Annotated in this window: 54 protein-coding genes and 3 pseudogenes (1 of these 57 only partly in view); 31 read left to right on the top strand and 26 right to left on the bottom strand. The window is 71.2% G+C overall.

What is annotated here, in order from left to right; all coding sequences use genetic code 11:
• Nucleotides 1-76: the end of a CGNR zinc finger domain-containing protein gene (locus ADL34_RS14905; RefSeq protein ID WP_062668408.1), read on the top strand. The gene continues 539 nt to the left of window position 1, outside the view; the window shows 76 of its 615 coding nt (coding positions 540-615); its start codon lies off the left edge, out of view; the stop codon is at nt 74-76.
• A gap of 49 nt (nt 77-125) precedes the next feature.
• The gene (locus ADL34_RS14900) at nt 126-695 is read left to right on the top strand and encodes an SMI1/KNR4 family protein (protein WP_062668409.1); all 570 of its coding nucleotides are present in this window, start codon (nt 126-128) and stop codon (nt 693-695) included.
• Between the two features lie 247 nt (nt 696-942).
• Here the strand turns inward: ADL34_RS14900 and ADL34_RS14895 are convergent, their stop codons facing one another.
• A complete protein-coding gene (locus tag ADL34_RS14895) occupies nt 943-1689 on the bottom strand; it encodes a phosphotransferase family protein (RefSeq protein WP_062668410.1) in 747 nt (248 codons plus the stop codon).
• Between the two features lie 83 nt (nt 1690-1772).
• A complete protein-coding gene (locus tag ADL34_RS14890) occupies nt 1773-2690 on the bottom strand; it encodes a DUF6891 domain-containing protein (protein WP_062668411.1) in 918 nt (305 codons plus the stop codon).
• Between the two features lie 329 nt (nt 2691-3019).
• Here ADL34_RS14890 and ADL34_RS14885 point away from each other — a divergent pair, with 329 nt between their 5' ends.
• On the top strand, nt 3020-3733 hold the full coding sequence (locus ADL34_RS14885) for an SDR family NAD(P)-dependent oxidoreductase (protein ID WP_062668412.1): 714 nt from the start codon (nt 3020-3022) through the stop codon (nt 3731-3733).
• 8 nt (nt 3734-3741) lie between these two features.
• On the opposite strand, the gene mug is transcribed toward ADL34_RS14885, so the two are convergent.
• The 3 genes from mug to ADL34_RS14870 all read right to left on the bottom strand — a co-directional run bounded on the left by mug (nt 3742) and on the right by ADL34_RS14870 (nt 5296).
• Nucleotides 3742-4320, bottom strand: a complete 579-nt coding sequence (mug, locus tag ADL34_RS14880) for a G/U mismatch-specific DNA glycosylase (protein WP_062668413.1) — start codon at nt 4318-4320, stop codon at nt 3742-3744.
• Between the two features lie 54 nt (nt 4321-4374).
• On the bottom strand, nt 4375-5040 hold the full coding sequence (locus ADL34_RS14875; protein WP_062668457.1) for an HAD family hydrolase: 666 nt from the start codon (nt 5038-5040) through the stop codon (nt 4375-4377).
• A gap of 73 nt (nt 5041-5113) precedes the next feature.
• A complete protein-coding gene (locus ADL34_RS14870) occupies nt 5114-5296 on the bottom strand; it encodes a hypothetical protein (RefSeq protein ID WP_062668414.1) in 183 nt (60 codons plus the stop codon).
• A gap of 193 nt (nt 5297-5489) precedes the next feature.
• Between ADL34_RS14870 and ADL34_RS14865 the strand changes: the two are divergent.
• A pseudogene (locus ADL34_RS14865) lies at nt 5490-6007 on the top strand (alpha/beta fold hydrolase); the annotation flags it as partial.
• A 25-nt stretch (nt 6008-6032) separates the two neighbouring features.
• Here ADL34_RS14865 and ADL34_RS14860 read toward each other — a convergent pair.
• The gene (locus ADL34_RS14860; RefSeq protein WP_234375018.1) at nt 6033-6932 is read right to left on the bottom strand and encodes a winged helix-turn-helix domain-containing protein; all 900 of its coding nucleotides are present in this window, start codon (nt 6930-6932) and stop codon (nt 6033-6035) included.
• Nucleotides 6933-7268: 336 nt separating this feature from the next.
• Between ADL34_RS14860 and ADL34_RS14855 the strand changes: the two genes are divergently transcribed.
• The 3 genes from ADL34_RS14855 (at nt 7269) to ADL34_RS14845 (ending at nt 8666) form a co-directional block, all read left to right on the top strand.
• Nucleotides 7269-7643, top strand: a complete 375-nt coding sequence (locus tag ADL34_RS14855; RefSeq protein WP_062668416.1) for a peptidase inhibitor family I36 protein — start codon at nt 7269-7271, stop codon at nt 7641-7643.
• 17 nt (nt 7644-7660) lie between these two features.
• Nucleotides 7661-8047, top strand: coding sequence for a peptidase inhibitor family I36 protein (locus tag ADL34_RS14850; RefSeq protein WP_079034170.1), 387 nt, complete (start codon nt 7661-7663; stop codon nt 8045-8047).
• Between the two features lie 121 nt (nt 8048-8168).
• Nucleotides 8169-8666, top strand: a complete 498-nt coding sequence (locus tag ADL34_RS14845) for a hypothetical protein (protein ID WP_062668417.1) — start codon at nt 8169-8171, stop codon at nt 8664-8666.
• Nucleotides 8667-8669: 3 nt separating this feature from the next.
• On the opposite strand, the gene ADL34_RS14840 is transcribed toward ADL34_RS14845, so the two are convergent.
• Together ADL34_RS14840 and ADL34_RS14835 are read right to left on the bottom strand one after the other, a co-directional pair.
• The gene (locus ADL34_RS14840) at nt 8670-8885 is read right to left on the bottom strand and encodes a hypothetical protein (RefSeq protein WP_062668418.1); all 216 of its coding nucleotides are present in this window, start codon (nt 8883-8885) and stop codon (nt 8670-8672) included.
• 137 nt (nt 8886-9022) lie between these two features.
• Nucleotides 9023-9376, bottom strand: a complete 354-nt coding sequence (locus ADL34_RS14835; RefSeq protein ID WP_062668459.1) for a hypothetical protein — start codon at nt 9374-9376, stop codon at nt 9023-9025.
• A 94-nt stretch (nt 9377-9470) separates the two neighbouring features.
• Between ADL34_RS14835 and ADL34_RS14830 the strand changes: the two genes are divergently transcribed.
• On the top strand, nt 9471-10064 hold the full coding sequence (locus ADL34_RS14830) for a YdeI/OmpD-associated family protein (RefSeq protein ID WP_062668460.1): 594 nt from the start codon (nt 9471-9473) through the stop codon (nt 10062-10064).
• A gap of 14 nt (nt 10065-10078) precedes the next feature.
• On the opposite strand, the gene ADL34_RS14825 is transcribed toward ADL34_RS14830, so the two are convergent.
• Together ADL34_RS14825 and ADL34_RS14820 are read right to left on the bottom strand one after the other, a co-directional pair.
• Nucleotides 10079-10474 carry a VOC family protein gene (locus ADL34_RS14825; protein WP_062668419.1) on the bottom strand — a complete coding sequence of 132 codons (396 nt, stop codon included), beginning with the start codon at nt 10472-10474 and terminating at the stop codon, nt 10079-10081.
• Between the two features lie 64 nt (nt 10475-10538).
• Nucleotides 10539-11309 (bottom strand): maleylpyruvate isomerase family mycothiol-dependent enzyme, encoded by a 771-nt coding sequence (locus ADL34_RS14820; protein WP_062668420.1) that lies wholly within the window; start codon nt 11307-11309, stop codon nt 10539-10541.
• A gap of 155 nt (nt 11310-11464) precedes the next feature.
• Here ADL34_RS14820 and ADL34_RS14815 point away from each other — a divergent pair, with 155 nt between their 5' ends.
• From ADL34_RS14815 to ADL34_RS14805, 3 genes are all read left to right on the top strand, one after another.
• Nucleotides 11465-11674, top strand: a complete 210-nt coding sequence (locus ADL34_RS14815; RefSeq protein WP_062668421.1) for a DUF2945 domain-containing protein — start codon at nt 11465-11467, stop codon at nt 11672-11674.
• 43 nt (nt 11675-11717) lie between these two features.
• Nucleotides 11718-12245, top strand: a complete 528-nt coding sequence (locus ADL34_RS14810; RefSeq protein WP_062668422.1) for a DUF488 family protein — start codon at nt 11718-11720, stop codon at nt 12243-12245.
• A gap of 107 nt (nt 12246-12352) precedes the next feature.
• Nucleotides 12353-13870 (top strand): MFS transporter, encoded by a 1518-nt coding sequence (locus ADL34_RS14805; RefSeq protein WP_062668423.1) that lies wholly within the window; start codon nt 12353-12355, stop codon nt 13868-13870.
• A gap of 81 nt (nt 13871-13951) precedes the next feature.
• On the opposite strand, the gene ADL34_RS14800 is transcribed toward ADL34_RS14805, so the two are convergent.
• Entirely contained in the window at nt 13952-14530 is a 579-nt protein-coding gene (locus ADL34_RS14800; protein ID WP_062668424.1) for a TetR/AcrR family transcriptional regulator, read from the bottom strand.
• Between the two features lie 92 nt (nt 14531-14622).
• Here ADL34_RS14800 and ADL34_RS14795 point away from each other — a divergent pair, with 92 nt between their 5' ends.
• The 7 genes and pseudogenes from ADL34_RS14795 (at nt 14623) to ADL34_RS34820 (ending at nt 23326) form a co-directional block, all read left to right on the top strand.
• Nucleotides 14623-15069, top strand: coding sequence for a DUF1772 domain-containing protein (locus tag ADL34_RS14795; RefSeq protein WP_062668425.1), 447 nt, complete (start codon nt 14623-14625; stop codon nt 15067-15069).
• 181 nt (nt 15070-15250) lie between these two features.
• On the top strand, nt 15251-16312 hold the full coding sequence (locus ADL34_RS14790) for a fatty acid desaturase family protein (protein ID WP_062668426.1): 1062 nt from the start codon (nt 15251-15253) through the stop codon (nt 16310-16312).
• Nucleotides 16313-16552: 240 nt separating this feature from the next.
• Complete coding sequence (locus ADL34_RS14785; RefSeq protein WP_062668427.1) at nt 16553-17683, top strand: FAD-dependent oxidoreductase; 1131 nt, start codon at nt 16553-16555, stop codon at nt 17681-17683.
• A 112-nt stretch (nt 17684-17795) separates the two neighbouring features.
• Nucleotides 17796-18659 (top strand): PhzF family phenazine biosynthesis protein, encoded by an 864-nt coding sequence (locus tag ADL34_RS14780; RefSeq protein WP_062668428.1) that lies wholly within the window; start codon nt 17796-17798, stop codon nt 18657-18659.
• A gap of 252 nt (nt 18660-18911) precedes the next feature.
• On the top strand, nt 18912-20345 hold the full coding sequence (locus ADL34_RS14775; protein ID WP_062668429.1) for a S28 family serine protease: 1434 nt from the start codon (nt 18912-18914) through the stop codon (nt 20343-20345).
• Nucleotides 20346-20530: 185 nt separating this feature from the next.
• Nucleotides 20531-20959, top strand: a pseudogene (locus ADL34_RS14770) (BON domain-containing protein); the annotation flags it as partial.
• A gap of 429 nt (nt 20960-21388) precedes the next feature.
• Nucleotides 21389-23326, top strand: a complete 1938-nt coding sequence (locus tag ADL34_RS34820; RefSeq protein WP_079034172.1) for a glycerophosphodiester phosphodiesterase — start codon at nt 21389-21391, stop codon at nt 23324-23326.
• Between the two features lie 71 nt (nt 23327-23397).
• Here the strand turns inward: ADL34_RS34820 and ADL34_RS14760 are convergent, their stop codons facing one another.
• Nucleotides 23398-24084 carry an alpha/beta fold hydrolase gene (locus ADL34_RS14760; protein ID WP_062668430.1) on the bottom strand — a complete coding sequence of 229 codons (687 nt, stop codon included), beginning with the start codon at nt 24082-24084 and terminating at the stop codon, nt 23398-23400.
• A 166-nt stretch (nt 24085-24250) separates the two neighbouring features.
• On the opposite strand from ADL34_RS14760, the gene ADL34_RS14755 reads away from it, so the two are divergent.
• Together ADL34_RS14755 and ADL34_RS14750 are read left to right on the top strand one after the other, a co-directional pair.
• A complete protein-coding gene (locus ADL34_RS14755; RefSeq protein WP_062668431.1) occupies nt 24251-25225 on the top strand; it encodes a helix-turn-helix transcriptional regulator in 975 nt (324 codons plus the stop codon).
• Between the two features lie 34 nt (nt 25226-25259).
• Nucleotides 25260-25637 carry a nuclear transport factor 2 family protein gene (locus tag ADL34_RS14750; protein ID WP_062668432.1) on the top strand — a complete coding sequence of 126 codons (378 nt, stop codon included), beginning with the start codon at nt 25260-25262 and terminating at the stop codon, nt 25635-25637.
• A 33-nt stretch (nt 25638-25670) separates the two neighbouring features.
• Here ADL34_RS14750 and ADL34_RS14745 read toward each other — a convergent pair whose 3' ends face one another.
• From ADL34_RS14745 to ADL34_RS14735, 3 genes are all read right to left on the bottom strand, one after another.
• On the bottom strand, nt 25671-26921 hold the full coding sequence (locus ADL34_RS14745; RefSeq protein WP_062668433.1) for an acyl-CoA thioesterase/bile acid-CoA:amino acid N-acyltransferase family protein: 1251 nt from the start codon (nt 26919-26921) through the stop codon (nt 25671-25673).
• 108 nt (nt 26922-27029) lie between these two features.
• Nucleotides 27030-28754 carry an acyl-CoA dehydrogenase family protein gene (locus ADL34_RS14740; RefSeq protein WP_062668434.1) on the bottom strand — a complete coding sequence of 575 codons (1725 nt, stop codon included), beginning with the start codon at nt 28752-28754 and terminating at the stop codon, nt 27030-27032.
• A gap of 96 nt (nt 28755-28850) precedes the next feature.
• Nucleotides 28851-29408 carry a PadR family transcriptional regulator gene (locus ADL34_RS14735; protein ID WP_062668435.1) on the bottom strand — a complete coding sequence of 186 codons (558 nt, stop codon included), beginning with the start codon at nt 29406-29408 and terminating at the stop codon, nt 28851-28853.
• Between the two features lie 169 nt (nt 29409-29577).
• Here ADL34_RS14735 and ADL34_RS14730 point away from each other — a divergent pair, with 169 nt between their 5' ends.
• Entirely contained in the window at nt 29578-30954 is a 1377-nt protein-coding gene (locus tag ADL34_RS14730) for a pyridoxal phosphate-dependent decarboxylase family protein (protein ID WP_062668436.1), read from the top strand.
• A 7-nt stretch (nt 30955-30961) separates the two neighbouring features.
• On the opposite strand, the gene poxB is transcribed toward ADL34_RS14730, so the two are convergent.
• The 3 genes from poxB to ADL34_RS14715 form a co-directional block, all read right to left on the bottom strand.
• Nucleotides 30962-32704 carry a ubiquinone-dependent pyruvate dehydrogenase gene (gene poxB, locus ADL34_RS14725; RefSeq protein WP_062668461.1) on the bottom strand — a complete coding sequence of 581 codons (1743 nt, stop codon included), beginning with the start codon at nt 32702-32704 and terminating at the stop codon, nt 30962-30964.
• A gap of 57 nt (nt 32705-32761) precedes the next feature.
• The gene (locus ADL34_RS14720) at nt 32762-33550 is read right to left on the bottom strand and encodes an acetoacetate decarboxylase family protein (RefSeq protein ID WP_062668437.1); all 789 of its coding nucleotides are present in this window, start codon (nt 33548-33550) and stop codon (nt 32762-32764) included.
• Between the two features lie 236 nt (nt 33551-33786).
• Nucleotides 33787-34875, bottom strand: coding sequence for an alcohol dehydrogenase catalytic domain-containing protein (locus ADL34_RS14715; protein WP_079034173.1), 1089 nt, complete (start codon nt 34873-34875; stop codon nt 33787-33789).
• 109 nt (nt 34876-34984) lie between these two features.
• On the opposite strand from ADL34_RS14715, the gene ADL34_RS14710 reads away from it, so the two are divergent.
• On the top strand, nt 34985-35878 hold the full coding sequence (locus ADL34_RS14710; RefSeq protein ID WP_062668438.1) for a LysR family transcriptional regulator: 894 nt from the start codon (nt 34985-34987) through the stop codon (nt 35876-35878).
• A gap of 37 nt (nt 35879-35915) precedes the next feature.
• On the opposite strand, the pseudogene ADL34_RS14705 reads toward ADL34_RS14710, so the two are convergent.
• Nucleotides 35916-36266, bottom strand: a pseudogene (locus ADL34_RS14705) (N-acetyltransferase); the annotation flags it as partial.
• 80 nt (nt 36267-36346) lie between these two features.
• On the opposite strand from ADL34_RS14705, the gene ADL34_RS14700 reads away from it, so the two are divergent.
• Both ADL34_RS14700 and ADL34_RS14695 read left to right on the top strand, forming a co-directional pair.
• Nucleotides 36347-36748: a VOC family protein gene (locus ADL34_RS14700; RefSeq protein WP_199835574.1), complete on the top strand. Its 402-nt coding sequence runs from the start codon at nt 36347-36349 to the stop codon at nt 36746-36748.
• Nucleotides 36745-37251: a DUF664 domain-containing protein gene (locus tag ADL34_RS14695; protein WP_062668439.1), complete on the top strand. Its 507-nt coding sequence runs from the start codon at nt 36745-36747 to the stop codon at nt 37249-37251. The genes ADL34_RS14700 and ADL34_RS14695 overlap by 4 nt, the downstream gene beginning before the upstream one ends.
• Before the next feature lie 25 nt (nt 37252-37276).
• Here ADL34_RS14695 and ADL34_RS14690 read toward each other — a convergent pair whose 3' ends face one another.
• From ADL34_RS14690 to ADL34_RS14680, 3 genes are all read right to left on the bottom strand, one after another.
• The gene (locus ADL34_RS14690) at nt 37277-37684 is read right to left on the bottom strand and encodes a DUF3224 domain-containing protein (protein ID WP_062668440.1); all 408 of its coding nucleotides are present in this window, start codon (nt 37682-37684) and stop codon (nt 37277-37279) included.
• Between the two features lie 80 nt (nt 37685-37764).
• Entirely contained in the window at nt 37765-38142 is a 378-nt protein-coding gene (locus tag ADL34_RS14685) for a hypothetical protein (protein ID WP_062668441.1), read from the bottom strand.
• A complete protein-coding gene (locus ADL34_RS14680) occupies nt 38142-38399 on the bottom strand; it encodes a hypothetical protein (protein WP_062668442.1) in 258 nt (85 codons plus the stop codon). The genes ADL34_RS14685 and ADL34_RS14680 overlap by 1 nt, the downstream gene beginning before the upstream one ends.
• Nucleotides 38400-38770: 371 nt before the next feature.
• On the opposite strand from ADL34_RS14680, the gene ADL34_RS14675 reads away from it, so the two are divergent.
• The 4 genes from ADL34_RS14675 (at nt 38771) to infA (ending at nt 44464) form a co-directional block, all read left to right on the top strand.
• Nucleotides 38771-41557, top strand: a complete 2787-nt coding sequence (locus ADL34_RS14675) for a glycosyl hydrolase (protein ID WP_062668443.1) — start codon at nt 38771-38773, stop codon at nt 41555-41557.
• 246 nt (nt 41558-41803) lie between these two features.
• The gene (locus ADL34_RS14670; protein WP_062668444.1) at nt 41804-43231 is read left to right on the top strand and encodes a M1 family metallopeptidase; all 1428 of its coding nucleotides are present in this window, start codon (nt 41804-41806) and stop codon (nt 43229-43231) included.
• A gap of 220 nt (nt 43232-43451) precedes the next feature.
• On the top strand, nt 43452-44243 hold the full coding sequence (locus ADL34_RS14665) for a GNAT family N-acetyltransferase (protein ID WP_062668445.1): 792 nt from the start codon (nt 43452-43454) through the stop codon (nt 44241-44243).
• On the top strand, nt 44240-44464 hold the full coding sequence (infA, locus tag ADL34_RS14660) for a translation initiation factor IF-1 (protein WP_062668446.1): 225 nt from the start codon (nt 44240-44242) through the stop codon (nt 44462-44464). The genes ADL34_RS14665 and infA overlap by 4 nt, the downstream gene beginning before the upstream one ends.
• A gap of 49 nt (nt 44465-44513) precedes the next feature.
• On the opposite strand, the gene ADL34_RS14655 is transcribed toward infA, so the two are convergent.
• The 3 genes from ADL34_RS14655 to ADL34_RS14645 all read right to left on the bottom strand — a co-directional run bounded on the left by ADL34_RS14655 (nt 44514) and on the right by ADL34_RS14645 (nt 49269).
• Complete coding sequence (locus tag ADL34_RS14655; RefSeq protein ID WP_062668447.1) at nt 44514-45815, bottom strand: phosphatase PAP2 family protein; 1302 nt, start codon at nt 45813-45815, stop codon at nt 44514-44516.
• Nucleotides 45816-46133: 318 nt separating this feature from the next.
• Complete coding sequence (locus ADL34_RS14650) at nt 46134-48401, bottom strand: M4 family metallopeptidase (protein ID WP_062668448.1); 2268 nt, start codon at nt 48399-48401, stop codon at nt 46134-46136.
• A gap of 334 nt (nt 48402-48735) precedes the next feature.
• The gene (locus tag ADL34_RS14645; RefSeq protein ID WP_107115639.1) at nt 48736-49269 is read right to left on the bottom strand and encodes a DinB family protein; all 534 of its coding nucleotides are present in this window, start codon (nt 49267-49269) and stop codon (nt 48736-48738) included.
• A 145-nt stretch (nt 49270-49414) separates the two neighbouring features.
• Here ADL34_RS14645 and ADL34_RS14640 point away from each other — a divergent pair, with 145 nt between their 5' ends.
• Nucleotides 49415-50746: an SGNH/GDSL hydrolase family protein gene (locus ADL34_RS14640; protein ID WP_062668450.1), complete on the top strand. Its 1332-nt coding sequence runs from the start codon at nt 49415-49417 to the stop codon at nt 50744-50746.
• An 18-nt stretch (nt 50747-50764) separates the two neighbouring features.
• Here the strand turns inward: ADL34_RS14640 and ADL34_RS14635 are convergent, their stop codons facing one another.
• On the bottom strand, nt 50765-51325 hold the full coding sequence (locus ADL34_RS14635) for a GNAT family N-acetyltransferase (RefSeq protein WP_062668451.1): 561 nt from the start codon (nt 51323-51325) through the stop codon (nt 50765-50767).
• Nucleotides 51326-51517: 192 nt separating this feature from the next.
• Here ADL34_RS14635 and ADL34_RS14630 point away from each other — a divergent pair, with 192 nt between their 5' ends.
• Both ADL34_RS14630 and ADL34_RS14625 read left to right on the top strand, forming a co-directional pair.
• Nucleotides 51518-52306 (top strand): SAM-dependent methyltransferase, encoded by a 789-nt coding sequence (locus ADL34_RS14630; protein WP_062668452.1) that lies wholly within the window; start codon nt 51518-51520, stop codon nt 52304-52306.
• A gap of 283 nt (nt 52307-52589) precedes the next feature.
• Nucleotides 52590-55257: PQQ-dependent sugar dehydrogenase (locus tag ADL34_RS14625; RefSeq protein WP_062668453.1), on the top strand; the 2668-nt coding region annotated here is incomplete at its 3' end.

Raw genomic sequence — 55257 nt, 5'->3', positions numbered from 1 at the left:
CTGCGGGAACCGCGCCCGCGCGGCGCGCCACTACCAACGCCGACGCCTCACCGCCGAGGACGCTCAGGCCTCATGATCAGCTGCGAGTACCCTTCCGGGTATCCGCGTGGGGAGGGCAGTGGGACATGGGTGTGGTGGAGAGCTGGTCCCGGTTGATGGGTCTTCTTCGGCAGCACGCCCCCGGCAATCACGCGGAGTTGCCCGGCCCCGCCACGGAGCGGATGCTCGCGGCCGCCGAGGAACGGATGGGAGTTGCGCTCCACCCGGACCTGCGGGCGTGGCTGCTGCTCAACAACCTGGACCTTCCTGAGGAAGACGTGGACCCCTACGTGGCGTGCTGCGGCTACGCCGGGTTCCCGGACGAGACGAGCTTCCTTCTCGGCATCCGGGCCATGGAAAGGCTGTACGCGAACCACTCGAGGCCGGAAGGGTTCGATCCGCCGGACGAGCCGGACGCTCCGTTCTGGCGCAACGAGTGGATCCCCTTCTTCTCGGACCAGGACGGCTGGCACGGGCTGTTCGTCGATGTGCGGGACGGACGCGTCGGCTCATGGTTCGTCGGCGACATCACGGTCACGGGTAAGTACGAGTCGCTGGCTCACTATTTCGACTCGGTGGCGGAGCTTCTGAAGAGGATCGCGTCCGGCGACCATCCGGCGTGTGAGGTCGTCGAGGGCCGGCTCGTCTGGTCGTGAGGCTTCCTCGGGGACCGCGGTGCGCGTGTCCGCCAGGACCTGGTGCATGAACCAGCACATGACCTCGTACGGGACGTCGGTGTGTGCTGCGCTCGGACTCGTTGCCATCGAGGTCGTGCATCGTGATCCAGTCCGTACGCCCGGCCTGAACTGTTGCTCCGAGTGCACACAACTCCGCATGGCCTCTTCGTCGTACGGCGCAGTCCCGTAACCGTTCAGGACGTGTGCCCAGTGTTCTTCGCTCCCCTCACATCCGGGCTCTGAGCACGTCTATCTCGCAGCCCGGGGCCGCTGCGTCGAAGCCGTGCTCGATCAGCCATCGAACCGTCAGAAGGCTCCGCAACGACCACCAGGCGCGGATCACGTCGCGATCGACGTCCGTGCCGTAGCCGGCGAGCACGTCGTCGAGGTGCGCCTCGTGGCCGAGTGTGAAGGTGGCGAGGTCGTACAGGGCGTCGCCCCGGCCCGCCTCGGACCAGTCGATGATGCCCGTGACCTCTTCCCCCTCGACGAGGACGTGCGCGATCTGCAGGTCGCCGTGTGTGAAGCACGGAGACCACGGGCGCAGTGCGGCCTGACCGATCTGGCGGTTGCGGGTGACCAGGTCTGCGGGCAAGACGCCGTTCGCCACGAGGAGTTCGCACTCGGCGTCCAGCTCCGCCGACAGGGTGGCGATGCTGCGCCCGGCCCCGCCCGGCCGGGGTGGCAGGGGTGCGTCGTGCAGCTGCCGGATGGCAGCGCCCGCGGCGGCCCAGGCCGCCGGTGACCCGGTCGACGGGCCGCCGAGGCGCCCGAGCGTCGTCCCACGGACCGCGGCCGTCGCGAGCACGGACGGCTTGCGCCACAGGACCTCCGGCGTCGGCACCGGCGCGAGGGACATCGCCTCGACTTCGGCGTCCAGACGGGCCGGATCGGCGTCCACCTTCAGGAACACGTCGCCGACGCGCAGAGTCACCCGCTCTGAATGAGCCACGACGACTTCGACCTCGTCCATGGACGCCCAGTATCCCGGGGCGGATCGCCGACGTCGCCGGGTTTGTCACCTGGGCTGATACAGCGGTTGAACGGTCGTAGGAGCTAGCCGACGAGGCGGCGGCGCCAGTCCAGTGGGGTGACGGTGATGGCGCGGCCGGGGGCGCCGTCCCACTCCGTGGGGAGGCCGACCGCTTCGAGGGCAGTCACGACTTCAGCGCCTATGGCCGCGGTGGTGTCGGACGAGCCGTCGAAGCCGCCGTAGTACAGGGCCAGTCCGTGACCGGCCGCCGCGGAGTCCGTGGACTGGGAGTGGAAGAAGACGTAACCGCGGGCGTCGGGGGCGCCCTCGGCACCGATCTCGGACTCGCCGCAGTTGCGGCAGCAGGAGAAGTTCTCTCGGGCGGTGATGCCGGTCTCTTGCAAGGCCGTGAAGGCGCGGGTGAGTCGCTCGGGGTCGGTATCGCCCTGCCATGTGGCCTGTTCCGCGACGCGCTCCAGCCACAGCCGGTCGGCCAGCGCGATCGCCTGCTCGTGTGAGACGGGTCGGCGGTCGGCGGTGACCAGGTAGTCCTCGGCGAGCTCGGCCAGTTCGGCCCGGGATGCATAGCCGCCCGCCAGTACCTGGCGCACACGCCGCTCCAACTCCGCGCGCTCGTCGTCCTCCAGGTCGAGCGGCGGGACTTCCTGCACCGGTCCCATGTCCAGCCGAGACCACATCAGGCCCTCGTCCCATCCCGACTGCCGGCGCGCCCAGCCGGTGAGCACCGCGATGACCGCCTCTGCCGTGTCGGCCGTCGCCTGGAAATGCCGGTCGGCGGCACCGTCGCGATGCTCCACCGTGTAGGCACCGCCCGCTCGGTGCCAGACCTGGGCGAACACGTCGGGCAGGTCGGGTATCCGTTGGATGACCAGGAACCGGTCCCCGTCCCCACCGATGCGCCGGACCAGCCCGCCCAACTCGTCGGCCGACACGCGCACGTGCCGCTCCCAGTTCTCCGTCTCCACCGTGATCTCGAGCATGCCCAGACTCTGACACACGCCTCTGACAACGGCCCTCACCGCCTGTCTGCCCTGTGGATCTTCCTCGCGCTGTGCGTCGTCTTCATCGCCTGGGTGGCATGGGGCTTCCTGCGGTTCGACCATGACATCGACAACCCCCGTGAGGGCGGCCTCTCGGGCTGGCAGTGCGACGCCGGGAAGGACTGCGGGTCCTGACCACGGCGGGGTACGGACGCCCGTCGGAGCGCGCGCTTCGCGGTCCGGCGTCAGTATGGAGAGGGCACGTCCCACCTCCCAGTGAGGGCTGGGCGGCCGAACCAGGGGGGTGATCGAGAGCGAGGCAGCCTGCCATGCATCCTCCTGACGCCAAGGTCGCCGTGATCACCGGTGCGTCGCAAGGCATCGGGGCGGGACTGGTCGACGCCTTTCGCGCGCTCGGGCACCGGGTCGTCGCGACCTCCCGCTCCATCGATCCCTCCGACGAAGCCGATGTGCTCACGGTCCGGGGCGACATCGCGGACCCGGCCACTGCGGACCGTGTCTGTGCCGCAGCGACCGAGCGGTTCGGCCGTATCGACACCCTGGTGAACAACGCCGGCCTGTTCATCGGCAAGCCGTTCACGGAGTACTCCCAGGAGGACTACGAAGCGATCGTCGGCGTCAATCTGACCGGCTTCTTCCGGATCACCCAGCTCGCCGTCGGGCAGATGCTCCGGCAGGGCGGTGGGCACGTCGTCCAGATCACGACCAGCCTGGCCGACCACCCCCGGTCCACCGAGCCCTCGGTCCTCGCCTCCCTGACCAAGGGCGGCCTCCAGGCTGCCAGCCGGTCACTCGCCGTCGAGTTCGCGGCGCACGGCATCCGCAGCAACGCGGTCGCGCTGGGCATCATCAGCACCCCCATGCACGAGGGCGATGACGAGGCGGACCTCGCGCTGCGGCATCCGCTCCGCCGGATGGGCGAGGTGAGCGACGTCGTCGAGGCCGTCACGTATCTCGAGACGGCGTCCTTCGTGACTGGTGTGACGCTCCCCGTCGACGGCGGCCGCAGCGCCGGTGACTGACCGTCCCGTCACCTACCGATCCCCTTGAGCTCGAAAGGGCCGTCGCCGGTCAGGCCGGAGCGGTCGGGCAGGCCGGTGGCGACGCGGAGCTTGGCGAACTCCACGGCGAGCGCGGACGGCGGGTAGTGCGCGTTGAGCCCACTGGGGTTGGGCAGCACCCACACCCGTGCGCCCCCGATGGACGCCGGCTGGGCTCCCACGCCCGCGTCACGCGCCCCGAACGCCGCGCGGTAGCCGGTGACCCCCAGGAAGGCCAGCCACGTGGGGCGCAGGGCGTCCATCCGCCGGACCAGGTCTTCGCCGCCCTGCCGGAACTCGTCCGGCGTGAGCTCCGCCGCCCGGGCCGTCGGCCTGCGCACGATGCTCGTGATGCCCAGGCCCAGCCCCAGCAGGTCGCGCTCCTCCTCGGGCCGGAACCGGTGCGGTGTGAAACCCGAGCGGTGCAGGGCCGGCCACATTCTGTTGCCGGGCGTCGAGAAGCTGTGTCCCCGCAGCGCCGACGCCAGCCCTGGATTGATCCCGACGAAGACGACGTCCAGGCCCTCGGCGACGACGTCGGGCAAGGCCGGGTACGCGTGGCTGCTCATGGTGGGTCCAGTGTGCATCCGCCGGCGGTGACGGAATCCCGGCGTCGGCCCGCCTCAGGCGAGGGGCGTGTCGTCCAGTGCCTTCACGAGGTCACGGGGGGTGTCGTACAGGGCGATGGCGCCCGCGTCCCGCAGTTCGTCGTCGCCGAATCCTCCGGAGCGGACGACGATCGCCGGCATTCCGGCCCGCTTCGCCGCCTCTACGTCCCACACCGAGTCGCCGACCATCACACTCGCCGCGTCGGGCGGCGCGCCCAGCTTCTTCAGGGCCACGTGCAGCAGGTCCGGCGCGGGCTTGGATGCCTCGACGTCGGCGCTGCTGGTCCAGTCGTCGGCGATGTCGCGGGCGTCCAGCTTGTCCAGGAAGGCGTCCACGTGGCGCTCCTTGCCGGAGCTGGCGAGCACCAGCCGGTGACCTCGTTCCTTGATGGCCAGGAGCAGGTCGCGCGCGCCGGGCAGCGGCGCCATCTCGTCGAGCAGCGCGTCGGCCTCGCGGCCCTGCTGCTCCCGGGCCCGGTCGCCCACCCGGCGCTCCAGATCCTCGCCTCCCAGGGCGGTGACCAGCTGGTCCCCGCCCATGCCGATCAAGCGGTGCAGCTGCCACACGGGCCAGATCTCACCCACCGAGCGCAGGGCCCGGTACCACGCGAGCGCGTGGTGGTAGTTGGAGTCGATCAGCGTGCCGTCGACGTCGATGACGGCGATGAGGGATTTCGTCACGCGCACCGGCTACCCATCGACGCGCTGCTCACACGGCCTCCCCCACCCGGCCGGCCCAGCCGGAGAGTCCGTTCTACGTGTGCGTCTCTTCGCCGAGGTCACGTCGGACCCCGGCACCCTGGTCCTCGACCAGTCCCGCCTTGTCGGGCAGATCCAGGACCGCGCCGCAGTGGGCGCAGAGTTCCCCGTCGCCGGCGGGCGTGCCGCACGCCTTGCAGAAGCGGTTCAGCTGGTCGTTCTCCGTCGTGCCTGTCATGACTCTCCGGTATCGGTGGACAGTGGTGCTTCCGGGAGTACCCGAGAGCTGAACGAGGAATCCCGAGGCTTGACGAGGCAGCCCGTGCGATTGGTGAGGCATCCCGCCGAGGCGGGCGTGGCCCGACGGCGCGCTGGACGCACCCTCGACCCGGGTATCCGGGCATCAGGGCGCCCGGGCGGCTCGTCGGGCGTCGCTGGGCGGGCACACGGTGATGCTCACGGCCGCCGCACATCCCGGGTTCGTTCGCGGGCTGGTGCTCGTGGAGGCCGGTGCCGGCGGTCCGCTTCCGGACGCTCCCGCCACCATCGGCTCGTGGCTCGACTCGTGGCCGACGCCGTTCCGTCGCGCGAGGCGGCGGCCGCGTTCTTCGGCGGCGGGCAGGTCGGCGCGGGCTGGGCGGCGGGGCTAGAGGAGCGCGGGGACGGATGGTGGCCCCGCTTCGACCGGGAGGTCATGGTCCGCTCTCTGGCGGAGAACGCCCAGAGGTCCTTCTGGTCCGAGTGGGAGCGGGTCACGTGTCCGACTCTGCTCGTCCTGGCGCAGTCCGGCTTCCTCCCGGAGCAGGAGGCCGACGACATGCTCCGGAGGCGTCCCGACACGTTGGCCCAGTGCGTCCCCGGCACAGGTCATGACCTGCACCTGGAACAGCCCGGCATCCTGCACACCGCACTCCTCGACTTCCTCGACTTCCTCGAAGCCCTCGAGTGACCTCCCCCGGCTTACGATGCCGCGCTCACTGCCGGCCGCATCCGTTCGCCGTCAGGAGGCTCGCGCCCAGCGGGGTGAGGACGTGCAGCACGGTGTTGCGGTCACGGACGGAGGCGGCCAGGCCGGCCTCCCGCAGGATGCCGACATGTTCGCTGGCCGTCGCGGGGGTCACGCCCACGCGCCGCGCCACCTCGCTCGTCGTACACCCGTCCTCCAACGCCCGTAGGACGACGGCCCTTCCGTGGCCGAGCAGCCTGGCGAGCGTGCGGGGCTCCGGCCCCGTCTGCTGAGGCAGCCACCAGCGGTACGAGCGGGCCACCGGATAGACGAGGACGGGCGGCAGATCCGGGTCGGTCAGCGTGATGGGCGTCTGCCAGCAGAACACGGACGGCAACAGGAGCAGCCCTCTGCCGTCGAGGCGCAGATCGCGGTCGAACGGGTAGGCGGTCTCCAGTACCGGCGGACGCCAGCGCAACGACGGTCCCAGGCCGGACAGCAGTGCGTCGACGCCGCCGCGCAGCATCTCGCGTGCGCGGACCGCCCGGTCGGCCTCGATCTGTGCCCGGACGGCCGGCCAGTGCGGGGCCAGGGCGGCGTGGAAGTAGCCGTGGAGTGCCTTCCCGAGGAACTCCAGCGCCGCGGGCTCGCCGTCGGCCAGCGGGCGCAGCCATCTCGGTGCCCGGGCGAGCACGGTCATCTCCTGGCCCAGCCGGCGGCGCGGCGTCGACAGGACGGCCTCGACTCCCTCCGCCAGCCCCTGGGATGCCTCCGGCGGGTTGAGGAAGTCGGGGAAGCTGCCCCGGGGCGGAGCGAGCGCCCGGACGAGGTGCAGCTGGTGGCGGGGCAGTCGGCGCAGCGCTCTACGGGCGTCCGCGCGCCATATGTCGAATACGGCCCGTCCCTGACGTGTTGCCAAAAGGTTCACACTGAGTACGAGTTCCCACAAAGGGTCGGGAGCGTCGGTGACTCGGGTTCGGAGCAGATCTTCTCGCGTGAAATGGACTCGGAGCACGGAATTCCATCGCAGTCAGTCGCGTGTTCAACTGAAGAAATCAGCGCGGGACAGTACCAATGGTCCCGTGACAATGGCGATCGCGATATCACCTTTCACGCCAACCGGCCCGATGCGCACGCCTGTCCGGGCATACCAGCAGGCTTTTTCGGCAGCCGCCGAATCACCTGGCAGCGACCGGCTCCGGCGGGCAGCCTGAATGGCGTGCGACAAGGCTTGTCGCACTGTCGTTCAAGGGGGAAGAACCACATGCGCACACGTGCTGCCATCGGGGCGGCGGCGGCCGCCGCCTTCGCCACCGTGCTGGTCAACGCGCCAGGCGCGGCGGCCGAGGCCGATCCGCCGGGCTGCGGGAAGGAATACTTCTGCGCCTACAGCGGGGAGAACCAGACCGGTCAACTCGTACTGAAAACCAAGGGAAACTGGAGCGGAAGCGTAGCCTTCCGCTCCGCGTTCAACAACGGGGTGCGTTTCCCGGGCGCTGACCACGTCAACGTGACGTACACCGTCGAAGGCGGAACCGAGACCGCGTGCCTGCACTACAACCCGGGTCCGGGCGCCTACAAGGCGAACGCGGTCCCGGGCACCCGTGTCGTCAAGGTCGTTTGGCGCGGCGAGTGCTGAGGCGAAGGGAACTCACCGTGCTGACCGGAAAGCGACTCACCGCACTGGGCGCCGGAGCTGTGGCGGCCGCCTTCGCCGGGGTTCTCGCCGTGGCCCCGTCGGCGTCCGCCGAGCCCAATCCCGCCGGGTGCGGGAAGGGCTACTTCTGCGCCTACAGCGGCGCCAACCAGTCGGGCCGGCTCGTCCTCAGGGTGGCGGGCAACTGGTCGGGGAACCTGGCCGTCGGCTCCATCTTCAACAACGGCGTCGCGTACCCGGGCGCGGACCACGTGGACGTGACGTCGTACCTCGGCGGTCAGCCGTCGACGGACTGCTTCCACTACAACCCGGGTCCGGGCAAGTACAAGGCGAACGCCGAGGCGGGGCTGACCATCACCCGGGTCGTGTGGAGGGGCGAGTGCTGACGCCCTGAACCACCCGCTGACACACGCCGCCGACCGGTGCGAGGTCCCACCGGCCGGCGGTGTGCTGCCTGTGCATCCACCTGCGGCAGGTGCGAGGGATATCCGCAGGTAGGGTGACGGCATGTACATGAGGGGGCGTAGGCCCAGGTCCATCGCGGTGTCGGCGGCGATCGTCGTGAGCCTGTCGGTTCTGTCGACGGGATGCGCTGCGGGGAGTGGCACCGCACGCACGACCGACAGTGCCTCGCCGGACAGCGCCACGACGACGGAGCCGAGCGCCGCCGACAGCGCCAGTACACCCGCCTCGCAGCCGCCCGCCTCCCCTTCCACCGAGGCCGCCGAGCCGTTGAAGGACGGGTCGGCGGTACTCGTGAGCTGTCCGAGTCCGTCGGACCCGCGCGCCACCGTGAAAGTCACGAATCCGAACGGGCGCGACGGCACCTTCGCCGTGAAGATGGACTTCCTGTACGCCCAGGGCTCCCAGATGGTAAAGACCAGGGACCCTGTATGGGTGCCCGCGAAGGAGACGACAACCTACCGGGTACGCGTCACGACCGCGGGTGTCGTGGACAGCATCGACCGCTGTGTGGTCGAACGACGGGCCGCCGCCGTTCAGTGACGTTCAGCAGTGCCGCACGCCCCCGCCGGAGGCCACTGGTAGGCCGCGGTCGTCCACCAGCATGAGGTTCAGGTCGGCGAACCACTCACCGACCCTGCCAATGAACTGTTTCACCAGCCGATCGGCGGTGATGAACTCCGGGAACCCTTCGCTGAAGAGCTCCTTCATCTGCTCGTCCGGCGATGTGCGCGCGTCGGTCCGCCCGACCTTCAAGATCATTCCCCGATCTTGGCACGCCGGAGTCTTCCCCTCAGATGTGGGCACGTATCTGCGTCACGGGGTGCCCGAGTGTGGCGGCGAGCGCGGCTACTGGGCGCCGCAGTCGTCGGCCTGCCTGTCCGGCGGGGGGCACTGAACTACGGCCGGAGCCGGTCCTGTTGCACGTCGAAACAGACCAGGCCCATGGACTCCGCCAGTGAAGCCGCGTAGGCCGACGCCTCCTCCGCCATGCTCCACCGCATGGCGAAATAGATCAGCGGTCCACTGGCTTCGTCGATCAACGGGCCGGCCGACCAGGGCGAGGTGTCCTCCTCTTCCTCGGTGATGTCGCACCACCGCTCGAGCAACGCGGTCACGTAAGCCTCTATGCGTTCCGACGGAGGTTCGTCCGCACCTTCGATGTAGCAGTCGTACAAGTCGCTGAAGATCCGGCCGGCGGTTTTGTCGTCCGCGGGTCTCTCGCCTTCCCAGACAGCAAGGTCATAGGTCATGCCCCGGAGGTTGTCACACGGCACTGACACCCACCCGGCCGACGATGCCAGTCGCTCCGACGGATCCTGAAACTGCTCAGTGACCATCGGCCCGGTGTGGTTCGCTGCTGGGGTGACTCAGAACTTGGAGATCGTGGCGTTCGAATCCGCTGAGGCGTTCGAGGCGTGGCTCGGGGAGAACCACGCCGTTTCGCCCGGCATCTGGCTCAAGCTGCGCAAGAAGAGCCCGGGAGTCGTGGCGCTGGACTACGCCCAGGCGCTCGACGTGGCCCTCTGCTACGGGTGGATCGACGGTCAGAAGGCTGGGCTGGACGATCAGTGGTGGCTGCAACGGTTCACGCCGCGCACGGCGCGCAGCAAGTGGTCCAAGGTGAACCGGGACAAGGTGGCCGCCCTGATCGAGCAGGGCCGGATGCAGCCGGCGGGCCAGGCCGAGATCGACCGGGCCAAGGCGGACGGCCGTTGGGACGCCGCGTACGACAGCTCCAGAACCGCCACGGTGCCGGACGACCTCGCCGCGGCCCTGGCCGCCGAACCGGCTGCCGCGGAGTTCTTCGAGGCGCTGGACCGGCAGAACCGCTACGCGATCCTCTACCGCGTCCAGGACGCCAAGAAGCCGGAGACCCGGGCCCGCCGGATCGAGAAGTTCGTGGCGATGCTCGCGAAGGGCGAGAAGCTGCATCCCTGACGTGCACTGGATCGCTAGGAGGAGCCCTCCTTGTGGACGGCTTCGACGTTGTTGCCGTCCGGGTCGCTGACGAACGCGCAGTAGGCGCGGTACTCGCTCCACCAGCGGGGCGCGTGCCGGGAGGCGCCCCCGGCCGCCACCGCGGCCGCGTGGAAGGCGTCCACCGCGTCCCGGCTGACCGCCGTGAACGCGATGTGCGCCCCCGTGGTGGCGGCATCCTCGGTCTCCGCCTGCTCCAGGGACAACGACGGTGTGTCCTGCCCTGGGCTCCAGTATTCGGCGACGCCGTCGGCCCGGTAACCGATGCCGACGCCGAGCGCGTCCAGCGCGGCGGTGTAGAACCGTTCGCCGGCCTCGAAGTCCGAGGCGAACACCCCGAGATGATGGACGAAGGACGCCGTTGTCTCCATGTCGTCCGAGCTTACGGATCAGTACCGGCCTGCGCCGCGCGGCAAGCGGTGTCCGCCTGTCTCTCTACTCCTCCGGCTCCCAGGCGCGGAGCAGGTCGAGCAGGCCGGCGTCTCCGTCGAGTCGGAGGGAGGCGGCCGGGATGCGGTCGTAGAAGCAGAGGATCAGTTCGCCGGCGGTTCCCGTGACGGAGAGGTCGGGGGTCTCGACGTCGGCGGAAAGACGCGTGGCTCGTGCCCCGTCCGCGTCGAGTGTGAGGCGCCAGGAGGGGCCCTCGGTCGCGTGGAAGTCGATCGTGGCGGGCTTGTGCGGCCAGGCGGCCGGCGTCGCGATGCAGGTGGACAGGAACTCGTCGACGCCGTCGAGCGTCACCTCGTCCGGAAGTGGCCGCGGGGTCCCCTGGGTGACCTGGACGTCGTAGGTGTGCACCGCGGTCTCCTGGACCCGGTGCCGGGCGACGCCGCCCGCGGTCTGCGGGGACTGCGAGGCACGCCACCACGTCCAGCAACCGTGATCCGGGCCCGCCTCCTCCAGCGCGCTCAGCAGCAGCCGCGTCGACTCGGCCAGCCAGGCCAGCAGCGCCTCACGCTCCCGCGGCGCGGCCACGGCGGCCCGTAGGGCGACGGCCTCCGCCGGTGGCGCGTCGGCGGGTCCCGCCTCGACGACGGCGGCCCAGAAGCGGTCTCCGCCGCCCAGGTGCTGCACCAGATCGAACAGCGTCCACTCCGGGCAGGTGGGCACCCGCACGTCGAGACTGGGCGCGGAAGCGATCGCGGCCCGGAAGGCGGTGGACCGTTCGTCGATCAGGCGCCGCAGGTCGGAGAACTCGAGTGTCATGGTCACACCGGGTGTCTATCACCGGGGGACGGACGGCGGACACCGGTTTTCCGCACGGTTGGACGCCGTGGCCCGGGGCACCCGGCGCGGCGTGACGCGGCAGGGCCAGAAGTCGGGCACGGAGCGGATGCCGCGCCGGGAGAAGGGAGATCGCGATGACTGACCAGTTCGCCTTCGGTCAACGGGTGCGGTGGAATTCCGAGGCGGGTCACGTCGAAGGCGTCATCGTCAAGGAGCACACGCGCGACGTGGAGTACAAGGGGCACACCCGGCACTGCTCGCAAGAGGATCCGCAGTACGAGATCAAGAGCGACAAGACCGGTCATGTCGCCATGCACAAGGGCGGGGCACTGACGAAGCTGTAGGCGGCAGGCTTTCCCGGAGCGGCTTGGGCGGCGAGGCAGTGCGATGACGGACCGCGTGTACACGATCGGGCACTCCACCCGCGGCTTCGACGACGTCGTCGGCATGCTGCGCGGCAACGGCGTCACGTGTCTGGTGGACGTCCGGTCGTACCCCTCGTCCCGGAAGCATCCGCAGTGGAACCAGGAAGCGGTCGTCGAGGCCCTGCCGCCCGACATCGGCTATCGGTGGATCCGGGAGCTGGGCGGCCGACGGCACACTCCGGTGGGGGTGCCGAGTCCGAACGGGGCCTGGCGGGTCAAGGCCTTCCGTGACTACGCCGACCACATGAGCACGCCCGCGTTCGCCGAAGGGCTCGGCGAGTTGCTGGAGCTGGCGGCACGTGAACGGCCCGCGATCATGTGCAGCGAGGCGGTGCCGTGGCGGTGCCATCGGCGGCTGATCACGGATGCCCTGATCGTCGCCGGTGTGGAGGTCGTGCACATCATGTCGGCGACCTCGTCCTCTCCGGGGACGCTGAGTCCTCACGCCCAGGTCGTCGACGGCTCGCTGATCTATCCACCGCCTCGCTGAATGCGGGGGCGCCCCGCGCGTGGACCGTTCGAGGGCGGCCGGGTGTGCGCGGCGTACGTCGGGGGAACCGGGGACCTGTTCGACCGGGCGGTGTGAGAGGACTCCATGTGACAGCGTCGGCGTCAGCGGCGGGCGACCGGGACCCCGGTGGCCGGACGGGCGAGTATCAGCCGGACCCGCGCCGGTGGCGGGCGCTGTGGGTCACCCTGGTGGCGGGCTTCATGAGCCTGCTGGACGTCACGATCGTGGCGGTGGCCCTGCCCACCGTGCAGCGCGACCTGCACGCCTCCCCCGCGCAGGTGCAGTGGGTGGTGTCGGGATACACCCTCACGTTCGCCCTCGCCCTGGTCACCGCCGGGCGGCTGGGCGACGCCCTGGACCGGCGCCGTATCTTCCTGACGGCGTTGTGCGGCTTCGTGCTCTTCAGCGCGGCCTGCGGTGCGGCTCCCGACATCACGCTCCTGGTGGTGGCCCGTCTCGCGCAGGGCCTGGCCGCGGGATTCATGGCGCCGCAGAACTCCGCGCTCATCCAGCAGATGTTCCGCGGCGCGGAACGCGGCCGTGCCTTCGGCTACTTCGGGGCGACCGTCGGCATCTCGTCGGCGTCCGGCCCTCTCGTCGGCGGGATGATCCTGGCGCTGGCCGACGGCGCGCAGGGGTGGCGCTGGATCTTCTACGTCAACGTCCCCATCGGCATCCTCGCCGTCCTGCTCGGACGGCGTCTCCTGCCGCGCACCCGGCGCTCCGGGCGGGGACACGTGGATGTCCCCGGTGTGCTGCTCCTGGGGCTCGGCGTCCTGGCCCTGATGTATCCGCTCGTGCAGGCGGAGGCAGGCGGGCTGGGCCGGCTGTGGTGGCTGTTCCTCGTCGGCGCCGCGGTCCTGTTCCTCTTCGTGCGCCGGCAGTACCGTCTGGTCGCCCGGGGGACGAGGCCGCTGCTCGATCCACGGCTGTTCACCACGGTGCGCGGTTATGCCGTGGGCGCCGGTGTCGGCACGCTGTACTTCATCGGGTTCAGCGGCGTCTGGCTCGTCTTCGCCCTCTTCTACCAGGACGGGCGGAACTTCTCGCCCCTGGAGTCGGGGCTCGCCGTGACCCCGTTCGCGCTCGGCTCGGCCGGGGCCGCGGTGCTCGCGGGGCGGCTGGTGGACCGGTTCGGCCGGCTGCTGACCGTGTGCGGGCTGGCGGGGGTGATCTGCGGGCTGGGCGGAGCCGCGCTGCTGCTGCGGTTCGCGCCGCTCGACGTCGCTCCGTGGATCGCCGCCCCCGTGCTGTTCCTCGGGGGCATCGCAGGGGGGTTCGTGGTGTCGCCGAACATCACGATGACCCTGCGGGACGTGCCCGTGCACATGGCCGGCGCGGCCGGAGGGGCGCTGCAGACGGGGCAGCGGCTCGGCGCCGCGGTGGGCACCGCCGCCCTGCCCGGCCTCTTCTACATGGTGCTCGGAGACGGCAAGGACTACCAGAACGCCCTCGTCATCGCCCTGGGCACCGGGATCGTCGGCATGCTGGCCTCGCTGGCGCTGGCCACGTCGGACTGGGTCCGCGACCGGCGGACGCGGGCCCCGCACCGGAAGTGTCCGCAGGAGGTCGCGAACAGTCCTGTGCACTCCCGGCAGAGCTGAATCGCGATACCGCCCGGCGGGGCTGAATCGCGATACCGCCCGGCGGGGCTGAATCGCGATACGGCCCGGCGGGGCTGACGTTCACATCACGGCGAGGCGGTCCACCAGCAGCTCGATCCTGCGCTCCGTGTCCTCCGGCGGCAGGCGTCGCGCCCGGGTCAGAGTGGCCAGTCCGTGCAGGGACGCCCAGAACGTCTCGGTGAACAGCCCCGGGTGGACACCGTCCCCGGCGACCTCGCCCAGGGTCTCCAGCAGGGCGGCGAAGGCGTCCTTGAGCTCGCCGGGGGTGTCCTCCTGCGCGAACGCCAGGCCGCCGTCGAGGTCGAACAGGGCGTCGTAGACCGCCGGATTGCGCTCGGCGAAGTCCAGGTAGGCCCGGGCGAGGGCGGCGACCCGGTCACGCGGGCCGTCGGCGCCAGCCACCGCGGCCCGCACCGCCACGGCCATCTCGGCCGCCCCTTCCCGGGCGACGGCGCCGATGATCTCGCGTTTGCCGCGGAAGTGGCTGTACAGGACGGGCTGGCTGTACTCGATGCGCTCGGCGAGCCGGCGGGTGGTGACCGCGTCCCAACCCTGTTCCTCGGCGAGCTCCCGGGCCGTGGCGACGATGAGGCGCTCGCGCTGCGCCCGTTCGCGTTCCTTGCGTTCCTTGACCGACATGACTTCCATCCTAGCACCGCTAGACAATCGAGCGTAGGCAGAGTTAGCGTTGACCCGTCAGCTAGCAACGCTAGATAGCCGGAGGGGTCGTCATGCTCAACGTCCTGGAAGTCGCCACCACCGTGATCGTCGGACTGATGGTCGGGGTGGAGTTCGCGGTCGCCTTCGTCATGAACCGGATCTTCAGCGCCCTCCCCGAGGACAGCGACCAACTCGCCCGTGCTCACGGCGGCCGGATGCTCGGCGCGCTCATGCCGTTCTGGTACATAGGCTCACTGCTGCTCACCGCACTGTGGGCCGCGGTCACCTGGAACGAGGACGGCACGGCCCTCCTCGTCGTCGCCGGTGCGCTGCTGCTGGTCAGTGTCGTCATGTCGGTCCTGCTGCTCGTCCCGATCAACAACCGCGGCAAGACGTGGACGCCCGAGAACCGGCCGGCGGACTGGAAGGAGCAGATGAACCGCTGGGACCGCTACCACTATGTCCGTGTCGCCGTCATCATCGCCGCCTTCACACTCCTGGTCACCGCCCTCGCCTGAGACGGTCACCGCCCTCGCCCGAGGCGGTCACCCCCTCGTCCGAGGCGGTCACCGCCCTCGCCCGAGGCCGCGAAGGGAGCGGCCCCGGGCAATCCACACCCTCAAGGTGGTGCTACCCCCTCCCCCACCTCGGGGGCGACCGTCATTCCGCGGTCGGTGCACGGTTCAGATACTTACCGTCATGACGCATCCCACGGTTCTTCCGGCAGGTCCGCCCACGCAACGAAGGCAAGACGAACGGCGCGATGGAAGCGACTTCTCCGAATTGTCCCGCCGGATCACCGCGGCCGGTCTTCTCCGGCGTCGCCCGCTGTATTACACCGTGCGTTTCGGCGCGGTGGCGCTTGCTCTCGCCTGGTCGACAGTCGCCTTTTTCACCCTGGGAGACAGCTGGGGGCAGCTCCTCGTCGCGGTCGCCCTGGCCGTGGTCTTCGGTCAGCTCGGGCTCGCCGCCCACGACCTCGCCCACCGGCAGGTGTTCTCCCGCCGACGGCCCAGCGAGGCGGGCGGCCTCCTGGTCGCCGACCTGCTGCTCGGCATGAGCTACGGCTGGTGGATGAACAAGCACACCCGGCACCACGCGAATCCCAACCACGAAGGCAAGGACCCCGACGTGGCGCCGGACATTCTCGTCTGGTCGCGGCGACAGGCCCGTAAAGCGCAGGGCCTCCCCCGCTTCGTCGGCAAGCATCAGGCGGCGCTCTTCTTTCCCCTGCTGACCTTGGAAGGGCTGAATCTCAGCTTCAGCAGTTTCCGGGCTCTGGGGAGCCGCTCGGTGAAACGTCCCGTGCTCGAGGGAACGCTGCTCGTGATGCATTTCGGACTGTATTTCGGCGCCCTTTTCTCCGTCCTTTCGCCGGGCAAGGCGCTGGCGTTCATCGCCGTCCACCAGGGGCTGTTCGGCATCTACCTCGGGTCGGTGTTCGCACCGAACCACAAGGGGATGCCGATGATCGAGGAGGGCACCCGGCTGGACTTCCTGCGCCGCCAGGTCCTCACGTCGCGCAACGTCCGCGGCGGCGCCCTGGTCGACGTCTTCATGGGCGGGCTGAACTACCAGATCGAGCATCACCTGTTCCCGAGCATGCCCACCCCGGCTCTCGGCCGCGCCCAGGCCATCACCGAGCAGTACTGCGCGGAACTGGGCATCCCGTACCACCAGACCGGTCTCATCGACTCCCACCGGGAGGCGCTGCGCCACCTCCGGAGCGTCGGTGAACCGCTTCGCGCCGCGCGAAGCTGACGCGGGGAGCACGTCGTACGCCGGCCCGGTGCCTGACCGGGCCGGCGTTCGGCCGTTTCGGCGGAGGGCTTGGCTGCCCCTGCGCGCGCCCGACGGCGCGGGCCCGCGCACCCTCCCACCCGTCGAGCCAACAAGCGTAGGCCAACAGCTGTTGACTTAGCGCGCCTCCAGGGCGCACTATGACAACAAGCGATGGCCAACAAATGTTGGCACACATCTTCGACGGAGCAAGAGATTCTCATGAACCGGCCCGCACTCCCCTCCCGCACCCGCGTCGCGATCATCGGCGCCGGACCCACCGGGCTGGCGCTGGCGATCACCCTCGCTCAGGCGGGCGTCGACTTCGTCCTGGTCGACCGCCAGGCGGAGGGCGCGAACACCTCCCGGGCCGCGGTGGTGCACGCCCGCACCCTCGAGGTGCTCGACGAGCTCGGCGCCTGCGCCGAGCTGCTGCGCCGCGGGATCAAGGTCACCCGCTTCTCCGTCCGTGACGGCGCCCGCGCTCTGATGGCGATTCCCTTCGACGGCCTGCCGACGCCGCACCCGTACACGCTGATGGTCGCGCAGAACGAGACCGAGGACGTCCTGCTCACCCGGCTGCGGGAGCTGGGTGCCGACACCTCCCGTCCCTACGAAGCGGCGTCCGTCGTCCAGGACGAGTCCGGCGTCACCGTCACGATGACCAGCGGGGAGACCGTACGGGCCGACTACGTCGTCGGCGCCGACGGCATGCACAGCACGGTCCGCGAGGCCGCCGGCATCGGCTTCACCGGAAGCGCCTATGCGGAGTCCTTCGTCCTCGCCGACGTGTACATGCGCTGGGCGCCGGGCCCGCGCGAGGTGTCCCTGAACTTCCACAGCGCCGGACTGATCGTGGTCGCGCCGCTGCCCGGCGACCGCTACCGCATCGTCGCCACGGTCGACGACGCTCCCCAGACCGCCGACCTGGCCTTCCTGCAGCGGATGCTGGACGAGCGCGTCCCCGGGCAGGCCACCGCGCACGAGGTGCACTGGTCCTCCCGGTTCCGGGTGCACCACCGCGTCGCCGACTCCTACCGGGCCGGGCGGCTCTTCCTGGCCGGCGACGCCGCACACGTGCACAGCCCCGCCGGAGGGCAGGGCATGAACACGGGCATCCAGGACGGCTACGCCCTCGGCCGGGCCCTTGCCTCGGGAACCCTCGACGCGTACGAGGCCACGCGCCGGCCCGTCGCCGAGCAGGTGGTCAGGCTCGCCGACCGCATGACACGCCTGGCCACCACGCGCCGCCCGGCTGCCCGTGGTGTCCGCAACATCGCCCTGCAGATGCTCGGCCACACTCCGTTCCGCACCAAGCTCGCCACGGAGCTCGCCGAGCTGAACTACCGCTGACGCGGCACATCGGCGCCGAGGATGGCCCTCAGACGCTCAGGCTCACACCCCGGCGCCTCAGGCTCACACCCCCATCCTCCCTCCCGACATCCACCCGAAAGTCCGGCCGAACATGCGATTCCTCCACGTCAACGTCTTCAGTGACGTCCCCTACGGCGGCAACAGCCTCGCCGTCTTCCCCGACGCAACCGGCCTCGACCCGGCGCAGATGCTCCGCATCACGCAGGAACTGCGCCACTTCGAGTCGGTCTTCCTCCTCCCCTGGAACGCCGACGCCGGCCCCGGGTTCCAGGCGCGGGTCTTCGATCTGTCCGAGGAACTCGACTTCGCGGGCCACCCGGTGATCGGCGCGGCCGCCGTGCTGCACCATCTCGCCGGCATGGGTGGCCCGGTCGACTGGAAGCTGGAGCTGAAGGCGCGCACGGTGCGGGTGAAGGTCCGCCAGAACGGCAAGTCGTACGAGGGCGTTCTGGACCAGGGGCCGGCGTCGTTCCTCGGGGAGCCGGAGATCGAGGGGCTGTCCTCGTGGTTCGACCTGGAAGTGCAGGATCTGCACCCCGGCCTGCGGCCGCAGGTGGTGTCGACCGGGCTGCGGTACCTCATCGTCCCCGTCCGGCCGGGGCTGCTGCACAGGGCCCGCATCCGCTTCGACCTCACGGAGCCCCTCCGCCAGGTGGGCGCGCAGTTCGCCTACCTGCTCGACGCCGACGAGCTCGAAGGCCGGCACTGGAACAACGACGGCATCCTGGAGGACGTCGCCACGGGCAGCGCGGCCGGCTGCGTCGCCGCCTATCTGCGCCGGCACGGGCGGCTCGTCGCGGGTGAGACCGTGACACTGCGTCAGGGCCGCCACATGGGCCGGCCCAGCTCGATGAGCATCGGCGCCTACGACATCGGCCCGCAGCGCCACGGGGTCACCGTGGGCGGCCATGTCAGCCTCGTCGCGGAGGGCCACCTGATGGAGCTGCCGCGATGAACGCCGACCGGGCCACCTACTTCAGCCCGGACCGCATTCGTGCGTCCGCCGGCACCCGGGACGTCCGGGGCCGGTCCGGCAAGCGCTTGGACGCGCCCTGCCCCTGCGTCGTCAGGGACATGGGATGCCCGCTTCCCCTTCTGCCGACCCTCGAACCCCTCCCGTCACACAGGGTTTTCCCTATGTCCCCTGGCGTGGCGGGGAGTTGGTCGAGTAGCTTCCGGCGCACATATGTCTCACAGGGGAGTGCGCATGCGCAAGGCGCTCAGATGGCTGCTGGCGCTCACGGTGCTCATAGGCACACTGAGTTCGGCCGGGGCGGCCACCGCCGCCGGGCCGGAGGCCACCGGCACCACTGACATCAAGGAGAGACTGCTCTCGATCCCGGGCATGAGCCTGATCGAGGAGAAGCCGTACACCGGGTACCGCTTCTTCGTCCTCAACTACACCCAGCCCGTCGACCACCGCCGGCCCTCCAAGGGGACGTTCCAGCAGCGGATCACCGTGCTGCACAAGGACACCGCGCGGCCGACGGTGTTCTACACCGGCGGCTACAGCGTCTCGACGACGCCGCGCCGCGCGGAGCCGACGCAGATCGTGGACGGCAACCAGGTCTCCATGGAGTACCGCTTCTTCACTCCGTCGCGACCCGAGCCGGCCGACTGGTCGAAGCTGGACATCTGGCAGGCGGCCAGCGACCAGCACCGCATCTTCTCGGCGCTGAAGAAGATCTACAGCGAGAACTGGATCTCCACGGGCGGTTCGAAGGGCGGCATGACCGCCACCTACTACGAGCGCTTCTACCCCAAGGACATGGACGGCGTCGTCGCCTACGTCGCCCCCAACGACGTGGTGAACAAGGAGGATTCGGCCTACGACCGCTTCTTCCGCACCGTCGGCACCCAGGAGTGCCGCGACCGGCTGAACGGCGTGCAGCGCGAGGCGCTGGTGCGCCGGACCGCGCTGGAGAAGAAGTACGCCGCGTACGCCACCGAGAACGGCTACACCTTCGACACCATCGGCAGCCTGGACCGGGCCTACGAGGCGGTCGTCCTGGACTACGTCTGGGGCTTCTGGCAGTACAGCACCCTCGCCGACTGCACGGACATCCCGGCCGACGCCAAGAACGCCACCGACGACGCGATCTGGACCTCCGTCGACACGATCTCCGGCTTCTCGGCCTACACGGACCAGGGCCTGACGCCGTACACGCCGTACTACTACCAGGCCGGTACGCAGCTGGGCGCGCCGACCATCCACTTCCCGCACATCGAGAAGAAGTACATCCGCTACGGCTACCAGCCGCCCCGCAACTTCGTGCCGCGCTCCATCCCGATGAAGTTCGAGCCGTCGGCCATGCGGGACGTCGACACCTGGGTGCGGCACAACGCCCGGCACATGCTGTTCGTCTACGGCGAGAACGACCCGTGGGGCGCCGAGCAGTTCCGCGTCGGCAAGAAGGCGCGTGACGCGTACGTGTTCACCGCGCCCGGCATGAACCACGGTGCGAACGTCGCCGGTCTGGTCGAGAAGGAGAAGGCGCTGGCCACGGCCCGCATCCTCGACTGGGCGGACGTCGCGCCGACCGCGGTGCAGGAGAACCCGGCGGCGGCCAAGCCGCTGGCGAAGTTCGACGCCAAGCTCGACAAGCGGGACATCGAGCGGCACCGGACGCTGCGTCCGTAGGCGAGCGCGGCAGCGGTCGTTCACGCGAGGGCCGTGGTCCGGGGTGCGAAAGCCCCGGACCACGGCCCTCGGCACGTCCGGGCGGAGGACGGACCAGGGATGGGACGCGGAGAAAGCCTCCCCGTACCTTGGCGGCCCATCCGAAGGGAGGACGCAATGACCCGGTCACGCACGCTCGGACGCTCGGTGCGACCACGGCCGGGGACCTCATGAGCACGCCCGCCGTCACCGTCCACCCGGACGCCACGCTCGCGCGGGCCGCCCGGATCATGGCGGTGCGGCGCGTCAAACGGCTGCCCGCGGTCGACCGCGTCGGCATTCTGCAGGGGATCGTGAGCCGGGCCGACCTGCTGAAGGTCTTCCTGCGGCCCGACGACCAGATCGCGGACGAGGTCCGCCGCACGGTCGTCTCCCACCTGCGTCCGGTCGCCGGCCACTCCATCGACGTCAGCGTGCGCGAAGGGGTCGTCACCCTGCGCGGGCCGGTCCGCGACACCGCCCTGGTCCCCCTCGCCGTACGTCTGGCGCGGGCCGTCGAGGGTGTCGTGGACGTCGAGCCGCAGCTCACCGGCGGTGACGTGGGCGCTCAGGAGGCTGTACCGCCACCCGTCTGACGGTTCATCCGGCGGGCGTCAAAGCCGCCACGTGCGCGCCCAGGGGCGCGGCGAACTGGTCGGTCGCGTGGACGAGGGCCTCCGGCACCGGGATCGTCACGGCCACACCGGACGGTTCGCGGGAGCCATGAGCGAGCCGCTGACCACCCCCGGCGAAGGGTTTCCACCCGCACCTGCACGACACCTCCGCTCCCGCGACGACGCCGCTGCGCGCCCGTCTGCACCACATTGCCCTGCGCGGGGGCGCGGGCGGGGGAAGGCGCGGGGACGGGGCGGGGCCGTTCCTCGGGAGATGCCGGGCGGCAGGTGGTCCGCCCTCCCCCTGCCGTACCACCCGAGGCCCGACGCGACCCACTCGACGTCGAGCCGTCTCCTGGCGTTCATCCACCCGGCCCGGCATGATCGCCGACGGTCCCTAACGTCGCCCGCATGCCTAGCACTTCACCTTCTTCCACGCTGTCGCCGGCCACGCGGCCACGGCGTGCTCCGCGCTCCCGCGTCGCGCTCCTGGCCTCCGTGCTGCTCGCCGTGTCCCTGCCGGCCGCCGCCCACGCCGAGGGCACGACCCCTGCCACGGACACCGACGCCCCGGCGAGCCGGGTGGTCCTCTCGGCCGACTTCTCCGGCTCCTCGCTGCCCGAGGGCTTCAAGGCGGTCGACGGCACCTGGCAGGTCAAGAACGGCCGCCTGTACGGAACTTCGGCGAACTCCTCGCAGCAGAGCCGGATCACGTTCGGCAAGCACCTCACCGACTTCCGGATCGAGGTCACCGCGCGCTTCGAGTCGGTCGTGGACGCCGGCCGCTGGACGGCCATGGGACTCGACCTCCCTGCGGACGGCTCCGTCCCCTGGTCCATCGCCACGATGCGCACGGGGACCACGGCGGCCAACGGCCTGGAGTTCGCCCAGCGCACCGCGGCGGACACCTGGAACGTCACCGACACCCACGCGGCGCCCTCCTCCGCCGGCACCGGCAAGGACGTGAAGATAGCCGCCGAGGTCCACGGCACCAAGGCCGTCTGGTACTTCGACGGCAAGGAGGTCATGCGGACCTCCAACGTCGCCCGCTCCGCCGACGGCGTGCAGGGCCTGCTGGTCAACGGGGCCTCGGCCTCGTACGACGACCTCAAGGTGACCGAGCTGCCGCCGGCGGGCTACATCCGCCCCGCAGGAGCGCCGCTGACCGTCATCGGGCACCGCGGCGCCTCCTCGGCCGCGCCCGAGAACACCCTGGTGTCGCAGGAGATCGCCCGCCGGGGCGGCGCCGACTTCATCGAGAACGACGTCCAGCCCAGCAAGGACGGCGTGCCGTACATCCTCCACGACAGCACCGTGGACCGGACGACCGACGGCACCGGCCCCGTCCGGTCGCTGACGTCCGCCCAGCTCGACGCGCTCGACGCCGGTTCGTGGTTCGCGCCGCACTACAAGGGAGCCCGGGTCCCGACGCTGGCCGCCCAGCTGGACGACCTGCGCACCCGCGTCGGCGACCTCCTGCTCGAGATCAAGGGCGCGCACACCAAGGCGGAGGTGGCCACCATCGTGGACACCATCCGCACCCACGGCATGACCGGACGCGTCTTCGTGCAGAGCTTCGAGGTCGACGCCCTGCGCTACACCCACGAACTCGCTCCGGACCTGCCCCTCGGCCTGCTCCGCAGCACCCTGGACGCCGACCCGGTGGCCCTGGCGAAGGAACTCCACCTGGCCGCCTACAACCCGGAGGACGGGGCGCTCAGCAAGAAGCCGTCCGTCATCGCCGACCTGCACAAGGCCGGCGTGGCCGTCATGGTGTGGACCGTGGACGCCCCCGACCGCTGGAAGGCCCTGGAGAGCGCCGGTGTCGACGGCGTGATCACCAACCGGCCGACCGAACTGAGCGGCTGGAACAGCGCTTTCCGACAGAGTCAGGCGCAGCCACCGGCCAAGCCTGCGGTGCGTTTCACCTCCCCCGCCGCCGACGCCGTGCTCGACCGCGCGCAGACGCCGGTGCCGACGGTGCAGAGCGAGCACAGCACGTCGGTGGCGCTCACCCTGGACGGCCGCCCCGTGCGCGCCGGTGCGCCCCTGGAGCTGACCACCCTCGCGGCCGGACCGCACACTCTGCGGGCCGTGGCCTCGGGTGACGGCGGCACCGCGGAGGACACGCTGACCTTCACGCTCAAGGCGACCCCGACCGGGCTGGCCCACCTCATCTTCACCTCGGGCGCCAAGAACTCGGCGATCAGCTCGATGACGGGGATGCTCGGGCTCAAGCAGTACTCGGTGCTGGCCACGTGGGCGAAGGTCCAGTCGGGCAAGGCTCTGGACAAGGAGCGGGCGGCACTCATCGCCGAGGACGCCCGCGCTCTGGCCGCGGCGCACTGACACGCCGGCTCACGGTCGGCCCGTGGCGGGCGGAGCTCTCCCATCAGGGCTCCGCCCGCCCCCCGGGTCCGTCAGGTCGTGTCGGCCGCCGCTGCCAGGATCCGGGCCAGTTCGTCCGGTGCCGTGATCATGGGCCAGTGCCCGGAGTCGATGTCGGCGAACTCAACCTCCTTGGCCCGGGACAACTCCGGTACCTCTCCGGCGTCGATCCACTCCCGGGCCTGCTCGGGCGTGAACTCCGGGCACACGACCACGACGGGGACGTCCCACCGCCGTTCGTCGGTCAGCCGCACCACACCCCGGGCCACCCCTTCGGGCACCGGGATCGCGGCGGCCGTGAAGGCGTTCCTGGCCTCCTCGTCGAGATCGGCGGCGTCGGCACCTTCGAAGGGCTCCCAGCCGGGGAACGGCATGACCCCGTCCCTCACCTCGAAGAAGTCGGCGTACGGCCGGCCGTCCTGGGTCGGGATGCCACCGATCAGGACGGCCCTGGCCAGCTTGTCCGGTCGTCGGTCGGCGGCCAGCCAGGCCAGGGAGCAGGCGGCGGAGTGCCCCGCGACCACGACTTTGCCGGGTGCCGCGTCCACGGCCGCGAGCACGGCCTCCATCTGGTCGTCCAGCGTGGCGGGCACGGAGCCGTCCCCCTGCCCCGGCAGCGTGAGCGGCACCGGGCGGTGGCCGAGCCCTTCCAGGGCGGAGGCGACGCCGCCCCACACGGAGCCGTGCAGCCACAGGCCGCCGATGAGCAGGATGTCCATGATGCTCTCCCCTACTGCCGGTTGACGGACGCCACCGTAGGAGGAGATCCGGACGATCGGCTGCCGGATCACCCCGACGACCGTCGGGCAGTCTTCCGACGACCGTCGGGCGGTCGTCGGACGATCGTTCGGGCGGTCGTCCGGGTTGACGGACTAGCCTGCCCGGGTGCCCAACGACCTCAGCCCCACCGCCCGGGCCCTGCGCGCCCTGGAGATCCTCCAGGTCCGCCCCGGTACGACGGCGACCGAACTCGCCGAGCGACTGGGGGTGACGGAGCGCGCCGCCCGCCGTTACGTGGAGATCCTCCGCGAGGCCGGCATCCCGGTGACGTCCACCCGCGGGCCGCACGGCGGTTACCGGCTGGGGCGCGGGACGCGCCTGCCGCCCGTGCACTTCACGCAGGCGGAGGCGCTCGGCCTGGTGATGGCCGTGCTCAGCGGCCAGCCGGGCGCCGCCGACCCCGAGGACCTGGTCAGCGCCGCCCTCGGCAAGGTCGTCAAGGCACTGCCGGAGAGCGTCGGCAGCCAGGCGGCCCTGCTGCACGCCTACGCGTCGGCGGCGCCGGACCCGTACGCCACCCGTCCGGACCCGGCGATCACCGGCGAGCTCGTCGGTGCCGTCGCGGCGCGCCACCGCGTGCGCATCACCTACCGCAGCGAGGCCGGTGCCGAGTGGGTGGCGGACGTGGATCCCTGGTCCCTCGTCGTCCGCTACGGCCGCTGGTACCTGCTGTGCCACAGCCATCGCGCGGACGCCGTCCGCACCTACCGGGTCGACCGGGTCCGTACGGTCGAGACGACCGCGCAGCGGTTCGAACCGCCCGCCGGGCTCGACCCGGTGGCGGTGCTGGAGGAGAATCTGGGCGTCGGCTGGGCGTACCCCACGCGCGTGGTGTTCGACCTGCCGCCGGCCGAGGTGGCCCGCTGGATCCGGCCGCCGATGGGACGTCTGGAACCGCTGGGGGACGGCAGCGTGCTGGTGGGCAGCACCCGCAACCCGGCCATGTACGCGCAGGAATGGCTGGCGGTGCTGCCCGTCCCCTTCCGTGTGGAGGGCGGGGAGGAACTGCGCACGGCCGTCGCCGACCTCGCCGCCCGCTTCACGGCCGCCGTGGCCGGCCCACCCGGCCGGACGCCCTGAGGGCATTGTCAGTGGTGCCCGGCAGGATGGCGGCATGGAAGCTTCGAAGACCGTGCAGTTGCTCTGGGACCGTATGCAGGCACGCGACTGGGCAGGCGTAGGCGCCCTCCTCGCGGACGACGTCACCGTGGAATGGCCGGTCAGCGGCGAACGCATCCGGGGCCGGGAGAACTACGTCCGCGTCAACGCGGAGTACCCGGAAGGATGGTCGATCGAGGTGCTGCGCATCGTGGCTTCCGGCAGCGACGTGGTGTCCGAGGTCCAGGTGCCGCACGACACGATGGGCACCCACCGTGTCGCGTCCTTCTGGACGGTCGAGGACGGGCTGATCACCGAGGGCCGCGAGTACTGGACCGAGCTGGGCGCGGACCCCTCCCCGGCGTGGCGGGCCCCGTACGTCGAACGCCTCTGAGGGGGCGTCGATTCGCGGTCCCCGGCCGGGCCGTCACCGGTCCAGGAGACGCAGGATCCGGGGCCAGCTGTCCGCCTTCGCCCGGGCGTCGGCGGCCTGCGTGCCGCCCAGATCCCCCCACCGGTCCGCCGCCGGGTCGTGGATGTATGTGCCGGCGGCCTGGTAGGGCACTCCGGATACTCCATGCCCGGCACCCTCGTAGACGAGCGCCCCGTGCCGGGTGCCGGAGGCGTTGGCCCGTCCCGCGATGCTCTCGGCGGCGGCTGACGAGAGCCACAGACGGTCCTTGTCGCCGGCCACGGCCAGGACCGTGCCGCGCACGCGGTCGAGCGGGATGGTCTCGAACCGCACGGGGCGGCCCGCACGCGTCCAGCTCACGTGGTCGTGCCCCGGGAAGACGGTGCGGGTGCCCGGTGCCAGCGCCACCGCGTCCCGGACGAGGTCGGGGTGGTACTGGGCGAGCAGTTGCGCCGCCTCGCTCCCGCGCGATCCGCCCACGACCGCCAGCCCGTCCCGTTCGGCGCCGGACCTGCTGCGCAGCAGGCGCGCGGCCCGGACGAAGTACTCGAGCTCGATGTCGCGCAGTTCCTTCGGCCGGCCCGCGCAGGCGAAGTAGCACAGGGACAGCGCCGGGTGGCCGCGCGAGGCGAGAAGGGCGGCCTCCCCGTCGAAGGAACGTCCCCCCTCCGAACCGCCGAACAGCAGGACGGGGGCCTTGCGGGCGGCGCCGGACGGCGGCAGGAAGAGCAGGGCGTCCATGCGGTCGTCCTCGACGGTGAGCCGCTCGTGCCGGACCCCGTCGGCCCGCCACCGCCGGGTCACCGTGCGGTGCGCGATCTCCCGGTCGCCGCTGCGCACCGCGAACCGCACCTCGTACGACGGCTGCGTGGTGGGCGGGCCTGAGGCGAACCAGCTCTCGTCCGCCCCCCCCTTGCGTGGGCGCATCGACCAGAACAGTCCCATTCCGTCGGTCTCCTGGAACGTCCCGCTCAGCGGGCGGCGTCGCGACAGGTCGACGACGCCGTCACCGTCGGCCGTGTACCGGGCGCGGCCCGACCATTCCATCCCCTTGCCGTCGACGGCCCGGGACGTGACGGTGACGGGCTCCCCGGCGTGCAGCCCGGTCACGCGGAGGTGGACGGGCTCGTCCACGAAGGCCGCCGGCCGGTCCACCTCGATCCGGGCACTGGTGCTCGCCTTCGGCGGCCCCTCCGCCGTACAGGCCGCACTCGCCAGCCACGACACCAGCACGGCACCGAGCGCCGTGCGAACCCCCGTACGCATATGGGCACACCCTTACGCAGTGCACCTCGATGGATCAAGCCACTGGCCCGGGAGCCTCCGCCCCCGGGCCAGGGTCGGGTCAGGTCGGATCAGGGGCCGACCGCACCCTCAGGGCATCATCTCGTACGCCCCCGACAGCGCCTCGACGCGCTGCCAGACGCGCTCCGAGCGGTCGCCGTCGACGACCGGGCGCCGGACCGCGCCGAGGGCCCACCGCTGCTGGTCCTCGGTCGCGGAGTCCTTGCCGTGCAGTTCGACGGCGTGGGTGGAGAAGTCCCGTACGAGGACGGCGAACAGCTCGTCGAGGACGTCCTCGTCGAGGTCCGACAGGGCGGCCTGCTCCAGGACCAGCTGCCCGTGCACGACGAGCGCGAAGAGCTGCCCGACGGCGAGGAGCAGGTCGAGGTCGCGGCTCTGCTCCTCGTCGGGTGCGGCGGAGCGCACGAACTCGCAGAGCGCGTCGGCCTGTTCGCGGAAGCGGGTCACGTTGGCCAGGTGGGCGTAGGCGTCGAAGGCCGGCCGCCAGTCGTGGAAGCGCACCGAGCCGAGGCCGCGGGCCGGGCCCTGGCGGAAGAGGAAGTCGTCGTCGGCGGCGTCGAGGCGGGTCGGGACGGGCTCGTACGCGACCGGGTCGAGGAGGTGGTTGCGCATGAACTTCAGGATGAGGGCCAGGTTGACGTGGACGGTGCCCTCGAGCTTGGGCAGGCCGCGGATCTCGACGGCGGCCTGGGCGAAGTAGTTGTCCTTCTCGAAGCCCTTGGCCGCGATGACGTCCCACATCAGGTCGATGACCTTCTCGCCCTCGGTGGTCACCTTCATCTTCGTCATCGGGTTGAAGAGGAGGTAGCGGCGGTCGTCGGGGCCCGCGGTGCGGAAGTAGTCGACGGCCCGGTCGCTGAACAGCTTCATGCCGACCAGCCGGACGTACGCGTCCGTCAGTTCGCGGCGCACGTGCGGGAAGGCGGTGACGGGACGGCCGTACAGGATGCGGTTCTGCGCGTGCGTGACGGCCTCGTACATGGCGTGCTCGCAGATGCCGATCGAGGCGGTGCACAGGTTGAACTTGCCGACGTTGACGGTGTTCAGCGCGGCGTCGAAGGCGGCCCGCCCGGTGTGCAGGACGTCCTCGGCCGCGACCGGGTAGTCCTCCAGGCGGAATTCGCTGACGTACTTGGAGGAGTCGACGACGTTCTTCACGAGGTGGTACGCCGGGCGGCGGCTGTCGGCGGCGAAGAAGACGTACCCGTCGGGGCCCTCGACGTCGGTGCGGCGGCCGAAGACGGAGACGAGCCCGGCGGCGTTGCCGTTGCCTATGTAGTACTTGGAGCCGCTCGCCCGGAAGCCGCCCTCGCCGTCGGGCTCCAGGAGCATGTCGGTGGAGTAGATGTCGGCGCCGTGGGCCTTCTCCGACAGGCCGAAGGCGAACACCTCGCCCTGGGAGAGCAGTTCGGCGGCCCGGGCGCGTGCGGCGGCGTTGTCGCTCTGCCAGACGGGGCCCAGGCCGAGGATGGTGACCTGCCAGGCGTACCAGTAGTCCAGGCCGTAGAAGCCGAGGATCTCGTTGAGCGCGGCGATGCGGGCGGTGTCCCAGCGCTTGTCGCCCTCGCCCTCGCCCGCGGCGGACGCGGGGGTGAGGAAGGTCGCGAAGAGCCCCTCCTTCGCGGCGAAGGCGAGGAAGTCGCCGAGCCAGGCGCGGGTGCGGTAGTCCTCGATGATCCGGCGCTTGCCGCGCTCCTCGAACCAGTCGACGGTGGCGCGCAGCAGCCTGCGGGTCTCCGGGTCGAAGTGCGCGGGGTCGTAGGTCCGCGGGTTGAAGAGCAGCGCGTCGGCCATGGAAGCCGCCTTTCGGCTGGGAGGGGTGAGGGTGGGTCCGGGCCGGGGCCCGGGAGGGCCTGCTCCGCAGGTCGGTCGACGGTGCGGAAGCACCGGTCAGTCGCCGGTGCGGAAGCGGGCGAGTGTGGCGAGGACGTCGTCGAGCCAGGCGATCATCATCTGCTCGTAGGCGATGCCGCCGCGCAGGACGACGTGCTGGAGTTCCCGTTCGGCGTCGAGGCCGCCGTCCGCCGGGGGTGTGCCGAAGTCGCGGGTCTCGCCCGCGCGGTAGTGGGCCAGGCGGGCGGTGTGGGCCTCGCGGTGCCGCTCGACCTCGTCGATGAGGGCCGCCGGGTCGGAGAAGGCGGCGCCGCGCACCTTGACGGCGAGGTCGTGGCGGACGCTCTCGGGCTCGGTCGGTTCGCCGAGCCATGCGGAGAGCGCCTGCCGTCCCGGTGCGGCGACCGAGTACTCCTTCTTGTCGGGACGCCCGTACTGCGGGACGTCCCGGACGTCGACCCAGCCGTCGCTCTCCATGCGCTTGAGCACGCGGTAGATCTGCTGGTGGGTGGCGGTCCAGAAGTACCCGATGGAACGTTCGAACCGCCGGGCCAGTTCGTAGCCGGAGCCCGGCTTCTCCAGCAGGGAGACGAGGATCGCGTGCTCGAGCGCCATGCCCCCGATCCTGCTATGCACCTCGTTGCATAGCAATGTGGGCGGGGTGAGACACCGGTCACGCGGTGCCTGTCGTCCCGCTCACGCCCGCTCACACGCCGTTCCAGGGACGCGATCCTCCCCGATCGGCCGCTTCCGGACGTCCCGGCGGGCTGGTTACGGTGCGGCCATGGACGAGCTGACGCCGATCCTCCACCACGCCGCCGAACAGGCCGCCGACTACCGCCGCTCACTGTCCGAGCGGCCGGTGGCGCGGCCCGTGGACCACGCGGCGCTGCGGGCCGCCTTCGCCGCGCCCCTCGACCGCCCCGGCACCGACCCGCGCACGGTGATCGACGAGCTGGTGGCCGCAGCCGGTCCGGGGCTCGTCGCGTCGGCGGGGCCGCGCTTCTTCGGGTTCGTCGTCGGCGGCGCCCTGCCCGCCGCCACCGCCGCCGACATCCTCACCACCGGCTGGGACCAGAACGCCTTCAACGCCGTGCTCTCCCCCGCCGCGATCGCCGCGGAGGCGGCTGCGGGAGAGCGCCTGAAGGAGCTGCTCGGCCTGCCGTCGACGGCGTCCGCCGGGTTCGTCACGGGCGGGCAGGCGGCCAACACCGCCGGTCTCGCGGCGGCTCGCCAGCACCTGTTCGCCGAGGCAGGCTGGAACGTCGGACGCCAGGGCCTGGCCGGTGCCCCGCGCCTGCGGGTGGTCGCGGGTGAGGAGCGGCACGCCACCGTCGACCGCTCCCTGCGGCTGCTCGGCCTCGGCACCGACTGTCTCCAGCCGGTGCGCACCGACGACTGCGGCGCGCTCGACACCGAGGACCTGCGCCGCGTCCTGGCCGCCGACCCCGACGCGCTCACGATCGTGTGCGCGCAGGCCGGCAACGTGAACACCGGCGCCTGTGACGACCTCCGGTCGGCCTGCGACCTCACGCACGCGGCCGGGGGCTGGGTGCACGTGGACGGGGCCTTCGGCCTGTGGGCGGCCGCGAGCCCGGCGACCCGGCACCTCGTCGACGGTGTCGAACGGGCCGACAGCTGGGCGTGCGACGGGCACAAGTGGCTCAACGTGCCCTACGACTGCGGGTACGCCTTCTGCTCCCGCCCCGCCGTCCACGCCGACGCCCTGTCCTACTCCGCTTCCTATCTCACGCGGGCCGAGGCGACGCCGGCCGGCGGCGCCGACTACACCGCCGAGTCGTCCCGCCGCGCCAGGGGGTTCGCCACCTGGGCGGCGCTCCGCGAGCTCGGCCGCGACGGCGTCACCGAACTCGTCGACCGCTGCTGCGCGCTCGCCAGGCGCTTCGGCGACGGCCTGTCGGCGGCGGGCTTCGACGTCGCCAACGAGGTGACGCTCAACCAGGTCCTCGTCGGGTTCGGGTCGGACGCCCGCACGGACGCCGTCGTCCAGGCGGTGCAGGAGGACGGCACCTGCTGGGTGGGGGCCACGACCTGGCGCGGGCGGCGGCTGATGCGTATCTCGGTGTCCGGTCATGCCACGACCGAGGCGGACGTCGACCGCTCGGTCGCGGCGATGGTGCGGCAGGCACGACGGCTTTGACGTTTCGTCACAACAGGGGCAGCTGCCGCAGATTCGTCTTGGCCAGTTCCACGATCTCGTCGCCCCGGCCGGTGAGGATCGTGCGCGTGGCGAACAGGGTGAAGCCCTTCATCTGCTCGAACGTGATGTTGGGCGGCAGGGACAGCTCCTGGCGGGCGGTCCGTGCGTCCACGAGCGCGGGCCCTTCGTGGGCGAACGCCTTCTGCATCGTCTCCTCGAGCTGGTCGGCGCGGTCGACGCGCGCCCCGAAGAGGCCGATCGCTCGGGCGATCGCGCCGAAGTCCAGGTCCTCCAGGTCGGTCCCGTAGTTGACGATGCCCCCGGCCTTCATCTCCAGCTCCACGAACGACAGGGCCCGGTTGTTGAAGACGACGACCTTCACGGGCAGGTCGAGATGGCGCAGCGTGATCAGCTCGCCCAGGAGCATGCTGAGCCCGCCGTCCCCGCACAGGGCCACGGCCTGCCGCGCGTTCCCCGACGCGCACTGGGCGCCGATGGCCTGGGGCAGGGCGTTCGCCATGCTGCCGTGGTTGAACGAACCGATGAGCCGGCGCCGGCCGTTCATCGTGAGGTAGCGCGCCGCCCACACGGTGGGGGTGCCGACGTCCGCGGTGAACACGGCGTCGGCGGAGGCGTGCCGGTCCACGGCGGCCGCGACCTGCTGCGGGTGCATCATCGACGCGGACGGCTTGCCCTCGGTGAGGTCGTCGAGCCGGGAGCGCACCGTGCGGTAGTGCCCGGTGAGCTTGTCGAGGAACTTCGTGTCGTCCTTGGCCCGGATGAGCGGCAGCAGGGCGGCGGCGGTGTCCTTGACCGTGCCGACCAGCGGCACCTTGACGCCGACCCGGCGTCCGATGTGCTCCCCACGGATGTCGACCTGGACCACCGGGACGTCGGGGGCGGGAAAGAACGGCCGGTACGGGAAGTCCGTGCCGAGCATGAGCAGGGCGTCGCAGTGCTCCATCGCCCGGTACCCGGAGCTGTAGCCGATCAGACCGGTCAGCCCCACGTCGTACGGGTTGTCGTACTCCAGGAACTCCTTGCCGCGCAGCGCGTGCACGATCGGGGACTTCAGCGCTCCGGCCAGCGCCATGACCTCGTCGTGGGCGCCCTGGCATCCGGCCCCGCCCAGGATGGTCACCCGCTCGGCCCGGTTGAGCACGTCCGCGGCCGCCTCCAGGGCGGCGGAGTCCGGGGTGACGTGCGAGGCCGTGGCCCGCACGGGGTGCGAGAACGCCGTCGCGTCGCCGCGGGCGAGCAGCATGTTGCCCGGGACGACCAGGACGGAGACGCCCCTGCGCTCCAGGGCCGTGCGCATCGCGATCCGCAGCAGACGCGGCACCTGCTCGCCGGTCGCGGCCAGTTCGGCGTAGACGCTGCACTCGCGGAACAACTCCTGGGGATGGGTCTCCTGGAAGTACTCGCCGCCGATCTCGTCGGCCGGGATGTGCGCGGCGATCGCCAGGACCGGCACCCGGCTGCGCTGCGCGTCGTACAGACCGTTGATCAGGTGCAGGTTTCCGGGACCGCAACTGCCCGCCACCACCGCGAGTTCACCCGTGAGCGCGGCCTCCCCGGCGGCGGCGAAGGCGGCGCTCTCCTCATGGCGTACGTGCGCCCACCGCACGGTGCCGTTGCGGCGCAGAGAGTCCGTGAATCCGTTGAGGGAGTCGCCGGGGAGACCGTAGACGCGGCGCACTCCGGAGGCCGCGAGGGCCTCTACCATGCAGTCGGCAACTGTCGTGCTCATCTGGCGCACCTAACTGTTTCGTGTGCTGGCGGGAGTTCAGAGGGCACGGCGCCCCCGTCAGGTGAGCGGAAAGACCTGCGTCACGTTGTAGGACATCGAGCCCCGGAATCCCATGCCCGCACGCACCGGGCGGAGATCGGCGAGTTCCTCGCGCGGTGCGTCGAAGAGCTCGATCTCGCTGCTGCCGATCCATACGTCCGCCAGTTGCTGATCGCCGTATTCCATCCGCACCAGTTCGTGGACCGCCGGCTTGTCGTACTTGCCCACTTCGAGCGTCGGGAAATGCCGCAGATTGATGGTGTCCCGGCTCAGCAGAGGCGTCGGGTCCTCCAGGGGCTTCTCCAGCGTGACCCTCGCCTGCGCGAGCGTCCGCTCGTCGCAGGAGACGCTGGCGCCGAAGCGCGCGCCGGGCGACAGCGTGGGCGACGCCTTCCCCGGTGAGGCGAAGACCCGGGTCTGGTGCACCTGCCCGATCTTCTTCGGGAATCCCTGCACCAGCCCGCGTGCCAGCGCGTGGTGGTTGTCGACATAGATGTACGGGCACCATGAGACGGGCTGCCCGTCGTAGTGGGCGTCGACGAGGACGAAGAACTCGCGGTACTGGCTGTAGACCGGGTCGAGGTATTCGTCGTTCTCCCCGTTGAACTGCCAGTCGAAGAAATAGGCGACGACCCGTCCGGACGATTCCGGATCAGGGGTCAGCCCCTCGGGGAGCGTGGCCTCCGCGGCGGCGGGATCGGTGAAGAATTCGACCCCGATGACGTCTCCGGAGTAATGCCAGGGGGGTGCCGGGGCCTCGTTCGCTTCGCCCTTCGGAGAAAGCGGGACAGTGTATCCCTTGAGCATGGGTACCTCCAGCTGGATACAGAGGGAAACAGGCATGTCGCGGCATGCGAAAGCGCCCTTTTCCCCATGAGAGGCGTACCGGTACAAAGTAACTTGGATGCTCAACCGTTGCCTGGGGAGAACCGAGGGCGGGGCATCGTCGCTGTCGCCGAGTGATGACGGTGACGGGCATGTCGTCGCTCCCCGCAAATGGGTGCGCTCAAGCGCCCGTTGCCGTCGGAGGCCGGCCGGGTCCGTCAGCCGGTGCGCGGGGTCAGGGCGGTGCGGTCGAACGGGCCGGTGTGGGCGGCGGCGTGCGTGACGGCGTCGACGACGGCGTCGAGCGGGAACGACCGGACGCGTTCGGGGGCGAGATCCAGTGCGCCGGAGGCGAGGAGCCGGATGAGGCCGACGTTGGCGGTGCGCGGCGCCATCCACTGGCCGCGCACGGTGATCGAGTTTCGCATGATCCAGGGGTAGGGCAGCGCGAGGTCGTCACCGCCGAGCATGCCGACGCCGCCCATGAGGACGACACGGCCGTACTCCCGGACGGTCATGGCCGCCGCGCGGGCCGCGGAGCTGGGTGCGCTCGGCGGGAGCAGGTCGATGACCATGTCGATCGGACCGTCGGCCGCCGCGGACATCGCGGCGCGGTCGGCGGCCTCCTCCCCCGTCAGCGTGACCGGACGGACGCGCGGTCCGAACCGGTCGACGAGGAGGGCGAGGGCGTCCCGGTTGCGGCCGGGGACGACCACGCGGCCCGCCCCCATCGCGAGCCCGACCGCGACCGCGCTGCTGCCGAAGTTTCCGGTGGCGCCGCTGACGAGCACTGTCTCTCCGGGCCTCAGCTCGCCGGCGGTGAGGCCGCCGTAGGGCACGGCATGCACCGCGAGCGCGGCCCAGCGGGCCGGGTCGTCACCCGCGGCGGAGGGCAGCGGGAAGACGTTCTCCGTCGGGACGCGCATCAGCTCGGCGAAGGAACCGTCGTGGAGGTGCCGGGCGAGTGCGGCACCTCCGTCACCGCGGGAGCTCCAGCCCTGGAGCGCTATGTCGGGCGTCAGGGCGTCGTCCCGGGAGCGCACCGTGGGATCGCACCAGACGAGGTCGCCGGCGCGCAGCCGGGTGGCGTCCGGGCCGGTGCGCACGACGCGTCCCACGCCGCCCAGGCCGGGGACGACCGGGGGGACGAGGGGGTAGTTCCGTACGCCGCCGAAGACCTCGGCCGCGTACGGGAGCACACAGGTGCCCAGCACTTCCACCAGCACCTCCCCGCCCACCGGCTCGGGATCGGGCACCTCCCGCACGGTGAGCGGGGCGCCGAACTCCGTCAGAACCGCTGCTCGCATGTCATGACCTCCGCATCCGTCCCTGTCAGCGGGACACCGGGGTCGACGCTAGGCACCGCCAAGCCATGCCGGAAGCGACGATCGTGCATGCGTGGTATGCGTATACGGCATGGATGTCTCCAGTTCGGCCCTGCGGGTCCTGCAGCAGATCGCGGAGTCCGGCAGCTTCACCGCGGCCGCCGCGCGGCTTGGCTACACGCAGTCGGCGGTGTCGCGCCAGGCCGCCTCGCTCGAGCGCGGCGCCGGCACGGCCCTGTTCGAACGTCGCTCCGACGGCGTGCGGCTCACTCCCGCCGGGCTGACCCTGCTGCGGCACGCTCGCACGATCCTGGACACGCTCACGACGGCCGAGCGCGACCTGACCGGCGCCGCCCCGCGCACCGAGGTCGTACGGCTCGGGGTGTTCCTCAGCGCCGGGTCGGCCATCCTGCCCGTCATGCTCGGACGGCTGGCGGCGTCCCGTCCGCACCTCACGGTCACGACCGTCGAGGGCACCACGCCCGGCCTGACCCGGGCCCTGCGGGCGGGTTCCGTCGATCTCGCCGTACTGACGTCCCGACCGCCCCACCGGCCGCCGGACGGCGAGTCGCCCCGGCTGCACACCGAGACCGTGGAGGACACCGAGCTGGTCGTGGCGGTTCCCTCGGGCGGCGCGTTCGCGGGCCGCAGCGCCGTTCACGTCGACGAGCTGGCCGACGCGCCGTGGATCGCGGCGCCGTCGTCGCGGTCCGAGCCGCTGCTCGGCGTCTGGCCGGGTCTGCCGGCCCGGCCGCGGATCGTGCACTCCACCCGTGACTGGCTGACGAAGCTGCAGCTGGTCGCGGGCGGCTTCGGCGTGACGACGGTGCCCGCCCGCCTGGCACCGCTGCTCCCGCCCGGGGTGAGCCTGCTGCACGTCGAGGGCGCGGCTCCCGAGATCCGCCGGATCCTGGTGGCCCGTCTACCGGGCCGCGCGACCCCGGCCGTCACGGCCGTCACCCGGGCGATCATGGCCGCCGTCTGACGATTTCACGTGGCGGGCGGTGTGGACGGGGCCCTCGTCAGGGTCGCCGCCCCCGCGCTCCGGCTGTCACCTGGCAGGCCTTCTCCATGAGGGCGAACGACTTGGGCCCACCGCCGGGTTGGGGCTTGCCGGCCTCGTGACCGACGACCCCGTAACCGGCGTCCAGGTAGTAGGCGTGCAGTCAGGCGTCGCCGGCCAGGCAGTCCAGGCGTACGAACGCCCGGCCCGTCTCGGCCACGCGCCGCTCGGCCGCCCGCAGCAGGGTGCGGCCCGTCCCGGGCGGGGCGGCGGCGCGGTCCACCATGAGCCGGTGCACGTAGCCCGCGACCGGTGGCTGTGGTCCCCAGGCGTCCTCGTCCTCCCACCACAGCTCCCACGCTCCGGCCACCGGACGCCCCTCCGAGGCCCGAATGCGATTTCCCCGGTCGGCTATGCATCGGGCGTCCCGGTAGGACATCCTCGGTCTCCGTGACCCATACGACATCCGAAACCCCGTGGCCCGGAAAGATCAGCGCCCTCACCCTCTTCGTGGAGGACCTGGAGGCCACGAAGCGCTTCTACCGCGACGTGTTCCGTCTGCCGGTGACCTACGAGGACGACGACTCGGCTGTCTTCGACTTCGGGAACACCGTCATCAACCTCCTGCGGTCCACCGCGGCGCACGAGCTGATCGACCCCGCGCGCGTCGCCGAGCCGGACGCCGGCTCCCGTCTTCAGCTCACCCTTCCCGTGGGCGACGTGGACGCGATGTGCAAGGAGCTGGCCGCCCGTGGCGTGACGCTGCTGAACGGCCCCATGGACCGGCCCTGGGGCATCCGTACCGCCAGCTTCAGGGATCCGGGCGGCCACATCTGGGAGATCGCACAGTGACCGAGCCCGCGAAGAGCGAGCTGCACGCCCTGTTGTCCTTCCTGGACGCCCAGCGTCGCCACGTCCTCGGCATCCTCGACGGGTTGGAGCCGGAGGCACTGCGGCAGCCCGTGCTGCCGTCGGGATGGAACTGCCTCGGGCTCGTCCAGCACCTGGCGCTCGACGTCGAGCGGTTCTGGTTCCGGGCCGTCGTCACCGGCGACCCGGCCGTCATCGAGGCCCTGGACGACATCCAGGACGCCTGGCAGGTGGCCCCCGGCGTGCCGCACACCGAGGTGCTCGACCGGTACCGCACCGAGGCGGGCCTCTCCGACGCCGTCGTGGCCGCCACGGACGCGGACGCCCCTCTGGCCTGGTGGCCCCACCACCTCTTCGGCCCACCGCACCTGCACACCGTCCGGGACGTCCTGCTGCACGTCATCACCGAGACGGCGTGCCACGCCGGGCACCTCGACGCGGCACGCGAACTGCTCGACGGCCGACGGTGGTTGGTCCTGACCTGACCCGCCGGCGCGCCGATCGCGGTCCTCAGCCGAGTGTGTAGTCGAACCAGATGCGGTGCGTGCCGTCGGCGTCCACGGCCATCCCTCCGGCACCGGTGATCCCCGCGAGTTCACCGGTGCCGCTCGACGGCACGACGGTGAAGAACTCGGCCGTGCGGTCGCTGCCCGAAGTGGTCGCCGAGTGCACGAAGTTGAAGGCGCCCTCCCGTCCGTGCAGTGAGCCTTCGAACGACTCCATGGCCACATAGGTGCCGACGCCGGTCGCCTGGTCGAACGCGGCCGTGAACAGGGTCGCCGAGCGCCCGACGACCTCCCCCTCGTAGCTCTTCTCCATCGTCGCGACCCCCACGGGCAGCCCGGTGGACACCTCCGGCTCGGGCTTCAGCTCGGTCGGAACGAACGCCTTGACGGTGAAAGTTGCCGTAGCTCTCATGCTCCGACCGTAACGAGAGGGTCTGACAGTGGCGGCTGGATCACCGGGGCCCCCGGAACCCGCAGATGCGCCGCCCCCGCTCAGGTCGCCGTGGGCCAGCCGCGCAGCAGCGTCGCTATCCGTCCGGCCGTGCACGTCGGGTCCAGGAGCAGGTCCTTGAGAGCCACGGCGTGCTCGCGGGCCGGCTTGACGGTGATCCCCGCCGCCTCCAGGTACATGACGCCGGTCGCGGCCGCCACGGCCATGTTGGAGCGCTCCAGCCAGCGGCACCGCCCGAGCGTGTGCACCAGGGCCGCGGCCTTGGCGTAGGGGCTGTCGTAGACGGGCTGCTCGAACAGCTCGGCCCGGTGCCGGGCGACCGCCGAGACGGGGACACCGTAGTCGTCGGGCGCGGGGTCGTTCGCCCCGGCGATCTCGGTGACCTGCAAGATCCAGGGGACGTCGATGTGCAGGTCCATCAGGCGGCGCGCGCTCCCCCGGCGGCCTGCGCCTGCCCGGCGCCCTCGGCCCCCTCCTCGGCCTCGTCGAAGATCGCCTGGTGCTCCGCGAGGAACCGTCCGGCGGCCTCCACCGCGCGGGCGCGCAGCCCGCTCGCGTCGTCCTGGACCAGCCGGGCGAGGTAGTCCCCGACGCTCAGTCCCAGGTCCGCGGCACGCTTCTTCGCGAGGTCCGCGATGTCCTCGTCCACGCGCGCGCCCAGCTGTGTCTTCGCCATGCGGGCATGGTAACAGCTGTTACCACCCGCCCGGAAGACCCGCGTCTTTCCGCCACGACGGGCGCCACCCGTCCACCACCGCCGTGATCCCCGGGAGGCGTGATCGCCGGGACACCCGACCGGCGCACCCGTCGGCCCGCCCCTCCCCTAGCCGCAGCCGCAGCCGCCGAGCCACTGAGCCCCTTCGCCCCAACTCCCCCACCCCACACCCCCCTTCACACCAGACCATCAACCTGCGAAGACAAAACGGATTTCAACTACCGGCTGTGTTCAACGCATTGACACGCTCATTACGCAGCATTTACGTTCCGGCCATCTGAGAGCGCTCTCAAACTCTCGGACTCCCCTCCAGTGAAGACTTGAGGTGCCCCATGCGATCCCCACGCACCAGACCGGCGGCCGTCCTGCTGCTGGCCTCAGCCCTCGCCGCCTTCGGTCTGGGCCCGGCCGCCACTCCGGCGGCCGCGGCCACCGTGCCCGTAGGCAACGGCAGTTACTCCGACACCCGGCCCGCCGGCACGTCCGGCCCCACCACCAACACAGGGACACCCGTCACCCCCAAGGTGACGTCCGCCGCCCGGAGCCGGCCCGTCCCCACCAACGACTGGTGGTCCTCCCTGGCCTTCCAGCGGTACGGCGACAACCCGTGGTCGACCCCCATGTACGGCCACCCGCTCACCTACCAGGCCACGGCCGGCGGCCTCGACGTCGGCTACCCGACCTCCCCGGCGATCGTCGGCGACGGCCGCCAGTACGAGTACGCCCACAAGCGGGACCTCACCATCGGACTGACCGGCCTCAACTCCCCCGACACGAAGGCCGACGACTGGTCCGACTGGACGGTCACCCCCCTGTGGTCCGACGGCACCCGCACCCTGCGGACCACGATCGGCCACGGCTCCCCGTTCGTATACGCCAAGGGCACGGGCGGCAACGCCCAGATCACCACCGCGGGCGCGCCCACCGTCTTCGCCGACCAGGGCAACGTCCTCGGCATCACCGTCGCCGGGCACCACTACGCGCTGTTCGCGCCGAGCGGCAGCGACTGGAACGTCTCCGGTTCCACCGTCACCGCCGGGCTCGGCGGCAAGGACTACTTCTCGGTCGCCGTGCTGCCGTCCACCGGCGCCCTGTCCACCTTCGCGAAGTACGCCTTCAGCTTCGTCACCGACTCCAAGGCGACCTGGAACTACAGCGGCGGCACCGTGCGGGCCACGTACACCCTCACCACGGAGGCGAAGGAGGGGAGCGAGCGCGGCACGCTCCAGGCCCTCTACCGCCACCAGTGGCTGAACACCTCGGACGCGCTGACCTCGTACACCTACGTCTCGCCGCGCGGCACCATGAAGGTCCGCGAGGGGGCCTCGTTCAGCACGAGCCAGAAGGCGTCGGCGGTGCTGCCCGCGCTGCCCAAGTCGAGCGGGGTGGACGCGGCGCGGCTGCGCGGCTACCTCAACGACGTCGTGAACGCCTCCGACCCGTTCTCCGGGGCGTCCGACACGTACTGGACCGGCAAGGCTCTCGGCCGGCTCGCGCAACTGGTGCCCGTCGCCGAGCAGATCGGTGAGACCGGCATCCGCGACCGGATGCTGAACCTGATGAAGGGCAAGCTGCAGGACTGGTTCACGGCGGGCGGCGCCAACGAGTTCAGCTACGACAAGGACTGGAAGACGCTCACCGGCTACCCCGCCTCCTACGGCAGCGACACCGAGCTGAACGACCACCACTTCCACTACGGCTACTACGTCTACGCGGCGGCGATCGTCGCCCAGTACGACCCGGCCTGGGCCGCCGACTCCGCGTGGGGCGGCATGGTCAAGACGCTCGTCCGGGACACCGCCAACCCGAGCCGCACCGACTCCGCGTTCCCCTTCCTGCGCGGCTTCGACGTCTACGCCGGGCACAGCTGGGCCTCCGGTCACCAGGGGTTCGCCGCCGGCAACAACCAGGAGTCGTCGTCCGAGTCGACCAACCTCAGCGCGGCCCTCGTCCTGTGGGGGTCGGCCACCGGTGACACCTCGCTGCGCGACCTCGGCACCTTCCTGCTGACCACAGAGTCGGAGGCGATAGCACAGTACTGGTTCGACGCCGACGAGCAGGTCTTCCCGTCCTCCTTCGGACACGACACGGCCGGCATGGTGTGGGGCAGCGGCGCCGCCTACGCCACCTGGTGGACGGCCAACCCCGAGGAGATCCACGGCATCAACGTCCTTCCCGTGACCGGTGGTTCGCTCCACCTCGGCGGGGAGAAGGCCGCGATCCGGCGCAACATCGCCGAGATGGAACGGGAGAACGGCGGCCCGGCGGTCGAATGGCGGGACATCCTGTGGGAGTTCCAGTCCTTCGCCGACCCGGCGTCGGCCAAGTCCAAGTGGGACGCCGGGAACGGCGGTTACACCCCGGAGGAGGGCGAGTCGAAGGCGCACACGTACCACTGGATCAGCACCCTCGACACGCTCGGCGCCCCGGACGCCTCCGTCACCGGGGACATCCCGACCTCCGCCGTCTTCACGAAGGGCTCGACCCGCACCTACGTGGCCCACAACCACGGTTCGTCGGCCCGGACCGTCACCTTCTCGGACGGCAAGACCCTGTCGGTGCCGGCGCGTTCGACGGCCAGCGGCACAGGGGCCGGCTCGGAAGACCCCGACCCCGATCCCGACCCGGAGGACCCGCCCACGGGGAACGTCTTCCAGCTGCGCGGCGGCGGCGTCCTCACGACCTCGACCGGCGGTACGGCGGGCAGCGACACGATCCCGTCGGCGGGCGGCACCAACCACGACGGCACGCCGTACCAGCCCCTCGTCTACGAGGCGCGGGGAGTGAACGGCACGCTCACCTCGGGCGCCGGCACCACGTTCCGGCTCCAGGTCGACGCGGGCACCACGGTCGGCCTCGGCCAGCAGGCCCGGATCAGCTACGACCTGACCGGTGACGGCACCTTCGACCGGACGGAGACGTACAACTACTTCGCCACCGACCCGGTCACCGGGTGGGAGGAGTACAGCCAGGCCCGGGGCCTCAGGTCCAGCACGGGCACTCTGGGGAACCTCAAGGGCGGCACCGTGCGCCTGGAGGTGTGGAGCGCCATCGGCAACGGTTCTTCGAAGCTGCAGACCGGCACCGACAAGTCGGTGGTGGTGATCCCCTTCAGCTGATCGGCCGTAGTGATTCCGGTCAGCTGATGCCGTTCAGCCGACCGGAAGGCCGCGCGGCGGACGACGGGACCCCACCCCCTCGTCCGCCGCGCGGACCCGTGCCACCCGCACGGGTGAGGGTGACTGCTGGACAGCCCACTCCGGGCGGCACCCTCACGGGAATTGACCCGAGCATGGGAAAACCGGGCTCGCGTCGCCTCTAGTCTGGCGGCCAGCCGATCTTCAGCCACCCCCTCAGGAGTTCCCGTGACGTCACCGAGCAGCCAGCCCGCCCGGCGCATACCCGCCCTGCTCCGCCGCAAGGCGCTCCTCGCCGCCGTCCCCGTGACCGTGACGGCGCTCCTCGCCGGCGCGGGCCCCGCGGTGGCCCACGGCACCGGTTCGGCGGGCGTCGGTGACCCGTACTTCCCACTGGCCGGCAACGGCGGCTACCACGTGGGGCACTACGACCTGACGCTGCGCTACGACACCGGCAGCCGCCGTCTGGAGGGCCGGGCGGTCCTCACCGCCCGCGCCACGCACCGCCTCACCCGCTTCGACCTCGACCTCAAGGGCCTGAAGGTCACCTCGGTCACCGTCGACCGCGCGCCGGCGGACTTCCGCCGCTCCGGGCAGGAACTCGTCGTCACCCCGCGCCGCGCGCTGCCCGCCGGCCGGGCGTTCCGCGTCACCGTCGACTACCACGGCACCCCGAAGCCGGTCACCGACCCGGACGGCTCCCCCGACGGCTGGATCCCCACGGACGACGGCGCCTTCGTGGCGGGCGAGCCGCAGGGCGCGATGACGTGGTTCCCCGCGAACAACCACCCCACCGACAAGTCGACTTACGACTTCACCGTCACCGTGCCCGAGGGACGTACGGCGGTGGCCAACGGCGTGCTGCGCGGGCAGCGCACCGCGCACGGCCGCACCACGTTCCGCTGGCACGCGGCCGAGCCCATGGCCGCCTACCTGGCCACCGTCACCGTCGGCACCTTCAAGGTCGAGCAGTACACCACCCGCGACGGCGTCAAGGTCTACAACGCCGTCGACCCACGGGAGGCCCGGGCGGCCGCGCCGGTGCTGAAGAAGCTGCCCGAGGTCCTCTCCTGGGAGAGCGGCCTGTTCGGGCCCTACCCGTTCCGCGCGGCGGGCTCGATCGTCGACCACGCCCCGGACGTCGGCTACGCGCTGGAGACCCAGACCCGGCCGGTGTACGACTCGGCGCCCGACCTCGCCACGCTGGTGCACGAGAGCGCCCACCAGTGGTTCGGCGACTCGGTGTCCCTGACCACGTGGAAGGACATCTGGCTCAACGAGGGCTTCGCCACGTACGCCGAATGGCTGTACGACGAGCATCACGGCGGCGACACCGCGCAGAAGACCTTCGACGCCCTGTACGCCCGCCCCGCGAGCGACGAGCTGTGGGCGTACCCGCCCGCCGATCCGGGCAGCGGCGAGAACATCTTCGGGACCCCCGTGTACGCGCGCGGCGCGATGGCCCTGCACGAACTGCGGCGCGCGGTCGGCGACAAGACGTTCCTGCGCATCCTGCGGGCCTGGGCGACGAGCCACCGTGACGGGCACGGCACGACGGCCCAGTTCGTGAAGCTCGCCGAGGCCACGTCGGGCAAGCGGCTGGGCGGCCTGTTCCAGACCTGGCTGTTCTCGCAGGGCAAGCCGCGCCGCGCCTGAGCGGGGCGGGGACGGCGGTCGAGCGTGCCGGGACGTTAATGAGTGGAGCGGCCCACCGCGCCGCTGCTAGGTTCGCGGTGGACCGTCGAATCGTCGTAGGAGGTGAGCCCCGTGAACACAGTCACCCATGGGTGCTCCCTCATCCCGTCACGGTCCGGCGGCTGACCTTCGGTGTCGCCAGGAGCGCCTGAGATCGAGGCTCTCCTGGAAGGGGACTCCGATGGATTCGAGAACTCACGCAACAGGTCCGGCCGGACACGCGACGCTGGTCACGCGGGTCGCGTACGGGCAGTGGCACGCGCTGGAGGACGACCTGGTGGTCGGCCGGGGGCATCTGCAGCACCGCCCGGACGGCCGCCTGTTCATCAGTGTCGACGCCTGGCACGACGCCGCCTTCGCGCGGCTCGCCGAGGCGATGACGGCGGCGCTTCCGGGGCCGCTGCACACCGTGGTCGACGAGGCCGACAGCGAGCTGGCGGCCGCCTGGCGGCGGGCCGGTTTCACGGTCGCGCGCCGGGAGGTGGAGTACGCCGTGCCCACCGGCCCGGAGGTCACCGGGCTATGTGTGCCCGTACCGCCGCCAGGCGTCACCCTCGTGCCCGCCGGACAGGCGGACGAGGAGATGCTGCGGGAGGTGGACCACGCCATCCGTGCCGAGGTCGAGGCGACCGTCGGCTGGCGGGCGATGCCCGCCGAGGTGGTGCCCCGCGCCGACGGCGACACCATCGTCGACCCGTCGCTGTACGCGGTGGCCGCGACGGACGAACGCTATCTGGGGCTGATCCGGGTGGTGCGGGTGAAGCGGCCCCGGATCGGGCTGCTCGCGGTGCGGGCCGATGACCGCCGCCGTGGCGTCGGGCGGGCTCTGCTCGCCCACGCGCTGGGTGTGCTCCACCGGGCCGGGATCTCCGAGGCGTGGACCGAGGTCGACGCCTCGAACCCGGCGGCGACGGCGCTGTTCCGGGGCGCGGGGGCGCGGCCGGTGGGCAGCACGCTGGAGCTGGTCCGATGACGGGGCACAAGAACGTCATCGAGGTCGAGGGCAAGGTCGTCGAGTGCCTGCGCAGCGCCATGTTCACCGTGGAGCTGGAGAACGGGCACCAGGTCCTCGCGCACATCAGCGGGAAGATCCGCAAGCACTACATCCGGATCATGCTGGGCGACCGGGTCCTGGTGGAGCTTCCGCCGTACGACCTGGCGCGGGGGCGGATCGTGTTCCGGTACCGGAACTAGACAGGAGGCGGGGCCCGGTCCTGGACCGGGCCCCGCCGTCGTACCGGCCTCAGGCCGGTTCGGGGTGCGGGCTCGGCTGCCGGGCCGGGACCTGGCCCGCGTCGGCCTCCCAGAGCCTGGTCGTGCGGATGTAGACGTAGATCACCGAGGCCATCGCCAGGACCAGCAGCAGACCCCAGATCCGCGGGTGCAGGGCCATCTCCACGGGCAGGTAGCGGTAGCTCAGCAGGAGTGCGGCGAACACCGTCGTACCGTACGAGACCAGCGCGGTCGCCCGTCTGTCCCAGCCTCGCACCTGCGCCCGCAGCGCCCCCTCGATCGTCAGCGCGAACACCACGCCGGCGAGCAGGTCCACGCCGTAGTGGTAGCCGAAGCCGAGGGTGGCGGTGAGGGTGGCGACCAGCCAGAAGGTGCCGGCGTAGCGCAGCAGTCGCGGGGCCCTGCGGGTGTGGATGAAGATCGCGATGCTCCAGGCCGTGTGCAGGCTCGGCATGCAGTTGCGGGGGGTGAGCCCGTCGTACGGCATCGGGTGCGGGGTGCTGAGGGCGGGCGGGGTGTGGGGCCACAGGTTGACCAGTGCCCACTCCGCGCCACCGGTTCCGGACGCGCCGGGGCCGTAGGCGAAGACGGGGCCGACGACCGGGAAGATCATGTAGAAGGCCGGGCCGAGCAGGCCGATGACCAGGAAGGTGCGCACCAGGTGGTGGCGCGGGAAGCGGCGTTCGGCGGCCACGTTGCGCAGCTGGTAGAGGGCGACGACGACGGCGGCCACGGCGAGCTGGGCGTAGACGAGCTGGACGACGGTGTTGCCGACCGGACCGGTGGCCTCCAGCATCCGCCCGACGAGCCACGACGGGTCGCCGAGGGCGCGGTCGGCGGTGGCGACATAGGGGTCGAGCACCATCGTGTGGGTCTTGGCCGTGATGATCAGCCAGGTGTCCCCGGTCTTGCGGCCCGCTATGAGCAGGAAGGCCAGTCCCACGCCCTTGAGCAGCAGGGTGCGTTCGGCGCCGGTGCGGCGGATCACGGCGATGACCGCGAACGCCAGGATCACCCAGAGCGCGCCGCTGCCGAGGAAGTACTCGCTGGGAGCCGCGACGCCGAACGCCTGGCGTATCAGGGCGAAGACGACGTCGATGCCGATCGCGACGCCTGCCGCGAGGAGGCGCTCCCGCCAGGTGAGCACCACCATCAGCAGGGCCAGACCGGCGTACAGCGGTCCCGGTTTGGGGGCGTACACGAGGTCCTTGACCTGACTGGTCATCGGTCCCTCGACGCCGATGCGACGCGCGGCGATCTCCAGCGCGACCAGGAAGCCGAGGACCGCCAGACCGGCCGCGGTCCAGAACATCGCCCGTGGCCGGCGCCACAGGGCGGGGCGTTCGGCCGTGTCCGTTTCACCCGGAGAGGTCCGCTGCGATATGGAACTCACCTTTGGGCCCGATGTGTCATGGGCAACCAAGCCACCTTTCGCGTCGCCCGGCGTGCCCTCCTGGGTGGGACCGCCGTCGGTGCGCACATCGTATCCGGGCGCCGAAGGGCGTTTTCCGCTGGTCATCCGCAGCGCGTCGGGCACCCGCCCCGCCTCGTGACGGCACCGCCGTCCGGACCCCCGAAGGGCCCGGACGGGGGCACGCGGTGACCTGGGTCAGAGGTCAGGCGTCAGGGGTCAGGGGGTCAGGGTCCAGCGGGCGATGTGGCCGACGTCGATGGACGCCCGGTCCTGCACGCGCAGCGACCAGGTGCCGTTGAGCGGCTGCGCCGAGGCGTCGACGGTGAAGGTCTGGTCGACGTTGTCGGCGGAGCCACCGCTGCGGTTGAGCAGCGGGTAGACGGTGCCGTCGGGGCCGACGAGGTCGACGACCAGGTCACCGCGGTAGGTGTGGACGATGTTGACGTAGACCGAGGTGGTCGCGGAGGCGTTGCCCTCGCGGCCGGTGATGGTCACCGGGGACTGGACGGCCGCCCCGTTGTCGGGGATGTCCACGCGGGTGGCGTTCGCGTAGACGTAGGCGATCTGCCAGGTGAAGGTGTCCGAGGCGGTCGCTCCCGTGCTGTCGGTGACCGTGACGGTGACGTCACTGGTGCCGAGGGTGGCCGGGGTGCCGCTGATCAGTCCGGTCGGGCTGATGCTCAGCCCCTCGGGCAGGCCCTCGGCCTCGTAGGTGAGGCTCGCCCCGGAGTTGGTGGTGTAGGCGTCCAGCTGGAGGCCGACCTCCTGGTTGACGCCGCTGATCTGGTCGGCGACCGGGGCGAGGTTCACGCCGAGCGCGATGCGGTTGCCGACGTTGATGCCGGCCCAGGCGTCGGCGACGGCGAGGTAGGTCGGGCTGTAGGCGCCGAACAGGTCCGCGGCGGCGGACAGGGTGGCGGTGCGGGCCCCGGCGTAGTTGGTGGTCGACGTCATGTACGTCGTCAGCGCGCGGTACCAGATGGCGGCGGCGTTCTCGATGCCGATGCCGGTGACGGACTGTCCGTCGTAGGTCGGGCTGTCGTAGTCGACGCCGTTGACGGTCTTCGGGCCGCTGCCCTCGGACAGCAGGTAGAAGAAGTGGTTGGCGGGACCGGAGGAGTAGTGGACGTCGATGCCGCCCAGCGTGGAGCTCCAGTTGTCCTTCGAGGCACCGTCCTTGGAGGGCTTGTCCATGTAGCGCAGCGGGGTGCCGTCACCGTTGATGTCGATCTTCTCGCCGACGAAGTAGTCACCGGGGTCGGCGGGCAGGTTCTCGTGGAACTCGACGGCCGCGGCGAAGATGTCCGAGGTGGCCTCGTTGAGGCCGCCGGACTCGCCGGAGTACACCAGTCCCGCGGTGGCGGCGGTGACGCCGTGGCTCATCTCGTGGGCGGCCACGTCGAGCGCGGTCAACGGGTGGTTGTTGCCGGCGCCGTCGCCGTACGTCATGCAGAAGCAGGAGTCCTGCCAGAAGGCGTTGACGTAGTTGTTGCCGTAGTGGGCGCGGCTGTACGCGGCGACGCCGTCGTTGCGGATGCCGTTGCGGCCGTAGGTGTCCTTGTAGTAGTCCCAGGTCGCCGCGGCGCCGAAGGCCACGTCGACGCCCGCCGTCTGGCGGTCGGAGGGCTGCCCGTTGCCCCAGACATCGTTGTCGTCCGTGAAGAGGGTGCCGGTGCCCGAGGTGCCCTGGTTCAGGTCGTAGGTCTTCTGGTTTGCCCGGTCCGGGTCGACGAGCTGGTACGTCGATCCTGACGCGGTGGTGCCGATCTCGACCTCTCCGACGAACTGGCCCGTGCCGGAGCCGGTGTGCACCTTCTCGGCGGACAGGAGCTGCTTGCCGGTGGCGGCGTCGGTGACGACCTGGAGTTCGCTCGGGGTGCCGTCCTTCTGGACGCCCTCGACGACGGTCTCCCAGGCGAGGACGGGCTTGCCGCTGCCGGCCCAGACGACCAGGCGGGGTGCCCGCTCCGTCTCGGGGCTCTTGACGTCGGCCTTCTCGGACGCGCCGAGGGCCTTGGCGGCCGCGCCGGATGCCGTGATCTTCGGGGTGAGCGAGGACAGCGCGAGGGTCGCCTTGCTGGCCTTGGTGACGGTCGCACGGCCGCTCTTGTCGTGGACGACGAGGTCGCCGCCGAGGACGGGGAGTCCGGCGTAGGTGCGTTCGTAGCGGGTGTGCGTGGTGCCGTCGGCGTCGCGGACGACGTCCTTGACGAGGAGCTTCTCCTTGCCGCCGAGACCGATCCGCTGTGCGGTGCCGGCCGCCGCCGACTGGGCGCTCTTGATGAGGGCCGTGCGGCGGGCGGGGGTCAGGGCGGCCGGGGCGGCGCCCGCCCGGGGTGTGGCGGTGATCTTCGCGGGGCCCGGGTCGGCCGGCGCGGCGGCGGCGAGGCCGGGAGCGGCCAGGGCCAGCAGGGCTCCGACGGCGGTGAGGGCTATCCCGGTTGCGCGTCTGCGCCGGACGAGGGCGCGGTGTCGCAGGGACAAGGTGACTCCTTCAGGACGACGGTCGGCCCGTGTGGGGGCCGTGGACGAGAGGACCGGCGGGGTGGGCCGGTCCCTAGCGCTGCACGGCATGCGGGTGGAAGGAGGTGGGGGGTGGGAACGCCCGCCACGTGGTGACCACGTGGACGGACGGTGAACTCGAGCAGAAGGGTGACACCGGACCTTGCATTTGTCATGAGACCGCCAATGCGACGGCTTGAATTGACCATGCAACTCGGGCAAATGGGCGCGGTGGGAGCGGGATTTCGGCCTCGGGTGGTCACGCGCCCTGTCGGGCAGCGCTGTGTGCCGGTGACTCCGTCGATCCGATCGCGGGTCAGGTCCCGGTGACCCCGTCGATCCGTTCGCGGATCAGGTCGGCGTGGCCGTTGTGACGGGCGTACTCCTCGATCAGGTGCACCAGGATCCAGCGCAGGGAGACGCCCGCGTCGCCGACGATCGCGGCGTCCCGCTCGGGCAGGCGCCCGGCGTCGTCGAGCGAGGCTTCGGCGGTCAGCTCACGGCCCCGGGCGATCTGCTTCCGCCAGGCAGCCGTCACCTCCTCGAGGCCGCGGTCCGGGTCGAGCGTGAAGCCGAGGGTGTTGCCGTCCCCGAAGACGGGCGGGACGTCCAGGGACGCGAAGATCCGCTGGAACCAGTTGCGTTCCACTTCGGCCATGTGCTGCACGATGCCGAGCAGCGTCATCGAGGAGGGGGGCACCGCCGCCTGCCGCAGCCGCTCGTCGTCGAGGCCCGCGCACTTCAGGGCGAGGGTGGCGCGGTGAAAGTCGAGCCACGCCTCCAGCATGGAGCGTTCATCGGCGTGCGGGGGTGGAACGGGCCGTCCGTCGGGTGTCGTGGTCGTCGCCATGGCCCCACCGTGGCAGCAACGGGCCTACTGCGTATGTGACTTCGCCCGCGACGAACGCATGGCGCTCGGGCGGGGTTGCCCGCACCGGGGCGGGGAAAGGCTCTTCACGCTCGTGACACCCGTCCCACGGGAAGGACAGGAACCAATGAGCTCTCTTCTCCCCCGCATCCCCCACCGCCCCGACCGGCTCCGCCGCCTCCGCCGTCTCCGGGCAGGCCGCCTCGCCGCGGCCCTCGCCTTCGCCCTGACGACGTCCGTGATCGCCGCCTCCGCCCCCACTGCGGCCGGGGCGCAGCGCCCGTCGGCCTCGAAAGGCTGGTTCACGTCCTGGGCAAGCTCCCAACAGGGGCTCGCTTCTGAGCAGTTGGACGACCAGTCGGTGCGCATGATCAGCCATCTGAGTCAGGGCGGTGACGCGCTGCGGGTTCGTCTGCAGAACACCTTCGGGAAGACGCCGCTGACGGTGACGGCGACGACCGTCGCGCACAGCGACGGCGACGGCGCGGCGACGGACGGTGCCCCGGTAGCCGTCACCTTCGCCGGGCGCCGCACGGTCGTCGTACCGGCCGGGGGTGAGGTGTGGAGCGATCCGGCCCGGATCGGCACGGCCGCCCAGGACGACGTCGCGGTTTCCGTCTCCGTGTCCGGCACCGTGGACGCGGGGATCCACAACAGCGCCTTCCGCACCAACTACCTGACCCCGCCCGGCTCCGGCGACCACACCGCCGACGCCTCGGGCGCCGCGTACACGCGGACGACCGGCTCCACCTATCTGGTCAGCGCCGTCGACGTGCACAACCCGCGGCTGCGCGGCACGCTCGTCGCGTACGGCAGTTCGGTGGTCGACGGGACCGGGTCGACCGACTGCGGGCCCGGCTGTCAGCGTCCGGGGGAGGATCTGCGGTGGACGGACGGAGTCGCGCGGCGCATCACCGAAGAACTGCCCGCCGACCGGCAGTTCACCGTCGCCAACGCCGGTGTCGGCGGCACCACCAGCGCCGCCACCTGCCCCCGCATGGACCCCTCGCTGCGCGGCCTGGACGCGGTGTCCCGCCTCGAACGCGATGTCCTCGACCTGCACGGTGTCACGGGCGTCCTGTACTACTACGGCACCAACGACCTCGCGGCCGGGTGCGAGGCCGCACCGATCCTGGACAGCTACCGGGACGTCTTCCGGCGGCTGCGGGCCGCGGGCGTCAAGGTGTACGTCACGCCCATCACCCCGCGCCCCGGCTACACGGACCAGAACAATCGGGACCGGCACACCGTCAGCACGTTCGTCTCGACGTGGAACACGTGCGCCGCCACCTGTGACGGGGTGCTGCCCTTCGACCAGGTGCTGAGGGACCCGGTGAAGCCGAACAGCATCAACCCGCCGTACGACACCGGGGACGGCGTGCACGCCAACATCGCCGGTCAGCAGGCCCTCGCGGACATCGTGTCCCTGCCCATGCTGGCGGCGTCGGCGTCCCGCTGAGCACGCCCCGCCGGGCGGTCACTCCGGTGTCGCGGTGGTGACATGGTGCGAGGCCGGGGCCGCCCGCCGGCCGAGCCACTGCTCGGCACCCCAGGCCCGGAACACCTCCACCTCGGTGAAGCCGAGCTTCGCCGCGAGGCGCATGGAGCGGGCGTTCGCGGTCTGCGTGGCGAGCACCACCGGCTCACCGGGCAGGGAGGCGTCGATCCAGTCGAGCGCCGCCGCGCACGCTTCGGCGGCGTATCCGCGCCCCCACGCCCGCGGCAGGAACAGATAGCCGAGGTCGACCTTCCCCACGGCCGCCGCCGTGCGGTGCTCGGTGACCCTGCGGACCAGGACGTGCCCGATCATCCGCCCGTCGAGCTCGACGACGAAGCTGCCCGGCCACCGCTCGGGCACGTCCGGCGTCTCCCGCTCGAGTTCGTCGCGCTGCCGGGGGCCTCCGAGGTAGGTGTGCACCTCCGGCGCCGCCAGCAGCTCGATGAAGGTCGCACGGTCCCGCGCCTCGGCGGCGCGCAGCACGAGCCGTTCGGTCCTGATCGGTGCGGGTGGCCAGGTCACGGGTCCGAGGACGGTCATACCGGCAGGCTAGGGGAAGGTGGTTCCGTCCGTGCGCTCTCCCGCCATACCGTCGCCGTCCTGTTCCTCGCCGACGGAGACGAGACGACCGGCCTCCCTCAACTCCGGCTGTACTCACGGGAAATGGTGGAGCGACGTAAGATCGATTCGCGAACGCGGTCCGTTCTCCCCCACCGGCGCGATGGAGCTGACATGACGACCGATTCCCAGCCGTCCGTGCAGATCGACACCAGCAGGGCCCATCCTGCCCGCGTGTACGACTGGCTGCTCGGCGGCAAGGACAACTACCCCGTGGACGAGGCGGTGGGTGAGCGGCTGCCTCCGGAGGCACGCGACGGTGCCCGCCAGAACCGGCAGTTCATGCACCGGGCCGCCGCGTGGCTCGCTTCCCAGGGCACCGACCAGTTCCTGGACATAGGCACCGGCATCCCCACCGAGCCGAACCTCCACCAGGTCGTGCAGAACGTCGTGCCGTCCGCCAAGGTGGTCTACGCCGACAACGACCCGATCGTCCTGCGGCACGCCGAGGCGCTGCTGGTCAGCTCGCCCGAGGGGGCCACCGACTACATCCAGGCGGACGTGCGCGACCCCGAGTCGATCGTCGAGCACGCCCGGCGCGTGCTGGACTTCGACCGGCCCGTCGCGCTGTCCCTGATCGCCCTGATGCACTTCATCAGCGACGAGCAGGACGCCCACGGGATCGTCCACGCGCTGGTGGAGACCCTCCCGTCGGGCAGCCACCTGATCCTGTCCCACGCCTCGTCCGACCTGTTCCCGGAGCTCTCGGACCAGGTGGTCGCCGAGTACGCGAAGGGCGGCATCCGGCTCGCGTTCCGGCCCCGCCCGGAGGTGGAGCGGTTCTTCGACGGGCTGGACCTCGTGGCGCCGGGTCTGGTGACGGCGACCGAGTGGGCGCCGTCCTCCCTCGCCGCCGAGGCGGAGCCCAGCGGCATCTACGCGGGCGTGGCGCGCGTGCGCTGAGCCTTCTCCGCCGGAGAGGCGGGACCAGCCTCCGCAAGGGGGGCGGGGCTCCGCACCGCCACTTTGTCTCCGTTATGAGAAAAGTAGCGAGATCTTGTGCGGAAGGGGTTACGAGCGCGGACGAAGCCCGCTAACTTCCGGGAATTGAAGCGTTCTTGAGGCCCCACGGAATGCGTGGGGCCTGTGCTCGATGGCGCGACGGCGCGCGCCCGCAACCCCCCACCGGCGGTCGTCCGGCGTCCCTCCGGCGACCGCCGCCACCCCGTCTCCCATGGAGTACTCCATGCGCACGAGATCGCCCTCGCTCAGACGTGTCCGTACGGCGCTGCCGGCCGTGGTGTGCGCCCTGGCCCTGGCCCTGCCGCTGGGCCCCGCCGCCGCGGCGGCCCCCGGCGGAGAACCGGCCGCAGGCGAAAGACAAGCCGCCCCCGCGGCGGCCGCCGAGGACTTCCAGCAGGTCACCCTGGCCAAGGGGGTCGCCGAGACCGGCGAACCCATGACGATGACGGTACTGCCGGACCGCTCGGTGCTGCACACCGCGCGGGACGGCACGCTGCGCCGCACCGACGCGGCCGGCTCCACCGCCGTGGCCGGCAGGCTCGACGTCTACAACCATGACGAGGAGGGCCTGCAGGGCGTCGCGGCCGACCCGGGCTTCGCGTCGAACCGGTTCGTCTACCTCTACTACGCCCCGAAGCTCAGCACACCGGGCGGGGACGCCCCTTCGGACGGAAGCGCCTCCGACTTCACCCCGTTCGACGGGGTGAACCGGCTGTCGCGGTTCGTCCTGAAGAGCGACAACACCCTCGACCTCGCCAGCGAGAAGAAGATCCTGGACGTGCCCGCCTCGCGCGGCCTGTGCTGTCACGTCGGCGGCGACATCGACTTCGACGCGGCGGGCAACCTGTATCTGTCGACCGGCGACGACTCCAACCCCTTCGCCTCCGACGGCTTCACGCCGATCGACGAACGCGCCTCCCGCAACCCGGCGTACGACGCACAGCGTTCGGCCGGCAACACCAACGATCTGCGGGGCAAGATCCTGCGGATCAAGGTGAACGCCGACGGCTCGTACACGATCCCGTCCGGGAACCTCTTCGCGCCCGGCACCGCGAAGACCCGGCCCGAGATCTACGCGATGGGCTTCCGCAACCCGTTCCGCATGAGCGTCGACCGGGCCACCGGCATCGTCTACGTGGGTGACTACGGCCCCGACTCCGGCACCGCCAACCCCTCCCGCGGCCCCGCCGGACAGGTCGAGTTCAACCGGGTCACCAAGGCCGGCAACTTCGGCTGGCCGTACTGCACCGGTAGGAACGACGCCTACATGGACTTCGACTTCGCCACCGGCACGTCCGGGTCCCGGTTCGACTGCGCGGCGCCGAGGAACACCTCGCCGCGCAACACCGGCCTCACCGAGCTGCCGCCCGCGCAGCCCGCCTGGATCCCCTACGACGGCGCTTCCGTCCCGGAGTTCGGCAACGGCTCCGAGTCCCCCATGGGCGGCCCCGTCTACCGCTACGACGCCGCCTCCTCCTCGGACGTGAAGTTCCCGCAGGAGTACGACGGCGACTTCTTCGCCGGGGAGTTCGGCCGCCGCTGGATCAAGCGCATCGAGGCCGGCGGCGACGGCACCGTGCAGTCCATCAACGCGTTCCCCTGGGCCGGGACCCAGGTGATGGACATGGCGTTCGGCCCGGACGGCGCCCTGTACGTCCTCGACTACGGCACCGGGTACTTCAACGGGGACGAGAACTCCGCGCTGTACCGCATCGAGCACGTGACGGGCGGACGCGCCCCGTTGGCGCAGGCCAAGGCGAGCGTCACCTCCGGGAAGGCCCCGCTGTCCGTGTCGTTCTCGTCGGCCGGCAGCAGCGACCCCGACGGCGACACGCTCGGCTACGCGTGGACGTTCGGCGACGGCGCCACCTCCACCGCGGCGAATCCGTCCCACACCTACACCGCCGAGGGCCAGTACACGGCCACGCTGAAGGTCACCGATCCGAGCGGCAAGTCCGCCACGGCCTCGGTGCAGATCACCGTCGGCAACACGGCCCCGACCGTGCGGATCGACATGCCCGCCGACGGGCAGATCTACGACTTCGGCGCCGCCATCCCGTTCAAGGTGACGGTCACCGATCCGGAGGACGGGACGATCGACTGCTCCCGGGTGAAGGTCAACTTCATCATCGGGCACGACAGTCACGGGCACCCGCAGACGTCCGCCACCGGCTGCACGGGCACCCTGCAGACCTTGGCGGACGGGGAACACGACCCGAACGCCAACATCTTCGGGGTCGTCGACGCCGAGTACACCGACAAGGGCGCGGCGGGCCAGCCCGCGCTGACGACACACGACCAGCGGGTCACCCAGCCCAGCCATCGGCAGGCCGAGCACTACGGCGGCTCGGCGGGCGTGCAGATCATCCAGAAGACACCGGCGCACGGCGGCCGTACGGTCGGTGAGATCCACAACGGCGACTGGATCTCCTTCACGCCGTACAACCTCGCCAACGCCCGGACCTTCACGGCACGGGTCTCCTCGGCGGGCGCGGGCGGCACCATCGAGGTGCGGAGCGGCTCCGCGACCGGCACGCTGCTCGGCACGGTCACCGTGCCCGTCACCGGCGGCTGGGAGACCTTTCAGGACGTCACGACGTCCCTGAGCAACCAGCCGGCCGCTTCGGCCCCTCTCTTCCTGGTCTTCAAGGGCGGCAGCGGCGCCCTGTTCGACGTGGACGACTTCTCCTTCAGCACGGCCACCGGCGGGGGCAGTCGTTCGGGTGAGGTGCGGGGCGTGAACGGCAAGTGCCTGGACGTCGACAACGCGAACACCGCCGACGGCACCAAGATGCAGATCTGGACCTGCAACACCACCGCCGCCCAGCGCTGGACCGTCGGCACCGACAACACCCTCCGCGCCCTCGGCAAATGCCTCGACATCGACAACG

It is taken from the genome of Streptomyces sp. NRRL WC-3605, from assembly GCF_001509795.1.
Classification (GTDB): Bacteria; Actinomycetota; Actinomycetes; order Streptomycetales; family Streptomycetaceae; genus Streptomyces; species Streptomyces viridochromogenes.
This window is presented reverse-complemented; position numbering and strand designations above follow the sequence as displayed.

Excerpts from the sequence above, each read along its gene's own strand:
- ADL34_RS14775 (WP_062668429.1), top strand. The coding sequence starts at position 18,912 with ATGCGCAAGGCGCTCAGATGGCTGCTGGCGCTCACGGTGCTCATAGGC.
- poxB (WP_062668461.1), bottom strand. The coding sequence starts at position 32,704 with ATGAGCACGACAGTTGCCGACTGCATGGTAGAGGCCCTCGCGGCCTCC.
- ADL34_RS14630 (WP_062668452.1), top strand. The coding sequence starts at position 51,518 with ATGACGACCGATTCCCAGCCGTCCGTGCAGATCGACACCAGCAGGGCC.
- ADL34_RS14720 (WP_062668437.1), bottom strand. The coding sequence starts at position 33,550 with ATGCTCAAGGGATACACTGTCCCGCTTTCTCCGAAGGGCGAAGCGAAC.
- ADL34_RS14815 (WP_062668421.1), top strand. The coding sequence starts at position 11,465 with ATGACTGACCAGTTCGCCTTCGGTCAACGGGTGCGGTGGAATTCCGAG.
- ADL34_RS14740 (WP_062668434.1), bottom strand. The coding sequence starts at position 28,754 with ATGGCCGACGCGCTGCTCTTCAACCCGCGGACCTACGACCCCGCGCAC.
- ADL34_RS14870 (WP_062668414.1), bottom strand. The coding sequence starts at position 5,296 with ATGACAGGCACGACGGAGAACGACCAGCTGAACCGCTTCTGCAAGGCG.
- ADL34_RS14690 (WP_062668440.1), bottom strand. The coding sequence starts at position 37,684 with ATGAGAGCTACGGCAACTTTCACCGTCAAGGCGTTCGTTCCGACCGAG.
- ADL34_RS14885 (WP_062668412.1), top strand. The coding sequence starts at position 3,020 with ATGCATCCTCCTGACGCCAAGGTCGCCGTGATCACCGGTGCGTCGCAA.
- ADL34_RS14640 (WP_062668450.1), top strand. The coding sequence starts at position 49,415 with ATGAGCTCTCTTCTCCCCCGCATCCCCCACCGCCCCGACCGGCTCCGC.
- ADL34_RS14840 (WP_062668418.1), bottom strand. The coding sequence starts at position 8,885 with ATGATCTTGAAGGTCGGGCGGACCGACGCGCGCACATCGCCGGACGAG.
- ADL34_RS14745 (WP_062668433.1), bottom strand. The coding sequence starts at position 26,921 with ATGCGTACGGGGGTTCGCACGGCGCTCGGTGCCGTGCTGGTGTCGTGG.
- ADL34_RS14835 (WP_062668459.1), bottom strand. The coding sequence starts at position 9,376 with ATGACCTATGACCTTGCTGTCTGGGAAGGCGAGAGACCCGCGGACGAC.
- ADL34_RS14655 (WP_062668447.1), bottom strand. The coding sequence starts at position 45,815 with ATGTTCTGGACCGCGGCCGGTCTGGCGGTCCTCGGCTTCCTGGTCGCG.
- ADL34_RS14730 (WP_062668436.1), top strand. The coding sequence starts at position 29,578 with ATGGACGAGCTGACGCCGATCCTCCACCACGCCGCCGAACAGGCCGCC.
- ADL34_RS14820 (WP_062668420.1), bottom strand. The coding sequence starts at position 11,309 with ATGACACTCGAGTTCTCCGACCTGCGGCGCCTGATCGACGAACGGTCC.
- ADL34_RS14900 (WP_062668409.1), top strand. The coding sequence starts at position 126 with ATGGGTGTGGTGGAGAGCTGGTCCCGGTTGATGGGTCTTCTTCGGCAG.
- ADL34_RS14760 (WP_062668430.1), bottom strand. The coding sequence starts at position 24,084 with ATGGACATCCTGCTCATCGGCGGCCTGTGGCTGCACGGCTCCGTGTGG.
- ADL34_RS14845 (WP_062668417.1), top strand. The coding sequence starts at position 8,169 with ATGTACATGAGGGGGCGTAGGCCCAGGTCCATCGCGGTGTCGGCGGCG.
- ADL34_RS14890 (WP_062668411.1), bottom strand. The coding sequence starts at position 2,690 with ATGCTCGAGATCACGGTGGAGACGGAGAACTGGGAGCGGCACGTGCGC.
- ADL34_RS14675 (WP_062668443.1), top strand. The coding sequence starts at position 38,771 with ATGCGATCCCCACGCACCAGACCGGCGGCCGTCCTGCTGCTGGCCTCA.
- ADL34_RS14855 (WP_062668416.1), top strand. The coding sequence starts at position 7,269 with ATGCGCACACGTGCTGCCATCGGGGCGGCGGCGGCCGCCGCCTTCGCC.
- infA (WP_062668446.1), top strand. The coding sequence starts at position 44,240 with ATGACGGGGCACAAGAACGTCATCGAGGTCGAGGGCAAGGTCGTCGAG.
- ADL34_RS14680 (WP_062668442.1), bottom strand. The coding sequence starts at position 38,399 with ATGGCGAAGACACAGCTGGGCGCGCGCGTGGACGAGGACATCGCGGAC.
- ADL34_RS14800 (WP_062668424.1), bottom strand. The coding sequence starts at position 14,530 with ATGTCGGTCAAGGAACGCAAGGAACGCGAACGGGCGCAGCGCGAGCGC.
- ADL34_RS14780 (WP_062668428.1), top strand. The coding sequence starts at position 17,796 with ATGCGATTCCTCCACGTCAACGTCTTCAGTGACGTCCCCTACGGCGGC.
- ADL34_RS14795 (WP_062668425.1), top strand. The coding sequence starts at position 14,623 with ATGCTCAACGTCCTGGAAGTCGCCACCACCGTGATCGTCGGACTGATG.
- ADL34_RS34820 (WP_079034172.1), top strand. The coding sequence starts at position 21,389 with ATGCCTAGCACTTCACCTTCTTCCACGCTGTCGCCGGCCACGCGGCCA.
- ADL34_RS14710 (WP_062668438.1), top strand. The coding sequence starts at position 34,985 with ATGGATGTCTCCAGTTCGGCCCTGCGGGTCCTGCAGCAGATCGCGGAG.
- ADL34_RS14665 (WP_062668445.1), top strand. The coding sequence starts at position 43,452 with ATGGATTCGAGAACTCACGCAACAGGTCCGGCCGGACACGCGACGCTG.
- ADL34_RS14635 (WP_062668451.1), bottom strand. The coding sequence starts at position 51,325 with ATGACCGTCCTCGGACCCGTGACCTGGCCACCCGCACCGATCAGGACC.
- ADL34_RS14735 (WP_062668435.1), bottom strand. The coding sequence starts at position 29,408 with ATGGCGCTCGAGCACGCGATCCTCGTCTCCCTGCTGGAGAAGCCGGGC.
- ADL34_RS14790 (WP_062668426.1), top strand. The coding sequence starts at position 15,251 with ATGACGCATCCCACGGTTCTTCCGGCAGGTCCGCCCACGCAACGAAGG.
- mug (WP_062668413.1), bottom strand. The coding sequence starts at position 4,320 with ATGAGCAGCCACGCGTACCCGGCCTTGCCCGACGTCGTCGCCGAGGGC.
- ADL34_RS14685 (WP_062668441.1), bottom strand. The coding sequence starts at position 38,142 with ATGGACCTGCACATCGACGTCCCCTGGATCTTGCAGGTCACCGAGATC.
- ADL34_RS14785 (WP_062668427.1), top strand. The coding sequence starts at position 16,553 with ATGAACCGGCCCGCACTCCCCTCCCGCACCCGCGTCGCGATCATCGGC.
- ADL34_RS14895 (WP_062668410.1), bottom strand. The coding sequence starts at position 1,689 with ATGGACGAGGTCGAAGTCGTCGTGGCTCATTCAGAGCGGGTGACTCTG.
- ADL34_RS14645 (WP_107115639.1), bottom strand. The coding sequence starts at position 49,269 with ATGGCGACGACCACGACACCCGACGGACGGCCCGTTCCACCCCCGCAC.
- ADL34_RS14750 (WP_062668432.1), top strand. The coding sequence starts at position 25,260 with ATGGAAGCTTCGAAGACCGTGCAGTTGCTCTGGGACCGTATGCAGGCA.
- ADL34_RS14810 (WP_062668422.1), top strand. The coding sequence starts at position 11,718 with ATGACGGACCGCGTGTACACGATCGGGCACTCCACCCGCGGCTTCGAC.
- ADL34_RS14715 (WP_079034173.1), bottom strand. The coding sequence starts at position 34,875 with ATGCGAGCAGCGGTTCTGACGGAGTTCGGCGCCCCGCTCACCGTGCGG.
- ADL34_RS14825 (WP_062668419.1), bottom strand. The coding sequence starts at position 10,474 with ATGGAGACAACGGCGTCCTTCGTCCATCATCTCGGGGTGTTCGCCTCG.